Origin of the sequence: Bradyrhizobium sp. AUGA SZCCT0431 (genome assembly GCF_018131065.1) — a bacterium.
Taxonomy (GTDB): Bacteria; Pseudomonadota; Alphaproteobacteria; order Rhizobiales; family Xanthobacteraceae; genus Bradyrhizobium.
In genome coordinates this window covers 1-57671 of record NZ_JAFCLR010000017.1, presented here as the reverse complement: position 1 = coordinate 57671, position 57671 = coordinate 1, and the positions used below count along the sequence as shown (strand labels likewise).

General features: G+C 63.1%; 45 protein-coding genes and 2 pseudogenes (1 of these 47 running past the window's edge). 19 read left to right on the top strand and 28 right to left on the bottom strand.

Going from position 1 to position 57671, the window contains the following annotated elements:
* A protein-coding gene (gene murJ, locus JQ567_RS18360; RefSeq protein WP_212440134.1) for a murein biosynthesis integral membrane protein MurJ crosses the window boundary here: on the bottom strand, nt 1-904 show its 5' portion. It extends 656 nt beyond the left edge of the window; the window shows 904 of its 1560 coding nt (coding positions 1-904); its start codon is at nt 902-904; its stop codon lies off the left edge, out of view.
* A 154-nt stretch (nt 905-1058) separates the two neighbouring features.
* Nucleotides 1059-2894: a cation:proton antiporter gene (locus JQ567_RS18355; RefSeq protein WP_212440133.1), complete on the bottom strand. Its 1836-nt coding sequence runs from the start codon at nt 2892-2894 to the stop codon at nt 1059-1061.
* A 357-nt stretch (nt 2895-3251) separates the two neighbouring features.
* On the opposite strand from JQ567_RS18355, the pseudogene JQ567_RS38240 reads away from it, so the two are divergent.
* The 4 genes and pseudogenes from JQ567_RS38240 to JQ567_RS18345 all read left to right on the top strand — a co-directional run.
* Nucleotides 3252-3365, top strand: a pseudogene (locus tag JQ567_RS38240) (alpha/beta hydrolase); the annotation flags it as partial.
* A pseudogene (locus JQ567_RS38235) lies at nt 3353-3472 on the top strand (ATP-binding protein); the annotation flags it as partial. The pseudogenes JQ567_RS38240 and JQ567_RS38235, both read left to right, overlap by 13 nt.
* A gap of 164 nt (nt 3473-3636) precedes the next feature.
* On the top strand, nt 3637-4638 hold the full coding sequence (locus JQ567_RS18350; RefSeq protein WP_212440132.1) for an adenosine kinase: 1002 nt from the start codon (nt 3637-3639) through the stop codon (nt 4636-4638).
* 870 nt (nt 4639-5508) lie between these two features.
* The gene (locus tag JQ567_RS18345) at nt 5509-7557 is read left to right on the top strand and encodes a tetratricopeptide repeat protein (RefSeq protein WP_212440131.1); all 2049 of its coding nucleotides are present in this window, start codon (nt 5509-5511) and stop codon (nt 7555-7557) included.
* Between the two features lie 205 nt (nt 7558-7762).
* Here JQ567_RS18345 and JQ567_RS18340 read toward each other — a convergent pair whose 3' ends face one another.
* Entirely contained in the window at nt 7763-9457 is a 1695-nt protein-coding gene (locus JQ567_RS18340) for an AMP-binding protein (protein ID WP_212440130.1), read from the bottom strand.
* A gap of 175 nt (nt 9458-9632) precedes the next feature.
* Nucleotides 9633-10826, bottom strand: a complete 1194-nt coding sequence (locus tag JQ567_RS18335) for a serine hydrolase (RefSeq protein ID WP_212440129.1) — start codon at nt 10824-10826, stop codon at nt 9633-9635.
* A gap of 450 nt (nt 10827-11276) precedes the next feature.
* Between JQ567_RS18335 and JQ567_RS18330 the strand changes: the two genes are divergently transcribed.
* Together JQ567_RS18330 and JQ567_RS18325 are read left to right on the top strand one after the other, a co-directional pair.
* Nucleotides 11277-11591 (top strand): hypothetical protein, encoded by a 315-nt coding sequence (locus JQ567_RS18330; protein ID WP_192736295.1) that lies wholly within the window; start codon nt 11277-11279, stop codon nt 11589-11591.
* Nucleotides 11592-11806: 215 nt separating this feature from the next.
* Nucleotides 11807-13300: an NAD-dependent succinate-semialdehyde dehydrogenase gene (locus tag JQ567_RS18325; protein ID WP_212440128.1), complete on the top strand. Its 1494-nt coding sequence runs from the start codon at nt 11807-11809 to the stop codon at nt 13298-13300.
* A gap of 165 nt (nt 13301-13465) precedes the next feature.
* On the opposite strand, the gene JQ567_RS18320 is transcribed toward JQ567_RS18325, so the two are convergent.
* From JQ567_RS18320 to JQ567_RS18300, 5 genes are all read right to left on the bottom strand, one after another.
* Nucleotides 13466-14500 carry an alpha/beta fold hydrolase gene (locus JQ567_RS18320; protein WP_212440127.1) on the bottom strand — a complete coding sequence of 345 codons (1035 nt, stop codon included), beginning with the start codon at nt 14498-14500 and terminating at the stop codon, nt 13466-13468.
* Between the two features lie 42 nt (nt 14501-14542).
* Nucleotides 14543-16744, bottom strand: coding sequence for an SLC26A/SulP transporter family protein (locus tag JQ567_RS18315; protein ID WP_212440126.1), 2202 nt, complete (start codon nt 16742-16744; stop codon nt 14543-14545).
* 89 nt (nt 16745-16833) lie between these two features.
* Nucleotides 16834-17640, bottom strand: a complete 807-nt coding sequence (locus tag JQ567_RS18310) for a crotonase/enoyl-CoA hydratase family protein (RefSeq protein ID WP_212440125.1) — start codon at nt 17638-17640, stop codon at nt 16834-16836.
* 190 nt (nt 17641-17830) lie between these two features.
* Entirely contained in the window at nt 17831-18745 is a 915-nt protein-coding gene (locus JQ567_RS18305; RefSeq protein WP_212440124.1) for a phosphoribosylaminoimidazolesuccinocarboxamide synthase, read from the bottom strand.
* Between the two features lie 70 nt (nt 18746-18815).
* Nucleotides 18816-19733 carry a pirin family protein gene (locus JQ567_RS18300; RefSeq protein ID WP_212440123.1) on the bottom strand — a complete coding sequence of 306 codons (918 nt, stop codon included), beginning with the start codon at nt 19731-19733 and terminating at the stop codon, nt 18816-18818.
* 74 nt (nt 19734-19807) lie between these two features.
* Between JQ567_RS18300 and JQ567_RS38230 the strand changes: the two genes are divergently transcribed.
* The 5 genes from JQ567_RS38230 (at nt 19808) to JQ567_RS18280 (ending at nt 23492) form a co-directional block, all read left to right on the top strand.
* Nucleotides 19808-20131, top strand: coding sequence for a hypothetical protein (locus JQ567_RS38230; protein ID WP_249165551.1), 324 nt, complete (start codon nt 19808-19810; stop codon nt 20129-20131).
* Nucleotides 20049-20381, top strand: a complete 333-nt coding sequence (locus JQ567_RS38225; protein ID WP_249165539.1) for a GNAT family N-acetyltransferase — start codon at nt 20049-20051, stop codon at nt 20379-20381. The genes JQ567_RS38230 and JQ567_RS38225 overlap by 83 nt, the downstream gene beginning before the upstream one ends.
* 61 nt (nt 20382-20442) lie before the next feature.
* On the top strand, nt 20443-21501 hold the full coding sequence (locus tag JQ567_RS18290) for a helix-turn-helix domain-containing protein (RefSeq protein ID WP_212440122.1): 1059 nt from the start codon (nt 20443-20445) through the stop codon (nt 21499-21501).
* Between the two features lie 236 nt (nt 21502-21737).
* Nucleotides 21738-21890, top strand: a complete 153-nt coding sequence (locus JQ567_RS18285) for a hypothetical protein (RefSeq protein WP_212440121.1) — start codon at nt 21738-21740, stop codon at nt 21888-21890.
* 168 nt (nt 21891-22058) lie between these two features.
* Entirely contained in the window at nt 22059-23492 is a 1434-nt protein-coding gene (locus JQ567_RS18280; protein WP_212440120.1) for a serine hydrolase, read from the top strand.
* 177 nt (nt 23493-23669) lie between these two features.
* Here JQ567_RS18280 and JQ567_RS18275 read toward each other — a convergent pair whose 3' ends face one another.
* Entirely contained in the window at nt 23670-25040 is a 1371-nt protein-coding gene (locus JQ567_RS18275) for an MmgE/PrpD family protein (protein ID WP_212440119.1), read from the bottom strand.
* A 132-nt stretch (nt 25041-25172) separates the two neighbouring features.
* Here JQ567_RS18275 and JQ567_RS18270 point away from each other — a divergent pair, with 132 nt between their 5' ends.
* Complete coding sequence (locus JQ567_RS18270; protein ID WP_212440118.1) at nt 25173-26303, top strand: FUSC family protein; 1131 nt, start codon at nt 25173-25175, stop codon at nt 26301-26303.
* 50 nt (nt 26304-26353) lie between these two features.
* Here the strand turns inward: JQ567_RS18270 and JQ567_RS38220 are convergent, their stop codons facing one another.
* The 12 genes from JQ567_RS38220 to rpsT form a co-directional block, all read right to left on the bottom strand.
* Nucleotides 26354-26704: a hypothetical protein gene (locus tag JQ567_RS38220; RefSeq protein WP_249165538.1), complete on the bottom strand. Its 351-nt coding sequence runs from the start codon at nt 26702-26704 to the stop codon at nt 26354-26356.
* A 481-nt stretch (nt 26705-27185) separates the two neighbouring features.
* Complete coding sequence (locus JQ567_RS18260; RefSeq protein WP_212440117.1) at nt 27186-27659, bottom strand: DUF2867 domain-containing protein; 474 nt, start codon at nt 27657-27659, stop codon at nt 27186-27188.
* Nucleotides 27656-29059: an MATE family efflux transporter gene (locus tag JQ567_RS18255; protein WP_212440116.1), complete on the bottom strand. Its 1404-nt coding sequence runs from the start codon at nt 29057-29059 to the stop codon at nt 27656-27658. The genes JQ567_RS18260 and JQ567_RS18255 overlap by 4 nt, the downstream gene beginning before the upstream one ends.
* Before the next feature lie 150 nt (nt 29060-29209).
* The gene (gene murA / locus JQ567_RS18250) at nt 29210-30508 is read right to left on the bottom strand and encodes a UDP-N-acetylglucosamine 1-carboxyvinyltransferase (protein WP_212440115.1); all 1299 of its coding nucleotides are present in this window, start codon (nt 30506-30508) and stop codon (nt 29210-29212) included.
* A gap of 14 nt (nt 30509-30522) precedes the next feature.
* A complete protein-coding gene (gene gyrB, locus JQ567_RS18245) occupies nt 30523-32958 on the bottom strand; it encodes a DNA topoisomerase (ATP-hydrolyzing) subunit B (protein ID WP_212440114.1) in 2436 nt (811 codons plus the stop codon).
* Between the two features lie 418 nt (nt 32959-33376).
* The gene (locus JQ567_RS18240; RefSeq protein ID WP_212440113.1) at nt 33377-35512 is read right to left on the bottom strand and encodes a hypothetical protein; all 2136 of its coding nucleotides are present in this window, start codon (nt 35510-35512) and stop codon (nt 33377-33379) included.
* A 32-nt stretch (nt 35513-35544) separates the two neighbouring features.
* Nucleotides 35545-37749: a hypothetical protein gene (locus JQ567_RS18235; RefSeq protein ID WP_212440112.1), complete on the bottom strand. Its 2205-nt coding sequence runs from the start codon at nt 37747-37749 to the stop codon at nt 35545-35547.
* A 122-nt stretch (nt 37750-37871) separates the two neighbouring features.
* Nucleotides 37872-39011 (bottom strand): DNA replication/repair protein RecF, encoded by a 1140-nt coding sequence (recF, locus tag JQ567_RS18230; protein WP_212440111.1) that lies wholly within the window; start codon nt 39009-39011, stop codon nt 37872-37874.
* Nucleotides 39012-39098: 87 nt separating this feature from the next.
* Nucleotides 39099-39512, bottom strand: coding sequence for an endonuclease domain-containing protein (locus JQ567_RS18225; RefSeq protein ID WP_312017427.1), 414 nt, complete (start codon nt 39510-39512; stop codon nt 39099-39101).
* Nucleotides 39513-39553: 41 nt separating this feature from the next.
* Nucleotides 39554-40672: a DNA polymerase III subunit beta gene (gene dnaN, locus JQ567_RS18220; RefSeq protein WP_212032095.1), complete on the bottom strand. Its 1119-nt coding sequence runs from the start codon at nt 40670-40672 to the stop codon at nt 39554-39556.
* 315 nt (nt 40673-40987) lie between these two features.
* Nucleotides 40988-42418, bottom strand: coding sequence for a chromosomal replication initiator protein DnaA (gene dnaA, locus JQ567_RS18215; protein ID WP_212275776.1), 1431 nt, complete (start codon nt 42416-42418; stop codon nt 40988-40990).
* A 1214-nt stretch (nt 42419-43632) separates the two neighbouring features.
* Entirely contained in the window at nt 43633-43899 is a 267-nt protein-coding gene (gene rpsT, locus JQ567_RS18210) for a 30S ribosomal protein S20 (protein ID WP_192736317.1), read from the bottom strand.
* Between the two features lie 348 nt (nt 43900-44247).
* On the opposite strand from rpsT, the gene JQ567_RS18205 reads away from it, so the two are divergent.
* The 4 genes from JQ567_RS18205 to JQ567_RS18190 all read left to right on the top strand — a co-directional run bounded on the left by JQ567_RS18205 (nt 44248) and on the right by JQ567_RS18190 (nt 47635).
* Nucleotides 44248-44565 carry a hypothetical protein gene (locus JQ567_RS18205; protein WP_211995456.1) on the top strand — a complete coding sequence of 106 codons (318 nt, stop codon included), beginning with the start codon at nt 44248-44250 and terminating at the stop codon, nt 44563-44565.
* A gap of 185 nt (nt 44566-44750) precedes the next feature.
* The gene (msrA, locus tag JQ567_RS18200; RefSeq protein ID WP_212440109.1) at nt 44751-45410 is read left to right on the top strand and encodes a peptide-methionine (S)-S-oxide reductase MsrA; all 660 of its coding nucleotides are present in this window, start codon (nt 44751-44753) and stop codon (nt 45408-45410) included.
* 189 nt (nt 45411-45599) lie between these two features.
* Complete coding sequence (locus tag JQ567_RS18195; RefSeq protein ID WP_212440108.1) at nt 45600-46355, top strand: polysaccharide biosynthesis/export family protein; 756 nt, start codon at nt 45600-45602, stop codon at nt 46353-46355.
* A gap of 272 nt (nt 46356-46627) precedes the next feature.
* Nucleotides 46628-47635 (top strand): tripartite tricarboxylate transporter substrate binding protein, encoded by a 1008-nt coding sequence (locus JQ567_RS18190; protein ID WP_212440107.1) that lies wholly within the window; start codon nt 46628-46630, stop codon nt 47633-47635.
* A gap of 174 nt (nt 47636-47809) precedes the next feature.
* Here the strand turns inward: JQ567_RS18190 and JQ567_RS18185 are convergent, their stop codons facing one another.
* Genes JQ567_RS18185 through JQ567_RS18175 form a run of 3 tightly spaced genes read right to left on the bottom strand, consistent with a single transcriptional unit; the run spans nt 47810 to nt 49668 of the window.
* On the bottom strand, nt 47810-48481 hold the full coding sequence (locus JQ567_RS18185) for a dienelactone hydrolase family protein (protein ID WP_212440106.1): 672 nt from the start codon (nt 48479-48481) through the stop codon (nt 47810-47812).
* A 57-nt stretch (nt 48482-48538) separates the two neighbouring features.
* Nucleotides 48539-48883, bottom strand: a complete 345-nt coding sequence (locus JQ567_RS18180) for a hypothetical protein (protein WP_212440105.1) — start codon at nt 48881-48883, stop codon at nt 48539-48541.
* On the bottom strand, nt 48880-49668 hold the full coding sequence (locus tag JQ567_RS18175) for an alpha/beta fold hydrolase (RefSeq protein ID WP_212440104.1): 789 nt from the start codon (nt 49666-49668) through the stop codon (nt 48880-48882). Before JQ567_RS18175 ends, JQ567_RS18180 begins: the two co-directional genes overlap by 4 nt.
* An 82-nt stretch (nt 49669-49750) precedes the next feature.
* Here JQ567_RS18175 and JQ567_RS18170 point away from each other — a divergent pair, with 82 nt between their 5' ends.
* The 3 genes from JQ567_RS18170 (at nt 49751) to JQ567_RS18160 (ending at nt 52785) form a co-directional block, all read left to right on the top strand.
* The gene (locus JQ567_RS18170) at nt 49751-49909 is read left to right on the top strand and encodes a hypothetical protein (RefSeq protein WP_212440103.1); all 159 of its coding nucleotides are present in this window, start codon (nt 49751-49753) and stop codon (nt 49907-49909) included.
* Nucleotides 49910-50005: 96 nt separating this feature from the next.
* The gene (locus tag JQ567_RS18165; RefSeq protein ID WP_212440102.1) at nt 50006-50497 is read left to right on the top strand and encodes a (2Fe-2S)-binding protein; all 492 of its coding nucleotides are present in this window, start codon (nt 50006-50008) and stop codon (nt 50495-50497) included.
* On the top strand, nt 50494-52785 hold the full coding sequence (locus JQ567_RS18160; RefSeq protein WP_212440101.1) for a molybdopterin cofactor-binding domain-containing protein: 2292 nt from the start codon (nt 50494-50496) through the stop codon (nt 52783-52785). The genes JQ567_RS18165 and JQ567_RS18160 overlap by 4 nt, the downstream gene beginning before the upstream one ends.
* Nucleotides 52786-53589: 804 nt before the next feature.
* Here JQ567_RS18160 and JQ567_RS18155 read toward each other — a convergent pair.
* The 3 genes from JQ567_RS18155 to JQ567_RS18145 form a co-directional block, all read right to left on the bottom strand.
* Nucleotides 53590-54072 (bottom strand): alpha/beta fold hydrolase, encoded by a 483-nt coding sequence (locus tag JQ567_RS18155; RefSeq protein ID WP_212440100.1) that lies wholly within the window; start codon nt 54070-54072, stop codon nt 53590-53592.
* A 317-nt stretch (nt 54073-54389) separates the two neighbouring features.
* Nucleotides 54390-56027 carry a tetratricopeptide repeat protein gene (locus JQ567_RS18150; RefSeq protein WP_212440099.1) on the bottom strand — a complete coding sequence of 546 codons (1638 nt, stop codon included), beginning with the start codon at nt 56025-56027 and terminating at the stop codon, nt 54390-54392.
* Between the two features lie 275 nt (nt 56028-56302).
* On the bottom strand, nt 56303-57091 hold the full coding sequence (locus JQ567_RS18145; RefSeq protein ID WP_283816522.1) for an MOSC domain-containing protein: 789 nt from the start codon (nt 57089-57091) through the stop codon (nt 56303-56305).
* Nucleotides 57092-57671: the final 580 nt, after the last annotated feature.

Here is a 57671-nt window from a genome sequence, read left to right as displayed (position 1 = left end):
GCGCGACCGCGGCCTGATCGCCGCCGCGCAACGCGCGCGTCATTTCCGGAATCAGGACCGTGCCCATGGCGACGCCGACAATGCCGAGCGGCAGCTCGACCAGGCGGTTGGCGAAATAGAGCCACGACACCGCCGAGGGCGATGACGATGCGACGATCGCGCCGGCGACCATCAATAATTGCGGTGTGCTGCTTGCGATCATGCCGGGGATCGCCTTGCCGAGAAAGCCGCGGATTTCCGCATCGAACGAGACCCGCAGCGGCGTTGCGATGTTGCCGCCACGCCGCAGCACCAGAATGGACAATTGCAGCAGGCCGGCGACGCCGACCGTGGCGGCGAGGATCTGTGCGGCGAGCACGGCACCCGGCCGCGATGCCAGCAGCACGGCCATCACCGCGATCAACGCGATATTGAACAGCAGCGGCGAGAACGCGGTGAGCGCAAAACGGCCTTGCGCGTTCAACAGCGCCATCATCACGGTCACCGGCCCGGCAAAGGCGAGGTAAGGCAGCATCAGGCGGGCATTGTCGACGGCGAGCTGCAGCGTCTGATGGCCGGAAAACCCCGGCGCCAGCGCCATGATCACCAGCGGCATCAACAGTCCGAGCAGCAGGGTGGCGACGAACAAGGCGGCCGTGACGGTGCCGAGCACGCGGCCCGCATAGGCGGCCGCCGCCGCGGCGCCACTGGTCTCGTGCACGCGCAGCCACGCCGGCACCAGCGCCGCGTTCAGCCCGCCTTCGGAAAGCAGGCGCCTGATCACATTGACCAGTTGAAAGGCCGCCAGGAACGCATCCGCGACAGCGCCGGCGCCGAGCAGCGCCGCGATCAGCGAATCGCGTACGAATCCGAGCAGGCGCGAGGCCAGCGTTCCCGTCGATACCGTGAGGAAGGAGCGGATCATGGCGACTCTATAGCAGCGGTTTGACGTGCTGGCGCTAAGAGCGTTTTCCAGCGAAGTGGATACCGGTTCGCGTTAAGAAAACGCGTCAAATCAAGAATCTAGAGCCTCCGTTCCGATTCAATCGGAACGGAGGCTCTAGCCCCGCCGCTTGCCCTCAATCAGGCTGCGCTTGCCCGCGATGGTCTTGCCTTGGCCTGGGCGATCGAAAGCTTTTCGGGCGGATCGCACGCGTGGTTTCGGCAGGGCTCTTTGCAGCCGCCTGTTGCAGCTCGCGCCGGAATTCATCGCGCTTCTCGTGGATGGAGGCAATGACCGGTCCGATCGCCTGCTCCAGTCCAATCAGCGCCGCCTCCGACAGTTGCAGGCTGGCTTCGATGGTCTCGGGCACGGCGTCGGTAACACCGATCTCGTAAAGGTGGCGCGCATGGTCGGCATCGCGGGCGCGCGAGACGATGACGATATCCGCTCTCAGCGCACGTACCTGCCGGACGATTTCGTCGATCGCGGCCTTGGCGGCTACCGTCACGATGACGGCCTTTGCGTCCATCACGCCGCAGCTCTTCAGAAATTCCGGGTCGGTCGCGTCGCCGTAATAGACCTCGCGCCCGCTCCTGCGGTGGGCAGGGACCGCATCGGCGTCGTTGTCGACGGCGAGGTAGGCACAATTGTGCCGGCCCAGCAGGGAGCAGACGACCTCACCGACCCGGCCGTGCCCGATGACGATGGCATGTCCGGCGCCTCCTCTCGGTGCAACGCTGAGCTCCGGATCCAGCGCTTTGGGCTCGCGAAACTTCGGCGCCAGCCGCCGTGCGACCAGGGCCAGCACCGGAATCAGCGCCATCGTGATCGATGTCACCGCCAGGGTGAAGCTCGACACATTCGCGCTGATCAGGCCGAGCGAGGTGGCAAGGCCGATGCCGACGAACGCGAACTCGCCGCCGGGGCCCAGCAGCAGACCGGTTTCGATCGCCGCCGGCCACGGCAGTCGAAAGGTCCGGGCGAGGCCGGTGAGCAGGATGGACTTGATGCCGATCAGGCCGATGACGGAGGCAACAAGCCAGAATGGTTCGCGTGCGATTTCGCGCACATCGATGTTCATGCCGACGGTAAAGAAAAAGAAGCCAAGCAGCAGTCCCTTGAAAGGGCCGATGGCTGTTTCGATGGCCTTGCGGAATTCCGTCTCGGCGAGCAGCAACCCGGCGATGAAGGCGCCCAGCGCCATGGAAAGGCCGGCCACGGCGGCGGCGACGCCGGTGCCGATAATGACGAACAGGGTGGCCGCCACAAACAATTCACTGGCGCCGGTGGCGGCGACCAGCCGGAACAGCGGCCGCAGCAGCAGGCGTCCGAGGATGACCATCGCGACAACGGCGACGGTGGCATTGACGAGCGCGAGCGCGAGGCTGGCCATGACCGAGCTGCTGGAGCCTTTGCCCAGGATGGAGATAAATACCAGGACCGGAATTACCGCGAGGTCCTGCGCCAGCAGAATGGCGAAGCTGGTTCGGCCTGCCGTGGTGCCAAGCCGGCCCTGGTTGGAAAGGACCTCGATGACGATCGCGGTCGAGGATAACGCAAGGCAGGCGCCGAGGATGATCGATACGGCGGAGGGGTTGCCGAACAGGGCCGCGATGCCGGCGATCACGGCGGTCGTCAGGATGAACTGCAGGCTTCCGAGGCCGAACACCAGCCGGCGCAGCGCCTTCAAGCGTTCGTAGGACAGCTCCAGGCCAATGAGAAAGAGCAGGAAGACAACGCCGAGTTCGGCGATGCCGGCCACGTTCTTGGCATCGACGACGGTAAGCCAGTACAAGAACGGGAGCGCGTGGATCAGCGAGCCCAGTCCGAGCGGGCCGAGCAGCGCGCCTGCGGCCAGAAAGCCGAGCACGGGGCTAAGCCCAAAGCGGCGCACCATGGGAACGACAATGCCGGCCGTCCCCAGCAAGACGAGCGCGTCGCTATAGGCATCGATGTTGAACTGCGCCGCCACTCATTGCTCCCTGCGCTGGTCCGATGCGCTCGCCGTACTGGATCAAATGGGCTGTGCATGTGCAAGCCACTGGCGGGCGTGAAAGCCGGCGGCGATGGCACCGGGCTCCGGCTTTGAGTCCGTTCGGCGCTTCCAAGCGGACATCGACCGCCCATCTGAAGTTGTATCGTTCGCGGCCGGGTGACTGACCTGAGGAGCGATCCGGACAACGGTGTCCAACAGCATCGACCGTCTTGGGTCTCCGGGTTCCATGCAATCCAGCGCTAACTCATTCGATGGCTGTCCGCCGGAGTGAGTGGTGCGCGCGGAAGCAATGGTGATAGCCTCGCTGCGAAATGGCTCAGACCGGTGCAGGATATGAGCGTCGTTGCGCGAAATAACGTCCGCGTCCGCGGGACGGGTGAGAAGGCGATGGTCTTCGCCCGCGGTTTTGGCTGCGACCAGAACATGTGGCGGTTCGTGGAGCCGGCCTTGGGCTCCACATCGCGTCGCAGATCGCAAAGGCGCACGAGGGTTCGCTGACGGTGACGTCGACGACTGAAGAAACCCGCTTCACCTTTGTCATGCCACTGCGCTAGCGCGCTTCGTTGGCGGCCTGATTTTCCGGCGGTTGCCGCCCATTTTTGGTGCAAAGCGGACATCGGCCGGCCAATCCGAATCAATTCACGCCATTTATGGGTTCACGCCTTGCGCCGGCCGTGATAGCCCCAGCCCTTCATGATGGCTGCAACAGGACGGTGAGATGGCCGACGCAAAATATGACGTTCTCGGGATCGGCAATGCGATTTTCGACGTGCTGGTGCAGACCGACGACGCCTTTCTCGGCCGCCATGGCATGACCAAGGGCGGCATGGCGCTGATCGACGAGGCGCGCGCCACGGCGATCTACGCCGATATGGGCCCGGCCACCGAAATGTCCGGGGGGTCGGCGGCCAACACCATCGTCGGCGTCGCCAATCTCGGCGCGCGCGCCGCCTATGTCGGCAAGGTGCGCGACGACCAGATCGGCGGCCTCTACACCCATGACATCCGCGCCGCCGGCGTCGCGTTCGAAACCAAGGCCGCAAGCGGCGGGCCCGCCACCGGCTGCTCCTACATCCTGGTGACGCCGGACGGCGAGCGCACCATGAACACCTATCTCGGTGCGGCGCAGGAATTGATGCCCGACGACATCGACGCGGCGCAAATCGAAGCGTCCAGCATCATCTATCTCGAAGGCTATCTCTGGGATCCGAAGAACGCCAAGGAAGCCTTCGTCAAGGCGGCGACCATCGCGCATGGCGCCGGCCGTCAGGTCGCGCTGACTTTGTCGGATTCGTTCTGCGTCGGCCGCTACCGCGACGAGTTTCTCGACCTGATGCGCAAGGGCACCGTCGATCTGGTGTTCGCCAACGAGGCCGAGCTGCAATCTCTGTACGAAACTCCGGATTTCGATGCCGCGCTAAAACAGCTGCGCGCCGACACCAAACTCGGCATCGTTACCCGCAGCGAAAAGGGCTGCGTCGTGGCGTCGAAAGACGGCGTCGTCGCGGTGCCGGCCTTCCCGATTCAAAAACTCGTCGACACGACAGGCGCCGGCGACCTGTTCGCCGCCGGTTTCCTGTTCGGCCTCGTTCGCAACGCCGGCCATGAAAATTCCGGCCGCCTCGGCGCCCTCGCCGCCGCCGAAGTGATCCAGCACATCGGCGCAAGGCCGCAGGTGTCGCTGAAGGAGCTGGCGCAGCAGAACGGATTGCCGGTTTAGTCTGTAGCGAGAGGGCGCGACCTCTCACCTCGTCATGCCCGGGCTTGACCCGGGCATCCACGGCTTGGGCCAATGCGCCAGCGCAGACGAATATGCTGATTTTCAGAAATTCCTCTTGACGCCACCCCCGACTCACCGGTTACATCCTCCGCATCCCGTCCCACTCAGAGGGGCGTTGGCCATCGTCACAACGAGGGACGGGTAGCGGTGGACGCAACAGTTGCGCTTGACGCGTGCAACTGAAGCGTACGGTGAAGTCGTGTGGTCCCGACGCCCCGATGCTGGCGTCAAGTTGGCGGGAGGTGTCCCGCCGACGACGGTGACAACGAGCTCGGCCCGACCGGGGAGAGCACGAAGTAAGCCGTAAAGCCACTGCGCAGGGAATGTCGGATGCTCTCCGCTGCCCTGTATGCTCGTGTGCGCATTCTTTTGCACAGTTTGCACACGAGACCGCGGGTGCAGCGCGCATCCGGCATTCCCCGCGCCCTCTGTTCACGCAAGGCGCGAGACTAAAGGTACAACTCGGGCGCATCGCGCCGCGGGAACGTGACGCTATATCCGCGTCGTCCCGGCCTTGAGCCGGGACCCATACGCCGCGGCCGGCTTTGTCGGAAAAGGAAGATCACGATCAACGTGCGAAACAACTGCTGCCTGTGGTTATGGGTCCCGGCTCAAGGCCGGGACGACAAGACTGTCATGACGGCTGCGTGATCGGATTCCCGGCGACTCCAAATTGCCTTTCCATCCCCATCTCGATATTTTGTTCACCCATTGGCTGGTATTGCGGCACGGAGGTCGGCTCTGGTTCCTCCCCAACAAAAGCAAGTCGCTCCCCGCATCTGGTTTCTCGCGGCGATCGCGGCGGTCGCGTTGTGCCAGCCGCAGGCCCGTGCGGATGATCTGGCCGACTGCAACAGCGGGCCGCCCGCCAGGGTGGAAGCGGCCTGTGCTGCCATCATCAACGATGCGGCGCGGCCGCCGGAAGACCGCGTCAAGGCGCATCTCGGCCGGTCGCGGCTCTATCTCAATACGTCGAAGATCGATCTGGCCCTGGCGGATGCCGAAGCGGCGCTAAAGCTGGATTCCAATTCCGTTCAGGCGCTGCTGCAGCGGGGCGTCGCCTATCAGCGAACGGGCAAACTGGATCTGGCGAAGGCCGATTTCGACCGCGCGCTGGAGATCGAACCAAAGAACGCGCTCGCGCTTCTGTCGCGCGGCAATCTTCGTTCCCAGCAGCGGAACTGGCCGGAAGCGATCAGCGATTTCGACGCAGCCATCGCGGCGCGGCAGGATTTTGCGCAAGCCTATGTCAGCCGCGGCCGGGCCTTTTCCGAAAGTGGTCAGCTCGACAAGGCGCTCAGCGACCTGAACGCCGCCATTGCGATCAACGTCAATGTGCCGGCGGCGTTTTATTGGCGCGGCCAGACATACCGGCGGAAGGGCGACATCGATCGCGCCATCGAGGATTTTTCGCGCGCCATCGCGCAAGGGCCGAAGAACGACATGGCGCCCTATTTCGCGCGCGCCCAGCTCTTTAGTTCCAAGGGCGACTACACCCGCGCGCTGGCCGACCTCGACGCGGTCCTGGCGGTGGCGCCGGACAGTGCGGCGGCCAGGCAGCTGCGCCAGTCGACGCTCGCGATGCAGACGGAGCTGGCGAAGGCTCAAGGCGGCGACAAAGGCAGCGACAAGGACAAGCCGAAGCCGCTGCCGGCGCCGTCGGCATCACCGTCGACATCCGAGATGGCCGACCAGATCACCCCGCCGCTGCCGCAAGCCGCGCCATCAGGCAATGCCGCCGGCAAGCCGTTGATCGACCGGGCGCGGCAGCTCATCGCCCAGGCAAAATACGCCGATGCGGTCGGGCTCCTGAACCAGGTGCTGACAGCCGATCCGCGCGATGAGGCCGCGCTGCAGCTCCGCTCCAGCGCGCGCACCAGGCTCGGACAACTCGCCGATGCCCGCGCCGACCTCGATGAATTGATCAAGCTACGGCCGAATGATGCGACGACGCTGGCGCTGCGCGGGGTGACGTCGGCTGCCATGCGACAGCCCGAGCAGGGCCTCGTCGACGTCGAAGCGGCGCTGAAGATCAACCCCAACAGCGCGCAAGCCCATTACAGCCGCGGCGTCGTGCATCGGCAGTTGGGGAAGGTCCCGGCCGCGCTTGCCGATTTCGATCGCGCGATTGCGATCGACCCCAGGATGAGCCCCGCCTTCTATGAGCGCGGCATCACCCACATGTCCCTCAATCAGCTCGACAAGGCCTTGACCGACTTCGACCAGGCGCTGGCATTGGCGCGGGTGTACGATCTGGCCAAGGCCGCCCGCGGCGTGGTGCTGCTGATGAAAGGCAACTCGGCCGAGGGGCTGGCCGATATCAACGCCGTGCTTGAGCGAAATCCTTCCAACCAGACCGCCGTCGTCGGCCGCGGACTTGCCCTGGTCAATTCGGGCCAGTTCGATCGCGCGATCGTCGCGCTCGATACTGTGGTGGGAAAGACGGCGGATGACAGCATGGCGCGCACGCTTCGCGCCCGCGCCTACCTTGGCAAGGGCGAGACGCGCAACGCGCTGGCTGACCTCGATCTCGTCCTCAAGGCGCGCCCCGCGGATGCGTCGGCGCTGACGCTGCGCGGCAGCGTCTGGTCGGCGCTACGCGACTATCCCAAGGCCCTGAAGGATCTCAACGACGCGATCGAGCGCCGCGAAACCATCGAGAGCGTCTATGCGCGGGCGCAGGTTTACGAGGCACAGAACGATTCCGAAAAAGCCGCCGCCGATTATCGCCGTGCCACCGAGCTCGTGCCACGGAGCGTTTTCGAAACCAACGCGCAGGCCAACGCGAAGAAAAAGGCCCAGCAGCTTTCGAAGCGTGTCCCCTGCGGGGACATGGCGGGCAGCGGCACGTGCCTGTGATCTGGCTGCTGCAGCAAGTTTTCCGAGTTGACCGCGATTCCATGTCCCGTCGTCCCGGCGAAGGCTCAGATGCGCAATTGCGCATCGGGGGACCCATAACCACAGGCAGCAATTGATTCGTATGCTGGTCGTGATCTTCCTTTTCCAACAAGGCCGGCCGCGGAGTATGGGTCCCGGCCTTCGCCGGGACGACGCGTTCTCCAACTCACGCGGTCTTGGCCGCCTTCAACCCAAGCCTCGCCTCGACCGCATCGCGCATCAAAAACTTCTGAATCTTCCCCGTCACCGTCATCGGAAATTCATCGACGAACTCGACATAGCGCGGAATCTTGTTATGCGCGATCTGCCCGTGACAGAAGGCGCGGACCTCCTCAGCGGTCAGGGTTTCGCCGGGCCTGACGCGAACCCAGGCGCAGAGCTCCTCGCCATAGCGCTCGTCGGCGACGCCAAAAATCTGCACGTCCTGGATCTTGGGATGGCGATAGAGGAATTCCTCGATCTCGCGCGGATAAAGGTTCTCGCCACCGCGGATCACCATGTCCTTGATGCGGCCGACGATGTTGCAATAGCCCTCCGCGTCGATGATCGCGATGTCGCCGGTGTGCATCCAGCCATTGGCGTCGAGCACGTCCGATGTCTTCTCGGCCTCGTCCCAATAGCCCAGCATGATGCTGTAGCCGCGGGTGCAGAGCTCGCCGCGCTGCCCGCGCGGAACGATGCGGCCCTCGAGATCGACCACCTTGACCTCGACATGCGGATGAATGCGCCCGACGGTGGAAACGCGGCGTTCCAGCGGGTCGTCCGTCGAGCTCTGGAAACTGACAGGGCTGGTTTCGGTCATGCCGTAGGCGATGGTGACTTCGCCCATGTTCATCTCGTTGTTGACGCGCTTCATCACTTCGACCGGGCAGGGCGCGCCGGCCATGATGCCGGTGCGCAGCGACTTCAAATTGAAGCGTGAGAATTCGGGATGATCGAGTTCGGCGATGAACATGGTCGGCACGCCATAGAGCGCGGTGCATCTCTCCTTCTCGATGGTCTGCAACGTCGCCAGCGGATCGAACCCCTCGCCGGGATAAACCATGGTCGCGCCGAGCGTCACCGCGGCGAGATTGCCCATCACCATGCCGAAGCAATGATACAGCGGCACCGGAATGCAGATGCGGTCCTGTTCGGTCAGGCGCATGGCGCGTCCGACGAAATAGCCGTTGTTGAGAATATTATGATGCGTCAGCGTGACGCCCTTGGGCGAGCCCGTGGTGCCGCTGGTGAACTGGATATTGACGGGATCATCGAACTGCAGCGTTTTGGCCAGTTCCGCCAGCGTCTCGCGGTGCCGCGCGCTGCCCATCCGCGTCACGTCCTCGAATGCGATGGTGCCTGATGAGGGCGGCCCGCCGATCTGGATCACCGCGCGCAGCTGCGGCAGCCGCGCCGCCTGCAATTCGCCGGGCGTCGATTTGGCAAGCTCGGGCAGCAGCGTGTTCAGCATCTCCATGTAGTTCGAGGTCTTGAACGCGGTCGCGGTCACGATCCCTGCGCAGCCGACTTTTGCCAGCGCAAATTCGAGTTCGCTGAGACGATAGGCCGGGTTGATGGTGACGAGGATGATGCCGGCTTTCGCGGCGGCAAACTGCGTCAGCGTCCATTCCGGGCGGTTGAGCGACCAGACGCCGATCCGCGCGCCGCGTTCCAGCCCAAGCGCCAGAAAGCCGGCCGCCAGCGCATCGACGCGTTCGGCGAATTGCTTCCAGGTCCAGCGGACATTGTGGCTCGGCGAAACCAGCGCCTCGCGGTCGCCCCAGCGCCGCACCGCATGATCGAGGCTTTGTCCGATCGTGTCGCCCAGCAACGGCGCATCGGCGGTGCCGCAAACGTAACTGGCGGTTGGTTCGGTCATCGTGCCACACCCTCGGTGTCATCCCCGCCTTGTGCGCAATTGCGCACTGGAGCGGGGATCCAGTATTCCAGAGGCGTCTGTTATAGCACCGAGAGGCCGCGGCGTACTGGATCCCCCGCCTGCGCGGGGGACGACAATTTGTGGGTGGGTCGGACCGCGTCCCGACAGTTCGCGTTCAAGCCGCCCTCTGGCCGCTGCCTGCATCAAGCCCGGCATAGATGCCGCGCTCGAAGCCCGCAAACGCTTCCAGGCACTTTGCGTCCACGAACGGCAACAGCTGCATCAGGATCACGCCGGCGACGTTACGCGCCGGATCGATCCAGAAATAGGTGTTGGCGAGGCCGGCCCAGGCGAGGCTGCCCGCGCTGCGGCCCTCCGCCGTCTTGGCGGTGTTGATCAGGAAGCTCAGCCCCCACTTCTTCACCATGTCCGGATAGAGATCGACATCGTTGGTGTACATCGGCGCCATGGTGGGCATCTTGCCTACGGTGAGATCGCCGATGTGGTTCTGGCCCATCAACGCGACGGTCTCCGGCTTCAGGAGTTGGTTGCCGTTACCCTTGCCCTTGTTGAGGATCATCTGGGTGAACTTGATGTAGTCAGCCGCCGTGCTGTAGAGGCCGCCGCCGCCCATATGAAATTCCGGATTCTGTTCGAGCTCGAACGGGATCGGCGCCAGCGCGCCGTCCTCGCCGCGCGCGTGCATGCCGACCAGGCGCTGGCGCTGCGAATCCGTGATCTTGAAGCTGGTGTCGTTCATGCCGAGCGGCGTGAACATATGGTCGCGCAGGTAAGCGTCGAGACGCTTGCCGCTCGCGGCTTCCACCGCCTTGCCGACGAAATCGATGTTGATGCCATATTCCCAGCGCGTGCCGGGATCGGACATGATCGGCCCCTTCAGCGCGGCGTTCAGGCAGCTGAAGATGGCCGGGGTTCCGGTCTTCTCCATGTACTTCCCCATGTCGCCGTTCCAGACGTCGTAGCAGTAGCCGGCGGTGTGGGTCATGAGATGGCGCAGCGTGATCGGCTTTTTCGCCGGTCGCAGCTTCGGCTCGCCCTTGGCGTCGAAACCTTCCAGCACCTGCGGGGAGGCGAGATCAGGCAGCAGCTTACCGATCGGCTCATCCAGTGAGAGCTTGCCCTGCTCGACGAGCTGCATGCCGGCGGCGCACGTGATCGCCTTGGTCATCGAGGCGATCCAGAACACGCTGTCGGTGGTCATCGGATCGTCCTTGGAGAGGTCGCGTTTGCCGAACGCGCCCTGGTAGATCACCTCGCTGCCGGTCGCCGCGACAGCGACCACACCGGGAATCTCCTTGGCCTCGGATTTCTGACGCAGAACCTGATCGATCTGAGCTTTGCTTTGCATGGGTCACCTCCCGTTTGTTGTTATGGAGTGCTTCGATCTTCCCCCCGGCGTCGCGATCCCGCAAGCGCTCGCGGCGCCTTGCCGCTGATGTCGCGATCTCGTGATGGGCTGATGTGAGGAGATTGTCATTCCGGGATGGTCCGAAGGACCAGACCTCAGGGGCGCAATTGCGCCCTGGGGAATCTCGAGATTCCGGGTTCGATGCTACGCATCGCCCCGGAATGACGGAGAGACGCGGACGACACAAAACTGCAACACTTCGCCACAATTTGCAGTGGATCGATTGCAATGGCGGTGACCGTTTCGGGCATAAACGATAAGTTGATTCCATAATGATTCCCGGTGCTGATTCTTTGCAGTAAGACATTCAGATTCCAGCGGAAACGCTGCCCCCGAAGTGAATGATTTGATGAAAATGGTTGTAGTTTTTCCCATTGCGAGGATGCCGCGATGATCTCGACCTGGAGTGAATGGAAACGATACCCCCGCCCCGGCCGCGCTGAGAACATCGAAGCCCCGATCAGCCCCGGCATCTATGAGGTCCGTATTGCCGGTACCGGCGCGCTGCACTCGTTCGAGGCGGTCGACAATGTCGCCGTCGCTCTGGCGCAATTGCAGGTCGGTTCCAAATCCTGGTTCTCGCGCCGCGCCGCCAAGTTGCCCGATCTGGAATACCGCACCTGTGCGACGTCCTCACGGGCAGACGCCAAGGCCGCCGCGGAGCGCATGATCGGCCGCCGCGAAACCTATATGGGCGCGGTCTGAATTTGAGACCGTCATTCCGGGATGGTCCGAAGGACCAGACCTCAGGGGCGCAATTGCGCCTCGGGGAATCTCGAGATTCCGGGTTCGCATCTTCGATGCGCCCCGGAATGACGATCAGCAGCCCTGCCTTTGCGGCCGATGCATTGCCGGCTGAATAGGCCTATACTCGGATCAATACCCCAAAAAATCCCAAGAAAACTCTGAGGAGTTACGCCATGAACCCGCCCGTCGCCGCACGCGCTTCGCAATCCGCCCCCTCCCTGCGCGACCGCCTGAAGGATCCCTCGCTGCTGCGTGAGCAGTGCTACATCGACGGCGCCTGGACCGGGACGGCGTCAAAGCCGGTGACCAATCCGGTCAACGGCATCGAGCTGGCAAAAATACCGGTCATGAGCACCGCGGAGACGACGCAGGCTGTCGAAGCCGCCGAGCGTGCGTTCCCGGCCTGGGCCAAGCTGACCGCCAAGGCGCGCTCCAACATCCTGCGCAAATGGTTCGACCTGATCATCGCCAACCGCGAAGACATCGCGCTGATCCTGACGTCGGAGCAGGGCAAGCCGCTGACGGAAGCGCTCGGCGAAGTCGATATCGGCGGCGCCTATGTCGAATTTTTCGCCGAGGAAGCCCGCCGCGTCTATGGCGAAACCATTCCGACCCAGCGCGCCGATGCGCGGCTGCTCGCGATCAAGCAGCCGATCGGCGTCTGCGGCGCGATCACGCCGTGGAATTTCCCCTGCTCGATGATCACCCGCAAAGTCTCGCCGGCGCTGGCCGCGGGTTGCACGGTGGTGCTCAAGCCCGCCAATGAAACGCCGCTGACGGCGCTGGCGCTGGTGGCGCTCGCCGAAAAAGCCGGCGTGCCGAAGGGCGTGTTCAACATCCTGACCGGCAATTCCTCGGCGATCGGCAAGGTGCTGTGCGAGCACCCCGCCGTGCGCTTCGTCGGCTTCACCGGATCGACCGAAGTCGGCAAGATCCTGTATCAGCAGGCCGCCGTCGGCGTGAAGAAGCTCGGCCTCGAACTCGGCGGCAACGCGCCGTTCGTGGTGTTCGACGACGCCGATATCGATGCCGCCGTCGAAGGCGCCATTGTTTCCAAATATCGCAACATGGGCCAGACCTGCGTCTGCGCCAACCGCATCTACGCCCAGGACAAGATCTACGACCAGTTCGTCGAAAAGCTCTCGGCCAAGGTCGCGGCGATGAAGATCGGCGACGGCACCGAAGCCGGCGTGGTGCAGGGCCCGCTGATCAACATGGAGGCGGTCGACAAGGTCGAGAAGCACATCGCGGACGCGGTCAAGGGCGGTGCGAAAATCGTCACCGGCGGCAAACGTCATGCGCTCGGCGGCAGCTTTTTCGAGCCGACGGTGCTCGCCAACGTCAAGCCGGACGCGCTGGTCGCGCACGAAGAGACCTTCGGGCCGCTGGCGCCGGTGTTCCGCTTCAAGGACGAGGCCGACGTGATTGCATTGTGCAACGCCTCGCCGTTCGGTCTGGCGTCCTACTTCTATTCGCGCGATCTCGGCCGGGTCTGGCGGGTCGCCGAAGCGCTGGAGTCCGGCATGGTCGGCGTCAACACCGGACTGATCACCACCGAAGTCGCCCCCTTCGGCGGCGTCAAGGAGTCTGGCCTCGGCCGCGAAGGCTCGCATCACGGCATGGAAGAATATGTCGAGATCAAATACGTGATGATGGCGGGGATTTGATCGCGTCGCCCCGGCGAATGCCGGGGCCCATAACCCCGGTCGCCTGTTGCAGGAGCGGGACGGTTCAGCAAGGCCGCTTGCACATCCCGTGACCATTAACGGCACGGCGTATGGGTCCCGGCTCGAAGGCCGGGACGACAGCGGATGGTGTTCGCGCTGTGACGGTCAAAGCCCTTCCATGAACTGCTTCAGCCGCGGCGCCCATTTATGGGCGTCGAGGCCGGAGGCGGAATGGCCGAGTTCGCTGTCGAGCAGGAAATAATTGGCATCGACACCGGCGGCCTTCAGCCCCTGCATCACGCCGGGCGCGATATCAGGCGGAAACAATTTGTCGGTCCGCGACAGCACAAACAGAACCTTCGATTTGATCTGGCCGAATTGCCCCGTCACGTCGAAGCCGCGCAGCGCTTTTGCAAGTATGATCAGCGAATTGGCATCGAATCCCTCTGCCCACCGCGCCGCCTCGTCGCGGATCGCGGCCTCGATCTCCGCAGGATCGGACATCGTCGCTTTCAGGCGGGTCTCGATGCCGTAGGTCTTCAGCGTCGCCATGCGGATCTCGGTCATGGTTTCCACGACGCCGCCGCGCTCGTAATAATCGCCGCCGTTCCAGTTCGGGTCCTTCGAGAGCGCTCCGAGCAGGCGCGCGACATTGCCCTCGGATCGTTCGCGCGGCACCAGCGGCGAGGTGACGACGGCGGCGATCCCCTTCATCGCGTCGGGATAGTTGACGGCCCATTGCAACGCCTGGAATCCGCCATAGGACGGGCCGACGATCGCAACCAGTTTGTCGATGCCGAGATGATCGAGCAGCAGCCGCTGCGTGCCGACGATGTCGCTGACATTGATGTCGGGGAATCGCGGCCCGTAGGGCTTGCCGGTTGCGGGGTCGATACTCCCAGCATTGGTCGATCCGTAGGAGGAGCCCAGCATGTTCGGGCAGATCGCAAAATAGCGGTTGGTGTCGACGGCCTTGCCGGGGCCGACGATCTCACTCCAGCTGCCTTCGCCCGTCGTGCCACCGGGATCGATGATCTGCGGGCCGCTGGTGTTGCCATGTGTGACCAGCACGGCATTGCTGCGATCGGGCGCCAGCGTGCCGAGCGTCGCATAGGCGATGGTCACCTCTGGCATCACGGTGCCGCTTTGCAGGCGATAATCGCGGGTGGAAAATGTCTTCGCGCCAGCCTGTGCGGTCATATGCTCTAACCCCGAGGAGGAAAGGCTGCAGAATGCAACGTTCTATCGCCGTAACACTGCAATGGTGCGATTGGCAAAAGTAAGTCGTTCGGCCATAACAGATACGAAATAGGTCAGCAGCTTCTGGCTGAGCGAGGGATCGTCGATCTTGAGCGCTTCAAACTGATGCGCGCTCAGGACGTACAGTGTGCTCGCGACCTCGGCTTGAATCGTCGCGCTGCGTTGCGCCTGCGACACCAAGCCCATTTCGCCGATCGTCGTGTAGCGGCCGAGGCTTCGTACCCGCGTGGTGCGGCCTTCGTCAGCCGGCACCATGATGCCAACGCGGCCGTCCAGGATGAAATGCATGGAATCGGCGGCGTCGCCGGCGCTGACAATGATCTCTCCGGCGTCGATCTCGACACGCTCGCAGCGATGCATCAGCGCCATGGCGTCGCGCGGGGTTCCGAGAATCTGCGTGAACCAGTCACGAAGATTGGCCTCCTCCTGCTCGTGCCCTTGATGCTTCGCGATGATCTCGTTCTCGCATTGCTCCAGCGCATGATCGAGCTCCGGCACGATACGAACCCGGCCGGAGATGAAACCGCTGGACCGCAGCGCCTTCTCGGCGAGTTTTGGCAAATGAACCAGCACCAGTTCGATGTGACGTTCGTCGGCGCTGCGCTTGATCTGGGCAAAACTGTAGGCTGCCGATGAATCGAATCCGGTGACCAGCTTGAAGTCGAACACCAGATAGCGGCATTCCGGACGCTGCGCGAGCAGCGCCTTGACGTGCTGGTAAAGCCGGTTGGCGGAACCGAAGAACAGATAGCTTTGCAGATTAAGGCCCTGGATTTGTCCGCCATGGGCCGTCAGAACCGTCTGGTCGTCGCGCGAACGATCCAGCGAACTGCGATATTCGGAGCCGTCAAAGCTGAATTTGATTGGATCGATCCGTGCGGCCGTGAACGCGAATGTCGCGCAGCCGATCACGACGCCGATCAGCACCCCGGCGATAAAGCCCCACTGCAGGATGATGACGATGATCGCCAGCAGGGAGACATATTCGGTCTTGGTCAGGCGCCGCCGCGATTCGATGATCCATTTGTGCAGCTGATCGGCGCCCAGATAGATCAGCAGACCCCCGAGCACGAATTTCGGCATATAGCCGAGCAGCATCGGAGCAACCGTCAGCATCAGCACCGAGATCGCGGCCACCGTCAGGCCGGCGAGCCGGCCGGTCCCGCCGCTGCTGAAGTTGAGGATGGTGCGGCTGACCGAGATACAGCCGGTATAGCCGCCGAACGCGCCCGACAGGATGTTGGCAAGGCCGGTGACGTTCAATTCCCGCTCGAGATTGGCTTCGCGGTGCGCCGCAACCTCGATACCCGCGGTGTTGAACAGCGTGCTCGACGCCGTGACGAAAATGACGGCGACCAGATTGCCGAGCAGATCCGGCACGGCATGCCAGGGATAGCGGGCCATATCTGCCGTGTTCCACGGCAGCATGATGCTGACGCTGGGGGGTGGTTGAAACGTCCATCCCGAGGCCTGCGCTTCTGCCGAGGTGAAGCCCGCCAGCCAGAAAGCGATATGCCCAACAACCACGCCCCCGACCAGCATGGCCGGCAGGCCAAACGAGGTGCGGGTGCGATGCCAGGTCAGATACAAGGCCAGCGCCATGGCGCAGGCCGCCGCCAACTCGGACAGGGTCAGGATGTTGGCGAACTGATCGAGCGTCGTCAGTTGAAGGCGATGGCCGGTGATGACGCGGATCGCCCCCAGGATGATCAAGCACGCGGTGGCGCCGAGGAACCCGCCCACGACGGGATAGGGGACATAACGGATCGCGCGGCCCATCCGCGTCACCCCGAAGCCGCACAGCACGATGCCGGTGACAATGGCCGAAAGCCCAAGCGTCATCAGCGCCGGGGCCAGCAGAGATGCGGAGGGATCGCTGGCGACAACGTGCTCGACCAGCGACGCCGCCAATATTCCGGTCATCGCCGCCGTGGAACTCTCGGGAGCCGCAATCGCGAACGGGAATGAGCTTCCCCAGGCGATGACAGCGGCGAGAATGGCCGAGGAGATGAAGGTCGCGGCAAGTCCGTAGGACAGATATGGCGCCAGTGGGCCTGTAAAAATCAGAAGCGAATACGACAGGCCAAATGTAATCGTGAGGACACTGGCGGCGCTGCCGCCGAGAATGTCATTGAAGGCCTTCCGAATTAACTCCGGCTCGCCTTTGAGAGATCGACTGACCACGCCCCACTTGCCCCCGGCACCCCTGCCAGTGGTAGAGACCGCAGACAGAGATCACAACGTTATTCTTCAGGGGACGTGTGACGGCGCCGTCAGTCGTTCCCGGCGTCTCCGCCGAACGCGCCATGCCGGCCGGCGCCGGACGCAAATCGTGCAGCGCCTGAGAGTGTCTCGCCCGAGGCGATCACCTTCAGCCCGCCGCGCATTTCGTTGGCGATGGCGTCTTCCTCCGCGAGGTCCCATTGCCGCAGGGCCGACAGCCGGTCGGCGCGCATGCAGGTCTGCGGGAAGGCCGCGATTTCCCTGGCCAGCGCAATGGCCTGTGCAACGGCTTCGCCTCTTCGCACCAGGCGATTGGCTAGGCCCATGCGCAACGCCTCCGGCCCGCCGACCGGGCGTCCGGTCAGGATCAGGTCGATGGCCTGGGAATGGCCGATCAGCCGCGGCAGGCGGATGGTGCCGAGATCGATCAGCGGTACGCCGAACCTGCGGCAGAAGATGCCGAAGGTGGCGTCCTCGGCAACGACCCGCATGTCCGCCCAGAGCGCCAGTTCCATGCCGCCGGCGACTGCAAAGCCCTCGACCGCGGCGATCACGGGTTTTGACAGCCGCAACCGGCTCGGCCCCATCGGCGCAATCGAGTCATGGCCGCCGATCTCGCGCTTCTTGTTGGGATCGCCCGCCGCCACCACCTTGAGGTCGGCGCCGGCACAGAAATAACCGCCGGTGCCGGTGAACACCGCAACGGATGCTGCTTCATCGGCGTCGAACGCCAGAAACGCATCGTAGAGTTTGCGCGCGGTCGCGCCGTCGACGGCGTTGCGGCAATGCGAACGGTTGATGGAAACGATGGTCACGGGGCCATCGCGTTCGACCAAGACTGAATTTTCTTCGGACATGCTTGCCTCCCAATTGTCGATTTTGGGAGGAGCCTAACGTGAGGCGGTGAGCAACGCCATCACCACTGTCGTCCCGGACAAGCGAGCAAAGCGAGCGCGATCTCAGATGCGCAATTGCGCATCTGAGCGTTCGCCGGGACGACACCGTTTGAGAGGTGCGGTGCTGTGGCAATCTCACCGTGCGGCGGCCTCAAATCTTCAGCTCAGTCCCCGTCACACGCCGATACGCTTCCAGATAGCGCTTGCTGGTGGCGTCGACCACGCTCGCCGGGAGCGGGGGAGGCGGGGCGTCGCCGTTCCAGCGGCCGGCGCGGCGCTCGGCGTCGAGGTAATCGCGCAGCGGCTGCTTGTCGAAGCTCGGTTGCGGCTGGCCCGGCTTGTAGACGTCGACCGCCCAGAACCGCGAACTGTCTGGAGTCATCACCTCGTCGATCAGGATGATGCGGCCGTCGCCGTCGCGGCCGAATTCGAACTTGGTGTCGGCGATGATGATGCCCTGCTTGCGGCTGACCTTCTCGCCGAAATCATAGACGGTGCGGGCCATGCCCTCCAGCGTCTGCGCAACGTCGGCGCCCAAAATCTCGCGGACGCGCGCGACCGTGATGTTCTCGTCGTGGCCAGTCTCGGCCTTGGTTGCCGGGCTGAAGATCGAAGGCTCCAGCTTCTCGCTTTCGACCAGACCCGCCGCGAGCTTCTCGCCGGCCAGCGTGCCCGATGCCGCATATTCCTTCCAGGCAGATCCCGAGATGTAGCCGCGGATCACGCACTCAACCGGGAAGACGGTGGTGCGCCGGCAGAGCATCGCGCGTCCTGCGATGTCGGCGCGGTGCGCCTTCAGCGCCGGCACCTGCGCGATGATCTCGTCGGCATCCGCGCTGATCATGTGATGCGGCACGACATCTGTGAGCTGCCTGAACCACCAGGCGCTGATCTGGGTCAGCACCGCGCCCTTCATCGGGATGGTTTCGGCCATCACGACGTCGAACGCGCTGATGCGGTCGGTGGTCAGCAGCAGCACGCGGTCGTCGCCGACGGCATAGATATCGCGGACCTTGCCGCGCCCGATCCGTGGCAGGGGCAAATCGCTGGCGAGCATCGCGTTCATGGTGTCATGCTTTCAAAAGCGTCCGCGCGGGCAAGGCGCGGGCGGTGGAGTTTGTTAGCCGAGGGATAGCTCACTCCGGCAGCGGAATGAACTCGTGTTCCTGGGGAACATGGGCAAAACGGCCGGTTTTCCAGTCCTGTTTGGCCTGTTCGATCCGCTCCTTGCTGGAAGAAACGAAATTCCACCAGATATGGCGCGGCCCCTCCAGCGCGTCGCCGCCGAGGAACATCATTCGCGTCGGCTTGAGCGCTTTCACCGTGATGCGGTCGCCGGGCCGGAAGATCAGGAGGCGCGGCGCCTCGTAGCGCTCGTTGGCGATCTCGACTTCGCCGTCGACGAGATAGATCGCGCGCTCCTCGTGGTCAGGGTCAAGCGGCACGCTGGTGCCGGCAGTGGCCGTCACCTCGGTATAGAACCAGGGCGATACCATTGTGACCGGCGATTTCACGCCAAAGCCGCTGCCGGCGATGATGCGCGCGGTGAAGCCGCCGTCCTTGACTGTCGGCAGGCTGTCGGCGGCGTAGTGCTGGAACGATGGCGCGATTTCCTCCGAGCCTGCCGGCAGTGCGATCCAGCTTTGCAGGCCCAGCATCTTCTGGCCGTCGCGGCGCTGCACGTCGGGTGTGCGTTCGGAATGGGCGATGCCGCGGCCGGCGGTCATCAGGTTCATCGCGCCGGGCTGGATCTCCTGGATGTTGCCCTCGCTGTCGCGGTGCATGATGCTGCCGTCAAACAGATAGGTGACGGTGGCAAGCCCGATATGCGGATGCGGGCGCACGTCCATGCCGTTGCCGGCGATGAACTGCATCGGCCCGAAATGATCGAAGAAGATGAAGGGACCGACCATCTGCCGCTTGCCATGCGGCAGCGCGCGCCGCACCACGAATCCATCGCCGAGATCACGGGTGCGCGGCACGATGATGAGTTCAAGCGCGTCGCAGGTTTTGGGATCGCCGAGCACGGGATCGTTGGAGGGTTGCCAGCTCATGGGAAGCTCCTTTGGATTTGTGGCGATCATAGCAACAATGGCAGGGTTGCGTCTAAACACGTATTGAGGAACCGATGATCCCTCCGCTCAAGCCGGGTGCGAAACTGTTGCAGGCCGACGGCCCGGTGATCGAGACCGCGCGGCTGATCCTGCGGCCATGGCGCAGCAGCGATATCGCCGCGAATACGGCGATGCTGTCCGATCCCGGTACCGCACGCTACATCGCCCCCCGACGGCAAGCCGGTCACGTCAGAGATCAACGGGTGGCGCAACGCCGCAGTTATTTCCGGGCACTGGGCGTTGCATGGCTTTGGCATGTTCGCGGTCGAGGAGAGGTCGAGCGGCCAATATATCGGGCGCGTGGGGCCGTGGTCGCCGCCGGGTTGGCCGGGCCTTGAGGTCGGTTGGGGCATCGCCAGGGAGTGCCGTGGCAAGGGTTACGCGGTGGAAGCGGCGCGGGCTTCGATCGACTGGGCGTTCGCGACCTTCGAGATCGAGGAGATTGTTCATTGCATCGCGCCGGATAACGCGCCGTCACGGGCCGTCGCGCGAAAGTTGGAGGCCCGTCACGATCGTGAAGGTGATTTGTTCGGGAAGCCTGTCGACATATGGGTGACATCGCGTAAATCCTGGGCGGGGCAAAATTGAATCGTTCATTGATCTGCACTAAAATCGCCCGGCGCGGCTGACCGCGCTTCTGGGCAAATCGATGCTGCTTTCCACAATCGACGTCGCCTTGCGCGGCGCCATCGTGGCGCTGCTGCTGGTGCTCGCGGCATCGCTGTTTCGCGGGTTCGGCACCGTGCTCGCGGGGCGGCTGGCCGCGGCGTTTGCCCTGGGATCGGCCGCGCACGCCGTGAGCTATTCGATCGGCTGGACGTCGCCGGTCTCCCTTCCGTATGCGCCGTTGATTGCGCTGTCGACCGGCAATGTCGTGGTGTTCTGGCTGTTCACCCGTGCGCTGTTCGACGAGGCGTTCAGATTGCGCTGGTGGCATGCGCTGATATGGGCCGCGGTCACCGCGTTCAGCTTCGTTAATTGCATGTGGATCGCACCGGCATCCAGCGCGCGGGTTGCCATCGTCGCGGTCAATCTGGTGGCGCTCGGCTTCATTGCATTGGCGGTGGTGCAGACGATCGCCTCATGGCCGGCGGATCTGGTCGAGCGTCGGCGCGGCGTTCGCGGCTTCATCGTCAGCGCATCCGCGCTGTATGGCGGCATGAACGCCGTGCTGCAAATATTTTTGCCTGGTAGCGAGGTCGTCAATACGGTTAATTCAGCCGTTCTGGCCGGCGTGGTGGCGGCGATCTGTTACGCAATGCTGCGCGTGGATGGTGCCGATCTGTTTCCCGTGGCATCTCAAGTCGCGCCGGTAACGATTGCGCCGGCTCAGACGGCCGCGGCGGAGGATGCGCACGACCAAAAACTGGTTGATGCGCTGATGCGCTTGATGGCCGATGAGCGCATCTACCGCCACGACAACATCACGATCGGCACGCTCGCGACCAAGCTCGGGATTCCCGAATATAAATTGCGCCGGCTGATCAACCAGCGGCTCGGCTACCGCAATTTCAATGTGTTCCTCAACAACCACCGGATCGAGGAGGCCAAGGCGGCGCTGTCAGACCCGACGCAGGCCGAAGTCCCCGTCATTACCATTGCGATGGATGCGGGCTTCCAGTCGCTCGGCCCGTTCAACCGGGCCTTCAAGGCCATCACCGGCGTGACCCCGACCGAATATCGCCGGCAGAACGCTTCCGCGACTTGATCGGTGCGCGCTTCCCCTCTCCCCTTGTGGGAGCCGAGACGGGCGAGGCTCGCTCCCAGGGGGAACGGGCGTGCGGATAGCGTATGCGTGACGGATGGATTGTCGACTGGATGGGGCGATCTATAACCACCACACAGGCCACTGATCGCTGTGTGCTCAAAGTCACGCAAGGCTTGCAAGGTAAAAGCTATGGTGAGCCATTATCACCCCGCGCCGAGTCTTAAGGACACAGTCCCATGACAAACGTCACCTTTACCGAGAAGTCTGATCAGGTTCAGTTGACCGACGAAGATCTGGAAATCGTCGCAGGCGGTACCAAGTCCAAGCCCGTCAAGCAGCAGGAATTCCTGGTGGTAAAAATGACCGAAGTGTTCATCACCGGCGTCTGATGAGTCGCCTCGCAGGCTTCGATCTATGATGCTGTAATTACGACATAATTTCGGAATCGGCGAGGCTCTTGCCGGTTTCGGCCAGCTCGATTTCAAATCCGGCGAGCGGCCCGCGGCCACGTCACCAACATGGCCGGCACGCGCTCATGCGTCATGCCGGAGGCCAATGTGACCCGACGAAACCTGCTGCTCATCCTCGCGACCACCACCGCGCTCGGCGCGCTGGCGCTCTCCGCAGCGCGGGCACGCGACGTTCCCAAAATTGCCACCGGCTTTGTCGCCAACATCCTGTGCTCGGAGACCTTCGTGTCCGGCCAGCAGCCGGACCGGATTTTTCGCGAAACCACTGCCGCGATGCCCGGCACCAGCCTGATCACCTGGGCGATGGACTATCGCGTCGATCGGGCGCGGAAGGAAACCACGGTGACGTTGCTCGGCTTCGGCCGTAGCCACGCGGTCTACCGCGAAGGTTTAGGCTGCTATCTCGATCACGGCGGTACGGTCGCCGAAATCGCGGTGCCATCAATCGATGTCAAATCATCACAGGCGCTGTTGCCCGATATCGCGGGACCTTCGGTCGTTACGTCAGCAAATCCCCAACTGGCCGCCGCGCTCGATCGCGCCTTTGCCGAACCCGAACAGCCGCCGCTCCGCGCGACCAAGGCGGTGGTGGTGCTCAAGGACGGCCGCGTCGTCGCCGAGCGCTATGCCGAAGGTTACGGCATCGAGACCCCGATCCTCGGCTTCTCCGCGACCAAGTCGGTGATGTCGGCGCTGACCGGCATTCTCGTGCGCAAGGGCGCGCTGACGCTCGATCAGCCCGCGCCGATCGCGGCGTGGCAACGCGCCGGCGATCCCAGGCGGGCGATTACGGTCGATCATCTGCTGCGTCACACGGCAGGGCTGGAGCTCGGCAGTTCGCTGCAGGCTTCGCTCGGCTCGGCGTTCGAGCCGGTCAACCGGATGAAGTTCATGGTGTCAGATATGGCCGGATATGCCGAGAGTATCGAACTCGAGACGCCGCCGGGCAGCCAATGGAATTACAATGACGGCAACACCGTCATCCTCTCGCACCTGATCCGCGAAGCGGCGGGCGGCAAAGCGGCGGACATGCTGCGGTTCGCGCGCGCTGAATTGTTCGCACCGCTCGGCATGCGCAACGTGACCATCGAGTTCGATGCCGCAGGCAATGCGGAGGGATCAAGCCAGATGCTGGCGACCGCGCGCGACTGGGCGCGCTTCGGCCAGCTCTACCTCAATGACGGCGTAGCCGGCGGCAAGCGCATCCTGCCCGAGGGATGGGTGAAATATTCGGCCTCGCCGACGCCGAATGCCTGGGTCGGAATGGGGGCCGGCTTCTGGACCAATCTCGGCGACAGCTTTGGCGCCAACTATCGCAGCCAGCACGGCTGGCCGCGTGATGCCTTCTTCGCCAAGGGCACGATGGGACAATATGTGATCATCATCCCCAGTGAAAAGCTCGTCATCGTGCGGCTCGGCCGGTCGCCCAATTGGCCGCCGGAGGCGGATGGCGTGTTCAGGCTCGTGACGGACGTCGTCGCGGCGACCGGCGACAAGGCGAAACTGGCGCGCGGTAATTGAAGACGATGCCGAGTATCTTCCTTCTCCCCTTGTGGGAGAAGGTGGCGCGAAGCGCCGGATGAGGGGTCTCTATCCTCAACGCAAGCTGCGCCGTGAGGAGAGAACCCCTCACCCGTCTTCGCTTCGCGAAGCCACCCTCTCCCACAAGGGGAGAGGGGGCACCGGTGCAAGTCCGGTTTACTGCCTTCCCAACTGCGTGGCCTTCGCGACGCGATCGAATCGCTCCAGCGAGAGGATCGCATCGGCAAGCTGGTCCGCGCGGCCGTTGAGCACCGGGCGGGCGAGGGTGAGGAATTTCTGCTGCATCGCCTGCGCGTCCGGAAATGAATCCGGCTCGCCGGAGGGATCGGCATAGAGCCGCTCATGTACGGCATCGTCGGTGGTGATGGAGACACGCGCGCCAAAGGGATGGGTGCGGCCGATCTCGAGGCGATCGTCCTGCACCACGTCGAACTTGTCGGCGAGCGCGTTCACGGCGGCGTCGCCGAGCCGCTCGTAATCGTCCCAGCCGAAGCGGCCCTGGTCGAGCGCCAGCGCGCCGGTGAAGAACATCGAGAATTGCCCGCCGACGATCGAGGTCGGATGGCGCTTGGTGGCGGCATCGCCGGTCAGCGTGATGCCGTTGCGGTGCAGGCCGATCTCGACGCGCTTGATCTGGTCCGGCGTCAGATTGTGCTCCCGGCGCATCGCGATCAGCGCATCGAGGGCCGCGTGGGTGTAGCGGCAGCTCGGATAGGGCTTCACGCCGATCCGAAGCGTCTCATAGGTCTTGCCGAGACCGGCGGTCGCTTTGTCCGGATGTGCGTTGTCGCTGTAGCCGACGAGCAGCCCGTGCTTGCCTTCGACCGACTCGCTCGAGCCAACGAAGTCGCTTCGCGCTAGCGTTGCCGCGATCACGCCGTTCATCGCGGCGGCGCCGACCTGATAGCGCTTGTTCCAGGCGCCATTGACCAGGAATTGCAGCGAGCCTGCGGCCTGGCTGCCGGAGACGCCAAAGGCCGAGATGATCTGGTCCTTCGACAGGCCGAACAGCTTTCCGGCGGCGGCGGCTGCGCCATAGGTTCCCGCGGTCGCGGTCGGATGAAAGCCGCGCGCATAATGCGAGGTGGGGTCGAGCGCGTTGCCGAGCCGGCAGCACACTTCATAGCCGGCCACGATCGCGGTGAGCACGTCGCGGCCCGACGCGCCGACCATCTCGCCGACCGCGAACGCCGCCGGCACCACGGGCGCGCTCGGATGCAGCGAGGAGTCGGCGTGGGTGTCGTCGAAGTCAAGGGAATGGCCAAGCGCGCCGTTGAGCAAAGCGGCGACCGCGGGCGTCCAGGTTTTGCTGTCGCCGAACACGGTGGATTCGCCCTTGCCGTCCAGCGCCAGCGCTTCCAGCATCTTGAGCAGTGAGGGGGTGGATTCCGCGTCGCGCCGGGCCCGGATCGTGCTGCCGAGGAAGTCGAGCGTCAGCACCTTGGCGCGCGCCAATACCTCCGGCGGAATGTCCTCGAATTTCAGGTTGGCGACGTAGGAGGCGAGCGTTGCGGTTTCGTTGGCCATCATGTTTCCTCGTTTTGGCCCGCAGGGTAGGCGGGCTGAATCCACCTTTCAAGCCGTCTCCAGGTCGCGGGCACCAGCTATGCTAAAGCTCAATTACAGGCAGGATCGCCTGCAGATTGCGGAATGAGGCGCATGGCTGGCTTCCTGAAGCGCGTGGCCGGCCGTGTGCGGTCGCACAGGACGCAACTGGCGCTGGCGATCCGGGTGACGGTGGCGGCGGTTGTGGCCTACACCATCGCGAGCGCCTTGCATCTGACGCTGCCGCTATGGGCTGTTCTGACCTCCCTGATCGTGACCCAGATGAGCGTCGGCCGGTCGCTGAAGGCGACCACGGACTATATGCTGGGGACGATCGGCGGCGCGGTATATGGCGGGGCCATTGCGGTGCTGATTCCGCATTCGAGCGAAGCGGCCCTGCTGGTGTTGCTGGTGCTGACAGTGGCGCCGCTGGCCTATCTCGGATCGATCAACCCCAGTTTGACCGCGGCCACGGTGACAGGTGTGATCGTATTGCTGATTCCGGAGATGCACCACACCAGTCCGCTCGATTCCGTGATCGATCGCCTGATCGAGGTCACCGTCGGCGCTTCCACCGGGCTAGCCGCTTCCTTTCTCGTGCTGCCGTCGCGGGCGCATCGTCAGATCCGCGCCAATGCGGCGCGCCTGATCGAGCTGATCGCGGGCGCATTCTCGCAATTGCTGGTTGGCCTGACGCATGGCCTCGATAGCGAAGCCTCGCACCGGATTCAGGACGGCATCGGTGCTGCGGTGACGGCCTTGCACGCGATGGGGCAGGAAGCCGAACGCGAACGCGCGGCGCGCCTGTCCTCGGGGCCGGACACCGGCCCGCTGCTGCGCACCATCCTGCGGCTGCGTCATGACGTCGTGATGATCGGAAGGGAATGTCTGGTCGCATTGCCCGCGGATTTGCAGGCGCGACTGGATACGCCCCTGTCCGGCGTACGCGAAGCGATCGCCGACCATCTGCGTGCATCGGCAGCCGCATTGCGCAGCGCCGCCAGCCCGCCGGTAATCGACCCCGTGCAATTCGCGCTGCAGGGCTACGCGGAGGAAGTAGCCTCGGTCCGCCGCGATGGCCTGATCCGCGGCCTGCCGGGCGATGCCGCCGAGCGCTTCTTCGCGCTCGGATTTTCGCTGGAACAGATGCGCCAAAACATCGGCGATCTCGATCGCTGCGTCGCGGAGTGGTCCGCAAAGCCGCCGGCTAAAGCGTTTTCCAGCGAAAGCCTGCCCCGGACCTGATCCGGGGTGGACCCCCGGTTCGCGTTAAGAAAACGCGTCAAAATAAGAATCTAATCGAGATAAACGCCCAGAAAGTTGAGCATGCTGGCATCGCGCTTCGCGATGCCGTCGGTCAGCGCCTTCAATGCGGCTTCGAAGCTGGGGGCCGCCTGTTCCAGTTCGAAGGCGCCGTCATGGTCCCACTGGAAGCACCAGCCGAAGCGCTCGCCTTGCCCGAGATTGATCACCAGGCAGCGGCTGTGATGGGCGGGTTCGGCGACCGGCAGCAGGTCGCGCGCGGCCACGCCGTACGTCTCGCGGAAGTAAGCGTCGACATTTTCCGGATCGTCCTCGGTGCGCGCGATGAAGTTGAACAGATTGTTGCGCTGGGTCGCCAGGTCCGTTGGGCGGTAGAAGCGCAATTCGCGCCGCCAGCATCAGATCGTCGAGGCCTCTTTGCCAGTCGGGCTTGGGCTCTGGATCCGGCAGCAGATTGCGCAGCATGTAATCCGTGTGCGTGGTTTCGACATAGCCGGCGGCGATGAGCTCGGCGGCTTGCCGGCGGAACGTCGCGACGGCGGTCTTCGGTTTGGAATATTCCTTGCGCAGAAAATCGCCCTCTTTCCGCGCCTCCGGCGCCTCGTGCATATACTTGCCAATAACTGTCGGCTCGTCGCCCGGGATGAACAGCAGTCCGCGGTCATCATCGCCCGGCGGACGGTGGAAAAACTTTGCCAGCTTCATGGAGGTCTCCGAACGCGGGGCTGCAGGCGAAGCTGCCGCTAACGCTAAAGGTCGCGCGATCGCGGCCGTCAGCCACGGTCTCCCCGTTTCAGTCGCATGCCTGGAGCAACAGGTTCACGCCGGTCAGTGGGTCGATGAAGGCCTGCCTATGTGCCCGATTCAGGCCGCAACCTGACGCAGCAGGCTGCGGACGATCAGCCGGTGAAACGGCATGATGACGGCCAGATAGGTGCGCCCCAGCCAGTTGTGCGTCAGCACCAGCGTGGTTGCGGTGACCTCCCGGGCGGCGCCTGACGTCGCGACGTCCACGACGATGCGGAAATCCAGGTGCTTGTCATTGAAGCCGGCGACCAGCCGTTCGGGCTGCTCGCTCACGATCGGGAATATCCCGACCATCTCTCGAGGCGCGGTTGAACCTGCGCCTGACGTCTTGAGGCCAAACGGCGTCACCAGAATGTTGCGCAGGGTCAGCAGCGCTTCGGCCCATCGCGGCTGCCGCGCCATCATGCGCTCGGCCGCCTGCCGCGCATTGAGGCCGCGGTCTTCGACTTCAACGCGGTAGGCGTCGGCAAACTGCGCGCCGGGCAGCAGCGTGTTCGGGTCAATCGAGGGTGTGACTTCGTGAACGGTCATTGCAGCGCCAATCTGTTCGACAGCAGGCGGAAGCGCAAGATCAGCAGAATAGCAAACACGACGGTGCCGACAGACAATCCGACCCAGACGCCACCGGCGCCAAGCGATGTCCGAAATCCGAGCGCCCAGGCGCAGGTAAAGCCGACCAGCCAGTAGCTGAAGGTCGCGAACAACAGCGGTATGCGCGTGTCGTTCATCCCGCGCAGCGCGCCGTTGGCGACGGTCTGAATACCGTCGGTGATGAAAAAGGTGGTTCCGACCAGCAGCAGCGTTGCCGTCAGCGTCGCCGTGGCGTCGACGGCTTCGCCGAGGAACAGTTCGGCAATCGTGAACCGTCCCAGGATCACGGCAAGCGTCATCGTCGCCATGAACAGCGTCCCGAGCAGGATCGCGACATAGCCCGCGCGCCTGACGGCGTCGCGGTCGCGGCGCCCGACCGCATGTCCGACCCGGACCGTCGCCGCCATGCTGATCCCGAACGGCACCATGTAGAGGATGGCCGCGATCTGCAGGGCGATCTGGTGCGCGGCGAGCGCGGTGGTGCTTATCAGGCCCATCAGCAGGCCGGCCGCACCGAACAATCCGTATTCGAGCATAAACGCCATCGAGATCGGCGCGCCGATGACGACGAGCTTGCCCATCAACGGCCAGTCGATCCGCCAGATGCGGCCGAGCACGTGATATTTGCGGAACGGCCGGCGGCGCGCGGTGAACCACAGCCCGGCGAGGAACGTTCCGAGATTGACGATGCTGGTCGCAAGGCCCGCGCCGAACAGCCCGAGTTCAGGCAGGCCCCATTTCCCGTAGAGCAGCGGATAGACCAGCAGCGCATTGGTCGGGATCGCGGCCAGCGTGATCCACAGCACCGGCTCGGGCCGGTTCACTGCGCTCATGAAGCCGCGTATCGCGATAAACCACAGCGCCGGCAGGATGCCCCAGGCGAGGCCGAACAGATATTGTTGCGCAAGCTTTGCGGCAGCCGGCGCCTGGCCGAGCGCGATCAGGATCGCCTCGCCGCGGAACGGCAGGATCATCAGCGGCGCCGAGATCAACACCGCCGCCCACAGGCCGACGCGCAGCGCGCGCCGCACCATGCGCGGGTCGCACGCGCCGAAAGCCTGCGCCGCCAGCGGCGCCACGGCAGACACTAGGCCAAGACCGAACGTGAAGATCACGAAGAAGACCGTATGCGCGAGGGCTGCCGCAGCGACCGCTTCGCCGCCGAGCCGGCCGATAAACGCCAGATCGGTCGTCATCATCGCGATCTGCCCGAGCTGCGTCAGAGCCAGCGGTACCGCGAGCTTCAGCGTTTCGGCGAACTCCTCAGCGACATGGCCGCGCGCCCGCACCGCCGGGGCAGGCGCGACGGCGTGTGCGTCGATTTTGTCGAGCGAGGTCATGGATTAGGACTAACACGGCGACGGGCCGAAAAAGTGACGGTGGCTTGCGGTAGATTTTGGTTTTGACGCGTTTTCTACGCGGATAAGTCTATGCCATCGGCGTAAACTTGATTGCTATGCGAACCGGCGTCCACTTCGCTTGAAAACGCTCTATCCGCCGTCTCGCGCCGGCACCCGCGTAATCCTGGCGCCGAGTGCGTTGAGCCGTTCCTCGATCCGCTCATAGCCGCGTTCGATCTGGTCGGCATTGTTGATGGTCGAGGTGCCTTCCGCGGCCACCGCCGCCAGCAGCATCGCCATGCCGGCGCGGATATCGGGCGACGTCATCAACGCCCCGCGCAGCCGGCTCGGGCCCGCCACGATGGCCCGGTGCGGGTCGCACAGCACGATGCGGGCACCCATCGAGATCAGCTTGTCGACGAAGAACATCCGCGATTCGAACATCTTTTCGAACATCAGGATGACGCCGTCGCATTGCGTTGCGGTGACGATGGCGATCGACATCAGGTCGGCGGGAAAGGCCGGCCATGGCTGGTCTTCGAGCTTCGGCACATGGCCGCCGAAATCGTCCTGGATCTTCATGGTCTGGCCGGACGGCACCACGAGATCGTCGCCTTCGACGCCGCAGACGATGCCGAGCCGCTCAAAGCCCATCCGGACCGAACGCAGATGCTCGACGCCGGCGCGCGCGATGCGCAGCGGCGAGCGCGTCACGGCGGCAAGCCCGATCAGCGAGCCGACCTCGATATGGTCGGGCTGGATCGCGTAGCTGGTCCCGCCCAGCGTCGCCGGCCCGTGGATGATGATGGTGTTGGTGCCGATGCCCTCGATCTTGGCGCCGAGCGCGACCAGGAAGTTGGCGAGGTCCTGCACATGCGGCTCGGAGGCGGCGTTGCGCAGGTGCGTGGTGCCGTGGGCGGCGACCGCGGCGACCAGGGCGTTTTCGGTGGCGGTGACGCTGGGCTCGTCGAGGAAGACATCGGCGCCCTTCAGCCGTGAGGCGCGGAACTCCAGCCGGTGCGTCGCCGTGACGGTGGCGCCAAGCTGTTCGAAGGCCAGAAAATGCGTATCGAGGCGGCGGCGGCCGATCACGTCGCCGCCGGGCGGCGGCAGCGCGACCTCGCCGCAACGGGCGAGCAGCGGGCCCGCCAGCAGGATCGAGGCGCGGATCCGCGCGCAAAGCTCGGGATCGAGATCGGCGGCGCGAATTTCCTTGGCGTGGATTTTCAGCGTGTTGCGCTGCTCCCACTCGGCCGCGGCGCCGACCGAGCGGATCAGTTCGACCAGCGTCTCGGTATCGCGAATCCGGGGAACGTTCTCCAGCGTGACCGGATGGTCGGTCAGCAGCGCCGCCGCGATGATCGGCAGCGCCGCGTTCTTGTTGCCCGACGGCTCAATCGTGCCCGCAAGCCGGTGGCCGCCTTCAACGATGTACTGGATGGGCGCCACTGGAACTCCGTGCATCACACGTCGACATTGGCGCTGAGCGAGTTATCCTGGATGAATTCGCGGCGCGGCTCGACCACGTCGCCCATCAGCTTGGTGAAGATGTCGTCGGCCTCGTCGACCTCCTTGATCTTCACCTGCAGCAGCGAGCGCTCGTTGGTATCGAGGGTGGTTTCCCAGAGCTGCTCCGGATTCATCTCGCCGAGACCTTTGTAGCGCTGCAGCGCCACGCCCTTGCGGCCGGCGTCGGTCACCGCTTCGAACAGGCTGACCGGCCCGTGAATCGCGATCTCGGCATCCTTGCGGCGCAACAGGCCCGGCTTCGGATAGGCCTCCTGCAGCTTCGCCGCGTAATCGTCGAGCTTGCGGGCGTCGGCGGAGCCGAGCAGCGCGTCGTCGATAATGGCGGCATCCTTGACGCCGCGGACGGTGCGTTCGAACAGGAACCCTTCACCCTCCGTGAAGCGTCCGCTCCAGCCGCGCTCGACTTCGTCGGTCAGGGCATCGAGCCGCTTGGCGATGTAATCGGCGGCGGCATTGGCGGTGTCGATGTCGCTTGTGATCTTCGGGCTCAAAACGCCGGCGATCGCGGCCTGTTCGACCACCATGCGGTTATAGCGGCTGTGCAGATTGTGCAGGATGCCGCGGATGATGCGGGCGTCCTCCACCAGTTGCAGCAGGTCACGGCTGGCACGCTCCGAGCCGACGGCCGGCTTGAACACGCAATCGTCGAGGCCGGCTGCGATCAGGTAGTCCTCCAGCGCGCGTTCGTCCTTCAGGTACTGCTCGGACTTGCCGCGCGTAACCTTGTAGAGCGGCGGCTGCGCGATGAAGAGATGGCCGCGGTCGATCAATTCGCGCATCTGGCGATAGAAGAAAGTCAAAAGCAGCGTGCGGATATGCGAGCCGTCGACGTCGGCGTCCGTCATCAGGATGATCTTGTGGTAGCGCAGCTTGTCGGCGCTGAAATCATCGCTGATGCCGGTGCCGAGCGCTGCGATCAGTATGCCGATCTGTTCGCTGGACAGCATCTTGTCCATGCGCACGCGCTCGACATTGAGAATCTTTCCCCGCAGCGGCAAGACCGCCTGGAATTCGCGGTTGCGGCCCATCTTGGCGCTGCCGCCTGCGGAGTCACCCTCGACGATGAACAGTTCCGACTTGGCGGGGTCTTTTTCCTGGCAGTCGGAGAGCTTGCCGGGCAGCGAGGAGCCGCCGAGCGGACTCTTCCGGGTCAGTTCGCGCGCCTTGCGGGCGGCTTCGCGCGCGGCGGCGGCCTGGATCACCTTGCCGACGATGACCTTGGCCTCGGCCGGATGTTCCTCGAACCACGCCGCCAGCGCTTCGTTGAGCACGTTCTCGACCACCGGGCGCACTTCCGAGGAGACCAGCTTGTCCTTGGTCTGCGACGAGAATTTCGGGTCCGGCACCTTGACCGAGAGCACCGCGGTGAGGCCTTCGCGGCAATCGTCGCCGGTCAGCGCGATCTTTTCCTTTTTCGCGTTGGCCTCGGCATAGCCGTTGACCTGGCGCGTCAGCGCGCCGCGGAAGCCGGCCAGATGGGTGCCGCCGTCACGCTGCGGGATGTTGTTGGTGAAGCACAGCACGTTCTCGTGGTAGCTGTCGTTCCACCACAGCGCGGCCTCGACGCCGATGTCGTTCAATTCCGCGCGCACCATGATCGCGGCGGGGACGATCGCCTTCTTGTTGCGGTCGAGATATTTGACGAATTCCTCGACGCCGCCGGCATATTGCATCACCTCGCGCTTCTCGACCGCGTGGCGCATGTCGGACAGCACGATATTGACGCCGGAATTCAGGAACGCGAGCTCGCGCAGGCGATGCTCCAGCGTCGCGAAATCATACTCGACATTGGTGAAGGTTTCGGACGACGCAAAGAACGTCACCTCGGTGCCGCGCTTGCCATTGGCTTCACCCACCACCTTGAGCGGGGCGACGGAATCGCCGTGGGCGAACTCGATGTAATGCTCCTTGCCGTCGCGCCAGACCCGAAGCTGCAGCTTGCTCGACAGCGCGTTGACCACGGAGACGCCGACGCCGTGCAGGCCGCCGGAGACTTTGTAGGAGTTCTGGTCGAATTTTCCGCCGGCGTGCAGTTGGGTCATGATGACCTCGGCCGCGGAAATGCCTTCGCCCTTGTGGATGTCGACCGGAATGCCGCGGCCGTCGTCGCGCACCGTCACCGAGCCGTCGGCATTGAGCACGACTTCGACCGCGCTGGCATGACCGGCAAGCGCCTCGTCGATCGCATTGTCGACGACCTCGTACACCATGTGATGCAGGCCGGATCCGTCATCGGTGTCGCCGATATACATGCCCGGCCGCTTGCGTACGGCGTCGAGCCCCTTCAACACCCGGATCGATTCCGCCCCATATTCAATCGGAATGGGATGCTCAGTGTCGGCAGGTGACTGCCGGGCAGGTTCTGTCATGTAAGGCCTTCGAGGTGTCCCGAATCAGCTGCGCAATATGAGGGGCTGATTGTTCTATTTGTGCCATGAAAGGGGCCATGCGCCTAGCGCAAAGTCTCCGTCCACAAGCTATTGAATAAATAGTGTTTTTTGGTGCTCTTTCAAGGCGCTCAAAGGGCGATTCGGCGGCCTCTGAAAAGGACGATTCGGGGGATGATTCCGAGCCTCGAAGTGCCTGTTTTTGAGACGTCGTCGCGGCAGAAAATGGCAGGCTGCAACGGATCTGCCGGAGAACGGCGCAACAGGCGGGTTCGTTGCCGGAGAACCGATTCCCCCCACCGGGAAGGGCTCGGCGACCTGATCTAGTCCGTCATCGGCCGCGTACTCGGGGGCAAGCGCCCGCGAGCACGCCGCGCCAGGCTTCTCGAAAACGGTCGCATCAATACATCTGCAGCGACAATGCCTCTCCGCTCGGCGGAATGATCAGAGCCCAGGCGTCGTCGGCCGTCACCTCGATGGTATCGTTTCGGGTGGCGTGGCCCGCGACCTTCACCGAATATCGGTACTTGCCCGGCGCCAGTTCCAGAACCGGGGGTCTCGGCGATTGCAGCCCGCCTGCGCCGGCGGCGACCTTGATCGTCTGCTTGTTGATGGTAACGGCAGCTTCGCTGCCGCCGAGATTGCCGAGCATGAGCCTGGCCTGGCCCGGCCTCGGCATCATGTCAGCTTTCGCGGCGACATCAGGATATTTCTGCACGAGGCTGACCGAGGTCTCGTCCTCGCTGCGGCCAAGCTTCAGCAACGCCGGGCCGTCGGGAGAGGTGTATGCCAGCTCCACACGGTCCGCCTTCACGACGGCGCGCTCCGCCAATTCCTTCCATTCGCGTTTGCCGAGTTCGCGACGGTAGAAGGCGAGCACGGCACTCAGTTCCGCTGGAATGCTGGCGTCAAGCTGCCTGCGGTACACAGCGTTGCTGCCCGGCAGCTTTCCACTCGCCGACGTGTTCATCGCACTATGCTGCTTTGGCACCGGAAACGGCGCGTCGGGGTCATTTTCGAGATCCTGCACCGCCGCTTTGGTGGCTGCACCGCCTGTGGCACGACCGCCTGCCGCGCCGGGCTTGGCGTTCGCCATCTCAAGGCCCGATCCATAGGCGGTGACGCTCACCTTCAGACCCATCCGCATGACGGTGAAGGAAATTGACTTGGCGCCCTTGGAAAATTCCATCATGGCCATCATGGGCGGGTGGATGACCGAATGCCCTTCCTTCCAGCCCTGCGACTTCATCGAGCTGCTATAGAACGCCGCGAGCAGCCTGACGCTGGAGCTCGACTCGAATGTAAGCCTGCCGATGTCGCCGTCGAACTCCATCTTCTCGGCGTTCTCCGGCAGCGGCACGGGCTTCGAATTGTCGGCCAGCGCCTGCAGCGGCGCATCCGACAGATTGGCGGCCTGGGCCACCTTGGCGGCCTGGGCCGCTTCGGCTTCCTTCTTGGCCTTGGCGGGCGCGGCGAGGACGCTTTCCTTCATGTGAGTCACGAAATTGACCACCGTCAGATCATATCGGCGGCTGAAATCCAGCGTGGCGGTTTGCTCGGCCGAGGAAAAGTTCAGCATGGCGTTATCCGCCGAGACGACAGCGCCACTGGTTTCGGTCCAGTTTCGCGCCGCGAGTTCGCGACGATAGAAGGCGAGCATTGCAGGAATTTCGGCAACCACCCCCACATCCAGCTCTCGCCGGACCGAATTGGAATCGCCCGAACTCCGCGCGGCCATGACTTTCTTCGGCATCGGCAGGTCGGCTACATCGTCACCGGCTTCGATCGTTTCCGGCATCGCAAATGGCGCGACCCGGATCTCCACGCCGGTCCGTCCGTCGTCACGGCGCTGCAGCGTCAGCATGACCGGCGGCTGCCGATGGAAGCCATTGTCGAAATCATGGCTGTAATAGACGCGCACGCCATTCTCGATCGTCTCGCTCAGCTGCGCGTTCGGCCAGCGCTCGGCCGCATCCGCAGCTTTGAGCGGCTTCCAACCGCTCGCTTCCATCTCCTTGCGGAAGAAAGCGAGCGTTGCGTCGAACGTAGTCGGGGCGATGCAGCCGAGATAGGGCCGCCATTCGTCAAATAGAATGTCGGTAGCATCCGGCGGGAACGGCACGTTCACATGAGCTGTGTTGGCGCTATAAATCACGCTGGATTGATTGGGCTGCTTGCCTGGCGGGACCGAGACAACCAGTCCTTGCCGTCCCTTCTTGAACTTCGACGAGAACTTGTCGTTTTCGAGCGGGCGCGCATATTGCACCCAGCCGTCTGCGGCCAGCAATTGCGTCGCCGCAGCGGCGGCCACCCCGAAGCCGGCCGGAACGTCGTAGGTCACTTGATAGGCTTTGGTAAGATAGGTCATGGTAAGGGCCGTCTGTTCCACGGCGCCTTCGAGCCGCGGCAGCGTGCGGACATCGAGCATGGCGGGGTCGGCGCTGGCAGCAAGCGGAGAAATCGCTATCACCGCGAGGGTGACAGCAAACAGATGTTTCCGTGCCGGGAGCAGCATCCCGCGCGTCGTTCCAAACATGGCTATCTCCACTTCCTTCGAAAACGCTTCGATCAATAGATCTGCAGCGACAGTGCCTCGCCGCTCGGCGCAATCATGAAGCCCCAGGCATCGTTAGCCGTGACTTCGACGCTGTCGCTCTTGGCCGGACGACCGGCGAGCTTCACCGAGTACTGGTATTTGCCCGGCGGCAATTCGAGCATCGGCCGGCTCGGCGATTGCGGTCCGCCGGCGCCACCGGCGACTTTGATGGTCTGCTTGTTGATCGTGACGGTCGCTTCGCCGTCGCCCATGTTGCCGAACACCAGTTTGGCCTGCCCTGGCTTCGGGATGATTTCGGCTTTGGCGGCCGCAGCCGGATATTTCTGCGCGAGATTGACGGAGGTCTCGCTATTGCGGCGGCCGAGCTTCAGCGTCGCGGGTCCGTCGGCGGAGGCAAACGCCAGCCGCACCTGGTCCGGTTTCACGACGGCGCCCTCGGCCTGCTCCTTCCAGCCGCGCTTGCCGAGTTCGCTGCGATAGAAGGCGAGCACCGACCCGAGTTCTGCGGGAATGCTGGCTTCGAGGTCGCGGCGGAACGGAGCATCGCTGCCGGGCATCTTGCCGGTTCCCATCGAGGTCATCGAGTGCTCCTTCGGCAGCGGCAAGGCGGAGTCCGGGTCGGCCTCAAGAGGTCGATCGGTCGTTTTGGCCACCGGTTCATTGGGGGCCTGAGCGGCGGCTGCCGCACCTGGCTTGGCGGCCATCTTGGCATCGGCCATCACCAGAGCCGATCCAGAGGCCATGATCTTTACCTTCGGGCCCATCTGCATGACGGTGAGCGACATCGCCTTGCCGCCTTTGGAAAACTCTGTCACGGCCATGCGGGGAGTGTTGATGACCGAGGGCCGTTCTTTCCAACCCTGTGCCTTCAGCGCGTCACGATAGAACGCCGCGACCGCTCTCACCGTTGAGGAGGAATAGAAATCGAGCCGGCCATCGGCGCCTTCGAACTTCACCTCTTCGGCGTTCTCGGGTAGTGGCACGGGCTTCGAATTGTCGGCATGGGCGCGCAGCGGCGCATCCGACAGCTTGGCGGCCTGGGCCACAAGCTGCGCTTCTCCGGCTGCGATGACCATTTTTGCTATTGCCGCCGCATCGCTGGAAAACTTCGCGCTGGCTTCCTTCTGGGCCCTGGCTCGCGCCGCCACCGCGGCTTCCTTCATCTGCGTCGCGATACTGACCATCGTCAGATCGAATTTGCGGCTGAATTTCAGCGTGGCCGTGTGGTCAGAGGAGGAAAAATTCAGCGTGACGTTGTCCGGGGTGACGACGGCGCCGCGGGTCTCTTCCGTCCAGCTCCGCGCCGCAAACGCGCGGCGATAAAACGCCAGCGTTGCGGGAAGCTCGGCAACGACGCCGATGTCCAGGCTGCGGTCGACCGAATTGGAATCACCGGAACCGCGCAGGCTCTGGATTGTCTTCGGTATCGGCAGGCCGGACACGTCGTCAGCGGCTTCGAGCTTTTCCGGCATCGCAAATGGCGCAACCCGGATCTCCACGCCGGTCCGTCCGTCGTCGCGGCGCTGAAGGGTCAGCATGACGGGCCGCTGCGGATGAGAGTCATTCTTGGCATCATGGCTGTAATAGGCGCGCACGCCGTTCTCGACCGTCTCGCTGAGCTGCGCGTTCGGCCAGCGCTCGGCTGCCTCGGCGGCTTCGAGCCGCCTCCAGCCGATCGCTTCCATCTCCTTGCGGAAGAAGTCGAGCGTTGCGTCGAACCCGGTCGGGGCGATGCAGCCGAGATAGGGCCGCCGCTCGTCGTAGAGGATGTCGACAGCACCTGGCGGGAACGGCACGTTCGCATAAATTGGGATGTAGCTATTATAGGACAGGGTGGATTGCTTGCCCAACCAGACGCTCATATTCAGTCCTTGCCGTCCTCTCTTGAAAGCCGACGAGGAGGTGTTTTCGAGCGGGCGCACGTATTCCACCCAGCCGTCGGCGGCCAGCGATTTCTTCGTCGCCGCGGCCGCGGCCGTGACCGCGACGGAAGCCGGAATGTCGTAGGTCAATCGATAGGTTTTGCCGTGATGGGTTTTGGTCTCGGCCGTTTGTTCCACGGCGCCTTCGGGTCGCGGCAGGGTGCGGACATCGACCATGGTGTCAGCGGTGTAATCGGCACTGGCAGCCACCGGCACGCTGGCGATCACCGCGAGGGTGAGAGCAAACAGGTGTTTTCGTGCCGGGACCAGCGTCCCGCGCGTCGTTCCAAACATGGGTATCTCCGGTATTTGCCGACGCCTGACCCGCGCAGCAGCGATGGATGCGCGTCGATGGCGCGATTGCTGAAGTCTAGTCGCGCGGGTGGTCGTTGAGGTTCAACCGGACTCTGCCCGCCTCAGGCGCGGCGGGTGACTTTGCCGGAATCGACGTCAAAAACCTCGCCGGATGCGCCGATATCGGCGAATGCCGCCGGATCGGCGCCGGTCATCCAGACCTGCGCGCCGAGTTTTGCCAGTTCGTCGAACAGCGCTTTTCGCCTGCCCGGATCGAGATGTGCGATGACCTCGTCGAGCAGCAGCAGCGGCACGATGCCGGTCATCTCGGCGACCAGCGTGGCATGGGCCAGCACCAGCCCGATCAGCAGCGCCTTCTGTTCGCCGGTGGAGGCATCGCGCGCCGGCATGTTCTTCGGCGCGTAGACCACTTGCAGGTCGGTCAGATGCGGCCCGTCCAGCGTACGGCCGGCCGCGGCGTCGCGCGGGCGGCTGGCGCGCAGGATCTCGCGGTAGCGATCCTCCACGGCCGTCGCAGGTTCGCCCACCAGCGCATTCTCCATCCAGCCGTCGAGCATGATCTGCGCCGACGGAAACGCGGAAGCCGCACCGCGCTCGCGCAGCATCGCGGCGAGTCTGGTCACGGTCTGGCCGCGGGTGGCGGCGACCGCAACCGCAAGCTCCGCGGTTTCGCGCTCGATCGCGTCGCACCAATGGTCGTCGTAATTGCGTACTTCGAGCAGCCGGTTGCGCGAGCGCAGCGAACGCTCCAGCGCCGACACGCGGCTGGAATGCTCGCTGTCGATCGCCAGCACCAGGCGGTCGAAGAAGCGCCGCCGTTCCGAGGCGGCGCCAAGAAACAGCCCGTCCATCGCCGGCGTCAGCCACACCATCCGCAAATGATCGCCGAACGCAGTCGCCGAACTCACCGGCTCGCGGTCGATCCGGCAGCGCCGGCCAGTGGAACTGTTTTCATTTCCCGGCGCATCGATGCCGGTGCCCAGCGTCGCAAGCCCCAGCGCGCCTTCGACTTCGGCGGAGACCGCCCAGGAACCGTCGCCCTGATTGTCGGCGACATCTTCCAGCGTCGCGCGCCGCAAGCCCCGTCCCGGCGACAGAAACGAGATCGCCTCGAGGCAATTGGTCTTGCCGGCGCCGTTCGGTCCCACCAGCACCACGACGTCGCCGCGCGTCTGCACGCTTCCCGCCCGATAATTGCGAAAATGCGTCAGCGTCAGCTTGTGGATGCGGGAAGGGGTCATGGCGAGAGAGAAAGTCGTTTCTCCTTCCCTCTCCCCTTGTGGGAGAGGGTGGCGCCGAACGAAGTTCGGCGACGGGTGAGGGGTATCTTACGGCTGGGCGAGCTTTGCGAAAACGTCCTCCAGCACGGCAGAGGGTTGCAGCAACACATCATTGTTCCAATAGCGAGCGATCCGAAATCCTTCGGCGATTAGCGCCGCGTCCCTCGCTTCGTCGCGCGTCGATGATGCGTGCTGGCTTCCATCGATTTCAATGATCAACCGCTTCTCGAAGCATACAAAGTCGAGAATGAAGCTTTGAAAAGGGACCTGCCTCCGGAACTTAAACCGAGCCAGTCGTCGATCGCGAAGTAACCGCCACATTGCCAGCTCCGCGTCGGTGGGTCCGCGGCGCATGCTTCTGGCGAAATTGCGGAGGCGTTTGGCGACAGGTCGATGGCTCGGCGCTAGCGGAGAGAACCCCTCACCCGTCGCCGAACTTCGTTCGGCGCCACCCTCTCCCACAAGGGGAGAGGGAGGAGCCGCATCCGTTTCGCGCGAATTAATCACACCCGCATCGGCATCAGCACGTACAGCGCGCCTTTGTTGTCCTTGTCCTGCACCAGGGTCGGGGAACCGGGATCGGCCAACCGCAGCACCGCGACCTCGCCTTCGATCTGGGCGGCGATGTCCAGGAGATAGCGCGAGTTGAAGCCGATATCGAGCGCGTCGGAGGCGTATTCGACTTCGAGCTCTTCGGTGGCGCTGCCGGAATCCGGGTTGGTCACCGACAGCACCAGCTTGCCGGCCGACAATGCCAGCTTCACCGCGCGGCCGCGCTCGCTCGAAATGGTCGAGACGCGGTCGACCGCAGCCTCGAAATCCTTCTTGTCGACGATCAGTTCCTTGTCGTTGTTCTGCGGAATGACGCGGCCGTAATCCGGGAAGGTGCCGTCGATCAGTTTCGAGGTCAGCACCACATTGCCGAGGGTGAAGCGGATCTTGCCCTGCGACAATTCGATCGAGACTTCGGCTTCATTGTCCTCGATCAGCCGCTGCACCTCGCCGACGGTCTTGCGCGGCACGATCACGCCGGGCATGCCGACAGCGCCCTTCGGAAGAGCCAGATCGATCTGCGCCAGCCGGTGTCCGTCGGTCGCTACCCCGCGCAGGGTCGCAGCCTTGGCGCTGCCGGCGGAGTGCAGATAGATGCCGTTGAGGTAATAGCGGGTCTCTTCGGTCGAGATCGCAAATTGCGTGCGGTCGATCAGGCGCTTGACGTCGGCGGCGGCCAGCGAGAACGAGTGCGTCATGTCGCCGGCGGCCAGATCGGGAAAATCGCTTTCGGGGAGGGTCTGCAGCGTGAAGCGCGAACGGCCGGCGCGGATCGCCAGCACCGAACGGTCGCCGTCGGCCTCCAGCACGATCTGCGCGCCATCGGGCAGCTTGCGGACGATGTCGTAGAACATGTGCGCCGGCACGGTGGTCGAGCCGGCGGTTCCGGTTTCCGCCGCCAGGGTTTCCGTCACCTCGAGGTCGAGGTCGGTCGCCTTCAGCGACAGTTTGGCGTTCTCGGCACGGATCAGCACGTTGCCGAGGATCGGGATGGTGTTGCGGCGCTCGACCACGCGATGGACGTGGCCCAGCGATTTCAGGAGTTGCGCGCGTTCGACGGTGACCTTCATTGCAATACCCGCCTGATCCCTAAGATGGAAAAGCCGGGCGGCCCTGAAGGCGCGCCGCGGCGATTGAAACCCGAAAAGCCGGATCAAGGGGGACTTGATCAAACCCTCGGGGGGGACCGCAAGGTGACGCGGATAGAGCCCAAGCGCAAGGGATAGCAACGCCGTTTCCCACGGTTTGCAGGCAAATTCACCGTCGTCCCGGCGCAGGCCGGGACCCACAACCACAGCCGTATGTGGCTTGCATAAGCCGTCGGCCAGGGTGCCCAAACGCCCGGCCGCGGAGTATGGGTTCCGGCGTTCGCCGGAACGACTGCGTCATTCCTGCAATTGGCGCTTCAGGGATTCGACCTCTTCCGACAGCGCGGTATCCCGGGACACCAGTGCCTCGATCTTGCGCACGGCGTGCAGCACCGTGGTGTGGTCGCGTCCGCCGAACCGGCGGCCGATCTCGGGCAGCGACCGCAGCGTCAGCGTCTTGGCCAGGTACATCGCGACCTGGCGCGGGCGAACCACATTGGCGGTACGCCGGGAGGACAACAGGTCCGAACGGCTGACATTATACTGCCGGGCCACCACGCGCTGGATGTCCTCGATCTTGATCCGCTTCGGTTCCTGCGGACGGATCAGGTCGCGGACTTCGCGCTCGGCCATTTCCAGCGTCACGGGCTGGGCGTTGAGCTTGGAGTGCGCGAGCAGCCGGTTGATGGCGCCTTCGAGATCCCGGCCGTTATGGGTGATGGTGCGCGCGAGATAGTCCAGCACCGGTTCCGGCACGTCGAAGCTCGCATGATGGGCACGGGCCGCGGCGACGCGCGATTTGAGGATGCCGAGCCGAAGCTCTTCGCCGAGCGAACCCATTTCCACGACGAGGCCCCCGGCCAGCCGCGAGCGCACGCGATCATCGAGGCTTTCGAGATCGGACGGCGGACGGTCGGCCGCGATCACGACCTGGCGGCCAGCATCGATCAGCGCGTTCAGCGTATGGCAGAACTCGGCCTGGGTCGATTTGCCCTGCAGGAACTGCAGATCGTCGATCACGAGCACGTCGATGCCGCGCAGCGCTTCCTTGAAGGCCAGCGCCGTCTGCGTCTTAAGCGCCGCGACGAAGCCGTACATGAACTTTTCGGCGGTGAGATAGAGCACCTTGCGCTCGTTGCCCGAATTGCCGGCCCATGTGACGGCCTGCAGCAGATGGGTTTTGCCGAGGCCGACGCCGGCGTGAATATAGAGAGGATTGAACATCACGGCATCGCCGCGCCGTCCTTCGGCGACCTGGCGTGCCGCCGCATGCGCCAGCGTGTTGGAGCGGCCGATCACGAAACTTGCAAAGGTGAGGCGCGGGTCGAGCGGCGAGCCGCCGAGCGCATCATGGCTCGCGGATACCGGCGCGGTCGCGGTGGCGCGCAGCTCGGGCGCGGGGCGACCGTTGGCATGCTCGACGCGGCGCTGATCGGCCGGCGCGGGAGCTTCCTTCGCGGGTGCGGCGCATCGCATCGCCGTGCGCACGGTGAGGTCGATCCGGTGCACTTCGGGCATCTCGGCCTGCCAGCAGGCGAGAACGCGATCGGCGTAATGCGCCTGGATCCAGCTCTTGAGGAACCGGGTCGGAACCGACAGATGGACGTTCTCGTCCTGCACGCCTTCCAGATCCATGCGCGCGAACCAGCTCGTATAGACGTCTTCGCCTACCGTCGTCCGCAACCGACCCTTCACCCGCGACCAGCGATCCTGTTCGATATTCGTCATTGCCTGATAACTTTTCTGAAAGAGTAATGTTCGTTGCTAAATCGCCTTGCAGGGTTCCTGCCAACAGGGGTGCTGCAAAGCGCGACCTCAAGCGGGGCTTCAACTCCGGACATAGATCGACCGTTCGGCGCGAACCGCCGCTGGTCAAATTGTCAGTTGGAGAAGAAGGTTTCCCGCGAGGTCAGCGCGTACTCGACGGCCCGTCCGGAGTTCGCACCGAGGAATGGTTGGAAAAGAAGGCTGGAGCAACCAATACGGTCTGTTGTGAAATGCGTCCGTCTAATGCCGCGATGATTCCGTAATGCATAGTGCCTCCCCCTCTCGCCGCGAGAGCGCGCGCGGCGAGTTGTCATGTCGAAAGTGTTTTCAAAGTCAGTCTGCCGCTACCGGACATCTGCCCGGCGCTGCGCCGCCGCGTAACCTCAGTCTGTCGTCTTCAACACGTTCACGCGCTACGCGTTCCCAACGCTGCGGTTGCCAACACTTGCCTTATCTCCCTAGTCATCGACACGCGAAACATGCACGCCACGCCTGAGAAATTTAGACACAGAACAACCATTCTCATATTGCTATGAGTTACCAACTTAGCATCGCTTGGAAAGCGTCGCTAACGCGCACACCGCCGCCGATTTGCACGTCCACCCTTGGGTCTCAAACCGCGCTGGTCTGGAGAGCCGTGGGCGTCGCGAACGACACTAGATGTACACCAAGCGGAAATTCTGACAATCCGTGAATCGACGCGCGTGAGAGACTCTGTGGCTGTGTTGCAGCACTGCACTCGAGGAGGTGGAAAGCAAGCTTCTGAATCCGCGCAGAGAATCGCGCGCGTGACAATTTGCGTCACGCTCTCAAAAAATTTTCATAAAATTTTTACTTAAGTTCGTTAGCGGGCCGATTTTCGAACCGCTTGCGCTTGCTATGTTGATAAGTGATTAGCGAGGCGAAGTTTTTCGCGATTGTTTTTCAGGGTAACTCCCGCAGCGCTTTCGCGGCCTTGAAGAGCGGGCTTCATCCGATTTGCACAGCGAGACTGTCTGTGCGTCTCGCGTCTGCGCACAGCATTGCCGTTGCACCAATCGCACCGCCGTAAAACTACGGGCGCGCGAAGAAATATGACACGCGCTCGGCTGTGCAGCAACGGGACAATCGAACTGGAAAAAAGAAAAAGCCCGGCCAAGGCCGGGCTTCTTTGACGAATATTTTTTTCCGTCAGTTCATTTCGCGAGCTTGGCGATCTGGTGCGTCAGGCGTGACACCTTCCGGCTCGCGTTGTTCTTGTGAATGATGTTGCGCTGCGCGGCTTGCATCAGTTCCGGTTCCGCGCGCGCCATCGCCTTCAACGCTGCATCGCGGTCGCCGCTCTTGATGGCTTCTTCGACGGTGCGAACCGCACCACGCATCTGGGTGCGGCGCGACTTGTTGATGATGGTGCGGCGGGCAATCTTGCGGGTCGCCTTCTTGGCGGAAGTGGTATTGGCCATGTTCTCAACTATCCTTCGGCTGTCATCGCTCGGGTGGTCGGGCTTGAGCGCGCCGGCCGTTCAAATTGCGCTGGTGTGTTTCACAGGGTGTCCTTGAGGTCGCCATGCTCGGGAGCCAAAATGCTCCCACCGCGGCGCGGCTCAAAGAACAGCGGCGGCGGGATTGCGCCCGCCGCCATTGGGGGTCTTATAGAGGGCGAGTCCTGCACCGTCAACGCTTTCTGGACCCTCCAAAAATCGGAAAATCCGGCCGGAAATGGCGCATAAGGTGCTGACGAGGTTGAATTTATTAGGGGAGCCCGGTATTGGGCTGACGGCCATCCGGGCCCGACAGGTATAAGGTGACGCATGATCCGCGGTTTCTTCCGGCTAATTGGCCTGCTGCTCCTGGCCGGCGGATTCATCTTCATGGTCTATGACGGCGCACGGTATGTCGCCGACCAGACCCTGCGTTTCACCCGGTTCGGGCAGTTCTGGAACGACATCCACCAGTCCAGCCAGCTGGCATTTCGCACTTCGGTCGAGGGGGCCGCGCCCTGGCTCTGGAACAGCGTCATCAGGGTCCTGCTGGACCAGCCGGTTTTCGCGGTGCTGGGCGTGTTCGGCATTCTCCTGATGATCCTGTTCCGGCCCCGCAAGCCGCTGATCGGCTATTCGCGGGACTGACCGGCATGGTTCAGCAAAGGCCGGGCGTTGCCAAGGCTTGAGTAGTAGGAAGGCTTGAGTAGTAGGAAGGCTTGCGTAAGGAGCCTTGCGTAACAGGGCTGCGGCAACCCGCGTAAAGCCTTATATAGAAGTCAGCCGGCTGCCGCCGTTTGCGCGCCAGCCGATGTTCCGCCTGGAGGCAATCCATGTTGTTCATGCGCAAGACCACCGCGTTGCCGAGTGCCGCCGAAGCGCTGCCGGGCCGCGCCACGCCGATCCCGACCGCGTCAACCCATTTCGTCAACGGCCGCACGCTGCAGCCGCCTTATCCCGCAGGTCTCGAGCAGGCGGTGTTCGCACTCGGCTGTTTCTGGGGCGCCGAGCGCAAGTTCTGGCAACTCGGCGAGGGTATTTTTGCGACCGCCGTCGGTTACGCCGGCGGCCACACGCCCAATCCGACCTACGAAGAAGTTTGCTCGGGCCGCACCGGTCACACCGAAGTGGTGCTGGTCGTGTTCGATCCGAAGAAGATCTCCTTTGAGGCGCTGCTGAAGACGTTCTGGGAAAATCACAACCCGACGCAGGGCATGCGCCAGGGCAACGATGTCGGCACCCAGTATCGTTCCGCGATCTACACGCTCAGTGATGCGCAAGCCAAAGCCGCCGATGCGTCGAGGGCGATGTACCAGAAGGCGCTGGCAGCCAAGGGCCTTGGCGCCATCACCACCGAGATCGCGCCGTCAGGTGAATTCTATTTTGCCGAGGACTATCATCAGCAATATCTCGCCAAGAATCCGGCCGGCTATTGCGGGCTGGGCGGCACCGGCGTGTCGTGCCCGATCGGCGTCGGCGCGAGTGCCGCCTAAGGCCGTCATTGCGAGCGAAGCGAAGCAATCCATCTCTCCGCGCAGGGATAGAATGGATTGCTTCGTCGCTTCGCTCCTCGCAATGACGGATGGTCTGTCTTCCTTGGGTTCCTGTTAAGGCACCGCACCCCAAAAAAACGCTTTGTTAACCATAACCGGTGCAAGACTAGAGCTGTCTCGCTTTGAGGGATGGCTCCGGTGCGAGTTGCGCGCGCGTTTCGATTTTCGATCACTGCGATGATGGCCGCGCTCGCTCTGTCGGGGTGCATGCGCACGGCCGGACCCGTCGCGGTCGCGCCGCAGGCCGATCTCGACGCCATGACCTATGGCGCGGCGCCGGCGCCGGTCGCCGTCGTGGACAATAGCGGCGGCGGCGCCATCAGCGCGATGCGCGCGTCCTTTGCCAGAACGCCGCGTCCAGTTTATGCGCCCGCTCCCGTCGTTGTCGCGGCGCCCGTCGCCTATGCCGAACCGGTGCGATATGACACGTCGTATCATCTCGATGCCGGCGACCGGCTGCGCGTCGTGGTCTACGGCCAGGAAGGCCTCACCAATACCTACGCGATCGATGCCGGCGGCTCGATCACGATACCGCTGATCGGCTCGGTGCCGGCGCGCGGCCGCACGCCCGCCGGTCTCGCAGCCGAGATCGCAGCCAAACTGCGCGCCGGCTTCATCCGTGATCCCTCCGTCGCGGTCGAGATCGAAGCCTACCGGCCGTTCTTCATCCTCGGCGAAGTGGCGGCGCCCGGACAATATCCTTACGTGCCCAACATGACTGTCGAAAGCGCGGTTGCGATTGCCGGCGGTTTCTCGCCCCGCGCGCGGCGCGATCGGGTTACGGTCACGCACACCGACGCTTCGGGAACCGCGCGCTACATCGTTCCGCCCGGCACCTCCATCAGCCCGGGCGATACGGTGTTGGTCGGCGAGCGCTGGTTCTGAAAATTGGTTGTCATTGCCGGGCTTGACCCGGCAATCCATCCACTTCGACAAAGGCTCCTCTTTCTTGATGGATGCGCGGGTCAAGCCCGCGCATGACAAGCGACTGCCTGGCAAAGAAGGCGACGCAGTTCTCGTCATTCCGTGCAGCGGCATTACCGGGCTGTGGTGAATCAGCGCATTCGGCGCGAAGCGCCGGATCGGAACTTGCCTCTCACAGGCCAGCGGCATATGCCGCCGTCAACGCAATCCATTGAAATCAACCAGGGGAAAAGATGAGCATCCGTTTGCCAATCAAGCTCGTGCGCACCGCCATTTCAGCTGCAATGATCGCAGGCATTGCCATGACGGCGGTGTGCATGTCCGCGCAACAGGCGGCGGCGCAGTCCTATCCGGAGCGGCGAATAACCTTCGTGGTGCCTTACCCTGCGGGCGGAGCCACCGACGTTTCGGCGCGCCTGTTGGCCAACAAACTGTCGGAAGCGTGGAAGCAGCCCGTCGTCGTCGAAAACAAGTCGGGCGGCGGCGGTGTGGTCGGCAATGATTACGTCGCCAAGGCGCAGCCCGATGGTTACACCGTGCTGGTCGCCATCACCCAGATCATCCAGGCGCCGAGCCTGGTTGCGAAACTGCCCTACGACGTCTTCAAGGATCTCGCGCCGGTGACCCAGGTCGGGCTGTCGACGATCGTGCTGACGGTCCCCGAGGCGCAGCCGATCAAGTCGGTCAAGGAACTGATCGATCACGCCAAGGCGAACCCCGGCAAGGTGCCGTACGGCTCGTTCGGCAACGCGACGACGTCGCATCTCTACGGCGAACTCTTGAAGAAGAACGCGGGCATCGACATGACCCATGTTCCCTACCGCGGCGCGGCGCCGCTGGTGAACGATCTGCTCAACAACACGGTGACCGCAGCCTTCGTCGATCTGACCACGGCCGGCCCGCAAATCCAGGCAGGCAAGGTCCGGGCGCTGGCGGTCGGCGGCGAAAAGCGCAGGACCCAGTTGCCGAACGTCCCGACGCTCGCCGAACTCGGCTTCCCGGGCTTTGAGGCCGAAGGTTGGGTCGGTGTCTTCGTGCCCGCTGCAACGCCCAAGGACATCGTCACGAAACTGTCCGCGGAATTGGCCCGTATCATCGCTTCCCCCGAGGGAGTAGCCGGGCTCGAGACGGTCAGCCTGATGCCGGTCGGCGGTACGGCGGAAACCTTCGCAGCCACCCTGCGCCGCGACTCCGCACGCTGGGCGGATGTGGTGAAGGCCACCGGCGTCAAGGGCGAGTAATTATCGTCGTCCCGGCGAACGCCGGAACCCATACGCCGCGGCCCGTGTTGTTGAAAAAGGAAGATAACGACCAGCCTGTAAACCAATTGCCGCTGGTGGTTATGGGTCCCCCGATGCGCAATCGCGCATCTGCGCTCAAGGCCGGGACGACAGTGGAGTATGACGACTACGCCGTCACTTCAAATGCCTGGCAAAGAAATCAAGGCTGCGCGGCCAGGCGATGTCGGCGCTGGTCTTGTCGTAGCTGGCCCGCTCGTCGCAGTGAAAGCCGTGCTGCGCGCCGGGATAGACAAAGACTTCGACGTCGGGCCGCTTGGTCTTGATGGTCTCGACGTCGGTCAGCGGAATCCCGGCGTCCTTTTCACCGAAATGCAATTGCGTCGGCACTTTCGGTTTGTCGTCGGCGAAGCGGACGACGGCGCCGCCGTAATAGCCGACCGCGGCCGATAGGCCTGACAGTTTGGTCGCGGCGGCGAAAGCGATGCTGCCGCCAAGGCAGAAGCCGATGATGCCGACCGGCCCGATGCTCTTGACCGCATCGATCGCGGCCTGGGTGTCGAGCAACATCGCCGGCCAATCCGGGTTGGCGATGAATTTGCGCGCGTTCGCGACCTCATCCGGCGAATAGCCGCATTGGAAGTTCGGGCTGGTACGGTCGAAGATCGACGGCGCGATCGCGACATAGCCGGCGCCTGCGAGGCGATCGCACACCGAACGAATATGGTGATTGACGCCAAAGATCTCCTGGATCACCACGATGGCCGCCTTTGGCGCGCCCGCCGGATCGGCGCGATAGCCGCCGAGCTTGAAGCCGTCCGAAGCCGTCAGTGTAATATCCTGTCCCACGGTTCATCCTTTTATGTGAAGGTTTGCACGAAGTCTGTTGCAGGCAAGAGGTGGCGGTTACTGCCACATCCAGTTGTGACCCCAGTCGCCCTTCCAGCCCGCCAGCCGGCCTTTGCGGAATTGCAGATAGAGCCGGTGCTTGCTGGGAAACAATCCGCTGCCGCCGAGATCGCGAAACGTGAGGAACACCTCATCGCCCGGCCGTCCCTTGATATAATTGAGCGGAGTTCCAAGCGCGCGTTCGGCTTCCACCGCATCCATGCCGAATTCCAACGGTATGGTGTTCGACAGCGTTTCGGTGAACGGGGGCGGGTAGGGGCCGCCGAACGGCGGCAGCTTTTGCGCAAGCGCAGGTGCGGCGCTGGCGACGAGAAGCAGCGAAGCGGCGGCAAACGCCTTCATGATGCGGCCCTCGCGCTCGTCTTGGAGTCGAGGCCGTCAAGGAACGGCCGCACCGCGTCGATAAAAGCCTGCGGCTGATCGATGTTGACGGCGTGGCCGGCGGCCGGAACCACCACCTTCTTCGCACCGGGAATCTTCGCCGCCATGTAATCGGATGCGGCAAGGAACGGCGTGTCGTCGGCGCCGACCACGACCAGCGACGGCACCTTGATGTCGGGCAGCGATTCAATCACGCGCGCGTCGCGCTGGATCAGCATGCCGCGCGCGGCCCGTGCCAGTCCCGACGCATCGCGATGGCTGACGCCGGAGCGTTCGCGGCTGGCGGATTTCAGAACGTCGAGGCCCTCGCGATCGAAGCGGTTGCCGGTGTCATGGGCGCGCTTGTTCCAGGCCTCGCGCGCCTCGTCCTTCTTGAAGCCGGGTCCGGTGTCGATGATCAGAAGCGCCCGCACGCGCTCGGGGTGGCTGCGATAGAACGCCAGCGACATGTAACCGCCGAGCGACAGCCCGCCGACGATGGCCTTGTCCGCGCCGACCTCGTCGAGCAATGCTGCCATGTCGGCCACCGTCAACGCTTCGCTATAGGCCGCCGGATCATCGGGATAATCCGACTGGCCGTGGCCGCGCATGTCCCACAACACGAGTTTGTGATGTTTCGACAGCGTCTCGATCTGGCCCTGCCACATTCCCGAGGTCGAGGAATAACCGTGGGTCAAGAGCAACGGTGGGCCGCTGCCATGCACCTCGTAATGGATGTTGACGCCGTCACGGTTGATTTTCGGCATTGCGATTTTCCGGCCAGGATAATGTGCGATTTCGATCCGGCGGTATCCTAGCGCGATCCGTCGGCGGTTGGGAAATGCGGAAATGACGGACCGTGCCCACGCCGCGGGCATTCCAAATCAATGGCACGCGCAAGATCTTGCCGCAGCGCACAACCAGATTTTTCAAAATTTTATTCTCTTCGAACGATTCCAAATTGCATTGCCTCTAATTCCGATCGGTATCATTCTGCGCGCCGACTGACGCCGAGCCGGTGGGTGTCAGTGAATGCCCAACAGTGAGTTGGCCAATAGTGAGTTGCCGCCGTAAGCGGCTTCATGCACCGGACGGGGAGCGCAAATGCCTAATCTGAATATCAACGGGCGGAATATGTCCGTCGAGGCGGCGAACGATACGCCGCTGCTCTGGGTCATCCGCGAGCAATTGCAGATGACCGGCACGAAATTCGGATGCGGCGCCGGCCTGTGTGGCGCCTGCACGATTCACGTCAACGGCGAAGCCGTCCGGTCCTGCCAGACCATGGTTAGCGACGCCGTCGGCAAGAAGATCACCACCATCGAGGGCCTCAGCGCCAAGAGCGATCATCCGCTGCAGAAGGCCTGGATCCTCGAGCAGGTACCGCAATGCGGCTACTGCCAGTCCGGCCAGATCATGCAGGCGGCTTCGCTGCTGTCCAAGAATTCCAATCCGACCAAGGAAGAAGTGGTTGCGCATATGGACGGCAATCTGTGCCGCTGCATGACCTATTCCCGCATCCAGAAGGCGATTCTGCGCGCCGCCGCCGACATGCGCACCGCGTCCAACGCCGGCACCGAGCGGAGGCCCACATGAACACGCACGTGAAAAACGCATCCGGCGAACCCGCCGACCTCAGCCGCCGCTCCTTCCTCGTCGGCACCGCCGCCGCAGGTCTCGCGCTCGGCTACTCCGCCGTTCCCGGCCTGCTCGGCGCCGATCAGGCGCTGGCGGCTCCGGCCAAGTTCGATCCCAGCGTCTGGTACTCGATCGGACCCGATGGATTGGTCACCGTGACGTGCGGCAAGGCCGATATGGGCCAGCACATCGCTTCCACCATGGCGCAGATCGTTTCCGAAGAGCTCGGCTCGTCCTGGAAGGACATGCGGGTTCAGCTCGCCTCCAACGATCCGAAATTCAACGATCCTGTATTGGGCGCGCAGATCACCGGCGGCAGCTGGTCGACGATGATGAACTTCGACGCCATGAGCCGCGCGGGCGCCGCAGGGCGGATCGCGCTGACGCAGGCGGCGGCCACGATCATGGGCGTTCCCGCCGGCGAACTGGTGGTGCGCGATTCCACCGTGTCGCATCCGAAGTCGAAGAAGTCGATGAGCTTCGCCGACATCGTCAAGAGCGGCAAAATTACAAAAACCTTCACGCCGGACGAGCTCAAGGCGATCAAGCTCAAGACGCCGGATCAATACACCATGGTCGGTGTCTCGGTGCCGCAGCTCGATATCCCACCGAAGAGCAACGGCACAGCCAAATACGGCATCGACGTCAATGTGCCGGGCATGGTCTACGGCGCTGTGGTGACCCCGCCGGTGCGCTTTGGCGCCACGGTGAAATCGGTCGATGATTCCGCGGCCAAGAAAGTGCCGGGCTTCATCAAGGCGGTGACGCTCGACGACAAGACCGGCAGCACGACTGGCTGGGTGGTGGCGGTAGCCAATACCTATGCCAATGCGAAGAAAGCGGCGGGAGCGCTGAAGATCGCCTATGACGGTGGTCCGAACGCCAAGCTGTCGAGCGAGTCGCTGCTCGATGAGGCGAAGCGGCTGCAGAAGCTGGATGATTCCGGGCAGTTCTTCGTCAAGGACGGCGATACCGCGGCCGCCTTCGGGACGGCGGCGAAAGTGCTGGAGGCGGAGTACACCACCAGCATCAACATCCACGCGCCGCTCGAGCCGATGAACGCCACCGCGGAGTTCAAGGGCGATATCCTGAATATCTATTCCGGCAATCAGTTCGCGACGCGCTCCGGCGCGATCGCGGCGGGCGCCGCCGGAATCGATCCAAAGTTCGTCGTGATGCATCAGATGTGGCTGGGCGGCGGCTTCGGCCGGCGTCTCGACGCCGACATGATGGTGCCCGCGGTGCAGGCGGCGAAAGCCGTCGGCAAGCCGGTCAAGGTGATCTACTCCCGCGAAAACGACATGACCATGGACTATTCGCGCCCCCTGACCTTCCAGAAGGTCAAGGCGGGCCTCGATGGCGACGGCAAACTGATCGCGCTCAATCATGACGTGGTCAGTGCGTGGCCGACCCAGCGCTGGGGCATCCCCGATTTCCTGTCGCCTTCGGTCGACAAGAAGGGGCCGCTGGATGCCTTCACCGTGAACGGCGCGGATTTCTTCTATTCCGTGCCCAATCACAATGTGCGCGCCATCAAGAACGAGATGGCGCACAACGCCACCCCGTCGGGACAGCTGCGGTCGGTCGCGCCGGGCTGGACCTTCTGGGCGGTCGAAAGCATGATCGACGAACTCGCCCACGCCGCCGGCAAGGATCCCGCCGAGTACCGGATCTCCCTGCTCGACGGCAAAGGCAAGAACGATGGTGGCGCGCAGCGTCTGCGCAGCACCCTGCTCGCGGCGATGGGCATGGCCGGCTACGGCACCGTCAAACTCCCCAAGGGAGAAGGCATGGGCGTGGCCTGCGTGTCGTCGCAGGAACGCGCGACCGCCAGCTGGACCGCCTGCGTGGCCCATGTCGCGGTGTCGCCCAGCGGCGAGGTCAAGGTCAAGAAGCTGACCGTGGCCACCGACGTCGGCATGCAGGTGCACCCCGACAACATCCGCGCCCAGGTCGAGGGTGCGGCGCTGTGGGGCCTTTCGCTCGCGATGTATGAAAAAGCGACGCTGAAGGATGGCGGCATCGAGCAGACCAACTTCGACACCTACACGCCGTTGCGGATGAGCCAGGTGCCGGAAGTCGCCGTCAACGTCATCGCCAACGGCGAAAAGCCGACCGGCGTCGGCGAGCCGGCGGTGACGGTGATCGCCCCTGCGCTGGGCAACGCCATCTTCAACGCCTGCGGCGCCCGCGTTCGGGCATTGCCGATCACGGCGGAGGCGGTCAAGGCGAGCATGAAGGCGTAAGAGCCGCCGCAAGTTACGCAACAATGACAATCCGCCGGGGATTTTCCCGGCGGATTTTTTTTGGCAACGAGGCTTTCCTCTGGCAGTCGTCATTGCGAGCGAAGCGAAGCAATCCATAGCAGCCAAGAAAACAAGTGTGGATTGCTTCGCTTCGCTCGCAATGACGGGGGAAGCGCCGTAGGGCGGGTTCTCTTTAACCCGCCATCTCGCCATCGAGCGGCGGGTTAAAGAGAACCCGCCCTGTACGCGAGCTGTTGGGGTAAAGGTGAGTGGCAAGGACTGCGCACGTGGCACTTGCGCCGTTCTTCGCCCCTAAGGCTGGCAAGGCCGTCCGAAACTCGGTCCGCAGCCGACCGGCTGACCCTTCTTCATTCTGTCCTTACTCCGTGCCGTTGCGGCTTCATCCGCGGCGTTACCCTGGCATCGAGGCCCCGGCGTATTGAAAAAGAAGCAACCAGAAGAGAGGCATGCGGTGTGTCGGGCAGCACAAACACCGCCGCACGTCCCCGCCCCGCCCGGGCAGGTTTTGTTGCAGAGGTTCAGCCAGGTGCCGCAAAACGCCCGCGAGCCTGCGGCGAATGTCGGCTCAAGCGAGAAGACAGTCATCGCCAGGATCATCGCAGACACTGAAAAGCCCGCTCTCATAAATCGCATGGATTCCTCCTTCGGTGCCTTAAGCCAGCTTCCACCGCGCCGGCGCAAAAGCCAACCCTTTAACTAACGTGCCGCGAAACGTTGATCCCTCAACGAAAGCATCATTTTTCAGAGTTTAATCCGCCTTGGCTGATTGCAGCCGTTCGTTGCTCAAACCTGAGCCAGCAATATCTCGGTCAGAGCCTCGGGCTTCAGCCGTGCTACATTGTGTCCGCAATCGAAGGCGAAGGTCGACCACTCCGGCTCGCCGCTCAAGCGTTGATACAGGTCAAGGAACGGGCTTCCCTCCCATCCGAATGCGCCGATGAAGGTCTTGCGCGGCACCTCACGCCAGCGTCCGCTGAGATTGATCGATTGGAGAAACGTCCCGATCGGATGCGGTCGGCAGCGCGGGTCAAGATTGGGAGGCGGCGCGCAGTTTAGTCCGTCAGCCTTCGCGCCCGCGACGAAGAGATCGCGAAAACGCCGCGTCGTCAGCGACCAGACCGAGTCACCGGAATCAGGCACATAGGCGTCCACATAGACCAGCGCCCGGATTTGCGATGGCGCCGCATCGGCTGCGCCGCTCACGACCATCCCGCCGTAGGATTGCCCAACAAGGACCACGTCGCCCTGATGCGAACTTCGCGGCACTGACGACCTCACCAATGTGAGTTTCAAGATTGGCCGTCGGGGCGGGAGTGTCACCGAGCCCTGAAAGCGTGATCGGCAAGGCATTGTGCCCGTGCGCGGTCAGTATCTCTGCCACCTGTTGGTAGACCCAACCGCCCTGCCAGCCTCCGGGGATCAGGATAAAGGTGGCCATATTATTCATCCCTGACTTTGCCGCCTGCGGAGCTTCGACACCTCTTTCGCCGAAATTAAGACTGAGCTCGTAGGGCGGATTCCCCTTAATCCGCCATCTCGCATGGATCGGCGGGTTGGAGAGAGCCCGCCCACGCGAGCTATACCTATCTGCGTATTGCGCCAGCTACGATTTGCCCGAAGATTTCCAACATTTGACGTTGGGTCTCCTGATTCGACTGCGCCTGCTGCGCCTTCGCGAGTTCAAGAGGGAACGCCCTTTGAGCGCCCGCATGACCAAGATCGGCGGCGCGCTTCAAAAGAGCAAGCTTCATCGCAAGCGGATTGTCTGTTGGATACGTTCCTTTGTCGATCATATCACCCAAACTCACCATCGAATCCGCGTCATCAAGGTCTCGCCCGCGCAGGAAAAGTTGAACCGCCTTTTCGTTGTCCTTCCCGAGATACATGCCTCCGAGATTATCAAATGCTGCGGGGTACTCGGCTCTAACAAGCGTGACAAAGATGTCGAATGCCTTTCGCCTATCCTTGAACTGGTACGCTCGGCCTAATTGATACTGATACCTCAATTCCGAAGGCGATTGCTGAACAGCCTTGCTGCAAACTTCGATCGCCTGATCCGCGTGCCCCCTAAGAACATCAAAGGTCGCGCCCTCGGCCTTGCGACGAATATCGGTAGGATTTGCTGCCAGTCGATCGCAATCCAAACCAGCCTGCTGTTGCTTCTGCAATTCCTCGGTAGCTTGACGTTCTGCAATGTTCTTGGCGTCTTGTGCTGCCTGTTTTGCCGCCAGTTCCTGTGCTTGGCGATCACGAGCTTCTTGGGCCTGTTGCTCTTGCTCTTTTTTCTTACGCTGAGCCGCAACCTCAACGGACTGCCGCCAAGCTGCTATTTTTTCCCGCGTGATGACCTTAAATTCATCACCGGATGTCGGATGGAAGCCAGGCCCATCAAAGAACTCGTATTCACTGGCTTCTGACACCCAGAACCACACCTTTGGATTGCCACTGAGCGCATCGAAGAAACCATACTTGTCGGGGTCTGGAACCCGGTTGGGCATCCTGCGAACGACCTTTGACGATTGCCTGCGCCATTCATCAACGCTTGGCTTGTCAACTGGCTTCAATTCCTCGCCGGTCTGTGGGTGAAATCCCATCAGATCGAATAATTCGACACGGCCTGCATCTGTCTTTGCGAACCAGATGATTGGCTCCCCGCTAACAGGATCAAAGAAGGCTGGGTTCGTGTCCGTGACAATCAGCGGGCGCTTGCCATTTCTGTAAGCGTTATACTTTTCGGTCATCTGCGGAGTAAGAAGTTTGCACTCGCGACCTGTATCGGGATCAACGCCGACGTGATTTAGGATCTTAATTCCGTCTCGCGTCAGCACATAGCATTTCTGCGTTTTCCCATCGCCGTCGTAATTGGCATCGCGCATTCCCAGCAGAACGCTATGTCCAATTAACAGTCCGAGAATTCCTACGTATCCAAAATTTCGTTTGTGCTTCGAAAATGAGAACGTGCAACCGGCGAAAAGAACAATGGCTGCGAAGCTTGCCCAGACCAGTGCCTTGGTGAACCCCTTATTGAGATTGTACGCCTGTGAAAGTTCTTCCGCGTAGCTTTTCGCCAACAGGTAGTAGAACAGCTGGTTGAAAAGCCACAGCAAAACGATGGCCACAATTACAACGCTGATTGCGATGATTGCTAATCGCGCCGGCCCGCTAAATCCGGAAAGCCGACTTCCAATTTTGCTTCTTAGGTCTGAAAAAACGATAGACATTGCCAAAAGCCCCCCGGCCAAAGGTTTATATTAGGCAATCAGTTACATGGAACGCAACCTAAAGATTGGCCCCCACCGGCTTGCCCGCCAGCCATTATGAAATCAATTTTCGATCAGGCTGCTTCGGACTTCTTGAATGAGACACAGATGGCTCTGTGACAATGCACCGTATTTCTACTCACGAACTGAACTTAAGGGTTTCACTTCGCTCCAAACATCCTGCGCGCTGCAGATGATATGACTATTGCGGCTGTGCGGCTGCGTGTCCCGGGGCATTAATCCTCAAGAACAATCTCGTCACCCGGGCGAACCAGTCCCTCCACCAGCACAGCGGCGTAGACGCCGGCTCGGTTGTCATGATTCTTGGCCACATACTGCAAAATCTCGGAGTTCTCTTCGAGCGACGCCGGATCAATGTTGATCATGCGACAACGGATGTCGCGCTCCAGAATGTGGACCGTCAGTTTCGGACCGATCCGCAGCCGCCGGCCGACGAGGGCGTCTTCGGCAAAGCTTTCGCCGGAGTTGAGGTCGACATAGAGGTTTTCGCGAAAGCGGCGCTTGTCGAGGCTCACACCCACCGCACGGCCAATGCCGTCGATCGTGCGGTTCGCAAGCAGCGAAAGCGGTCGGCAATCCGTGATGGCGCGATCCGATCGTCGCATGGTCAGTTCGCCCGGCGAGGACTCGTCGGTCAGCGCGCCAAGCAACCTGTCATCATCAACCCCAAAAATTTCTCCCGACGGGGTCGCGACATCGACAGCCAGATCCTCAAAGCCCGGAAAAAGCGGAGTGATGCCAGGCCCGCGCGCCTCGGCCTCGGCAAGGTTACTCGGCAGCACCGAGCGCGCCGGCTCGCGGAAAAACGGACGATACAGCAGCATATCCGGGCGAGCCCGCGCCGTCAGATACGGAAATGCGGTGGGCGCGGCCGAGTTATGGACCGCGTAAAGGCGGTCGCCCAAAACTCCGGAGAAACTGACATAGGCTTCCGGCAGCATTTCGCCGCGCATGCTCTTCACAGGATAGCGCCAAACACTTTCGACCCGACCAACAACATTCATCCACACCGACCACGGCTGATTGCATTATTTTCCACCGTAGTTTCCTTCCATCTGAATTGCAAAACCCGGACTGAGTCGCCCCGCCCGCAAGCAGAATGTTGCGCCACGCGTGCGACAAAACAACCCGACGGGCAAATCAATTCCGAATTTCAGAAGTCGTGTCAAGCCAATAATTTCTGGAAATCAAAAATATTTCTGTTTCCATCCGACCCAAATCACTTCATATCTATTGCCATCCTGTCCCGCTCAGAGGGGCGTTGGCCAACGTCACAACGAGGGACGGGTCGCGGTGGACGCTGATGTTGCGACTGACGAGCGCAGCTTGAGCGTACGGTAAAGACGCGTGGTCCTGATGCCCCGTACGCTGGCGTCAAGTTGGTGAGGAGCTCACGCTTCACACTGATGACGGTGACAACGAGCACGGCCCGACCGGGGAGATCGCGTTATAAGCCGTAAAGCCATTGCGCAGGGAATGTCGGATGCTCTCCGCTGCCCTGTATGCTCGTGTGCAGCTTTGTTTGCACTATTCGCACACGAGACCGCGGGTGCAGCGCGCATCCGGCATTCCCTGCGCCCTCTG

Coding starts and splice junctions, on each gene's coding strand:
- JQ567_RS18350 (WP_212440132.1), top strand. CDS start 3,637: ATGGCCGACGCAAAATATGACGTTCTCGGGATCGGCAATGCGATTTTC.
- JQ567_RS18340 (WP_212440130.1), bottom strand. CDS start 9,457: ATGACCGAACCAACCGCCAGTTACGTTTGCGGCACCGCCGATGCGCCG.
- JQ567_RS18335 (WP_212440129.1), bottom strand. CDS start 10,826: ATGCAAAGCAAAGCTCAGATCGATCAGGTTCTGCGTCAGAAATCCGAG.
- JQ567_RS18330 (WP_192736295.1), top strand. CDS start 11,277: ATGATCTCGACCTGGAGTGAATGGAAACGATACCCCCGCCCCGGCCGC.
- JQ567_RS18325 (WP_212440128.1), top strand. CDS start 11,807: ATGAACCCGCCCGTCGCCGCACGCGCTTCGCAATCCGCCCCCTCCCTG.
- JQ567_RS18320 (WP_212440127.1), bottom strand. CDS start 14,500: ATGACCGCACAGGCTGGCGCGAAGACATTTTCCACCCGCGATTATCGC.
- JQ567_RS18310 (WP_212440125.1), bottom strand. CDS start 17,640: ATGTCCGAAGAAAATTCAGTCTTGGTCGAACGCGATGGCCCCGTGACC.
- JQ567_RS18305 (WP_212440124.1), bottom strand. CDS start 18,745: ATGAACGCGATGCTCGCCAGCGATTTGCCCCTGCCACGGATCGGGCGC.
- JQ567_RS18300 (WP_212440123.1), bottom strand. CDS start 19,733: ATGAGCTGGCAACCCTCCAACGATCCCGTGCTCGGCGATCCCAAAACC.
- JQ567_RS38230 (WP_249165551.1), top strand. CDS start 19,808: ATGATCCCTCCGCTCAAGCCGGGTGCGAAACTGTTGCAGGCCGACGGC.
- JQ567_RS38225 (WP_249165539.1), top strand. CDS start 20,049: ATGTTCGCGGTCGAGGAGAGGTCGAGCGGCCAATATATCGGGCGCGTG.
- JQ567_RS18290 (WP_212440122.1), top strand. CDS start 20,443: ATGCTGCTTTCCACAATCGACGTCGCCTTGCGCGGCGCCATCGTGGCG.
- JQ567_RS18285 (WP_212440121.1), top strand. CDS start 21,738: ATGACAAACGTCACCTTTACCGAGAAGTCTGATCAGGTTCAGTTGACC.
- JQ567_RS18275 (WP_212440119.1), bottom strand. CDS start 25,040: ATGGCCAACGAAACCGCAACGCTCGCCTCCTACGTCGCCAACCTGAAA.
- JQ567_RS18270 (WP_212440118.1), top strand. CDS start 25,173: ATGGCTGGCTTCCTGAAGCGCGTGGCCGGCCGTGTGCGGTCGCACAGG.
- JQ567_RS18260 (WP_212440117.1), bottom strand. CDS start 27,659: ATGACCGTTCACGAAGTCACACCCTCGATTGACCCGAACACGCTGCTG.
- JQ567_RS18255 (WP_212440116.1), bottom strand. CDS start 29,059: ATGACCTCGCTCGACAAAATCGACGCACACGCCGTCGCGCCTGCCCCG.
- gyrB (WP_212440114.1), bottom strand. CDS start 32,958: ATGACAGAACCTGCCCGGCAGTCACCTGCCGACACTGAGCATCCCATT.
- JQ567_RS18240 (WP_212440113.1), bottom strand. CDS start 35,512: ATGTTTGGAACGACGCGCGGGATGCTGCTCCCGGCACGGAAACATCTG.
- JQ567_RS18235 (WP_212440112.1), bottom strand. CDS start 37,749: ATGTTTGGAACGACGCGCGGGACGCTGGTCCCGGCACGAAAACACCTG.
- recF (WP_212440111.1), bottom strand. CDS start 39,011: ATGACCCCTTCCCGCATCCACAAGCTGACGCTGACGCATTTTCGCAAT.
- dnaN (WP_212032095.1), bottom strand. CDS start 40,672: ATGAAGGTCACCGTCGAACGCGCGCAACTCCTGAAATCGCTGGGCCAC.
- dnaA (WP_212275776.1), bottom strand. CDS start 42,418: ATGACGAATATCGAACAGGATCGCTGGTCGCGGGTGAAGGGTCGGTTG.
- rpsT (WP_192736317.1), bottom strand. CDS start 43,899: ATGGCCAATACCACTTCCGCCAAGAAGGCGACCCGCAAGATTGCCCGC.
- JQ567_RS18205 (WP_211995456.1), top strand. CDS start 44,248: ATGATCCGCGGTTTCTTCCGGCTAATTGGCCTGCTGCTCCTGGCCGGC.
- msrA (WP_212440109.1), top strand. CDS start 44,751: ATGTTGTTCATGCGCAAGACCACCGCGTTGCCGAGTGCCGCCGAAGCG.
- JQ567_RS18195 (WP_212440108.1), top strand. CDS start 45,600: ATGGCTCCGGTGCGAGTTGCGCGCGCGTTTCGATTTTCGATCACTGCG.
- JQ567_RS18190 (WP_212440107.1), top strand. CDS start 46,628: ATGAGCATCCGTTTGCCAATCAAGCTCGTGCGCACCGCCATTTCAGCT.
- JQ567_RS18180 (WP_212440105.1), bottom strand. CDS start 48,883: ATGAAGGCGTTTGCCGCCGCTTCGCTGCTTCTCGTCGCCAGCGCCGCA.
- JQ567_RS18175 (WP_212440104.1), bottom strand. CDS start 49,668: ATGCCGAAAATCAACCGTGACGGCGTCAACATCCATTACGAGGTGCAT.
- JQ567_RS18170 (WP_212440103.1), top strand. CDS start 49,751: ATGACGGACCGTGCCCACGCCGCGGGCATTCCAAATCAATGGCACGCG.
- JQ567_RS18165 (WP_212440102.1), top strand. CDS start 50,006: ATGCCTAATCTGAATATCAACGGGCGGAATATGTCCGTCGAGGCGGCG.
- JQ567_RS18160 (WP_212440101.1), top strand. CDS start 50,494: ATGAACACGCACGTGAAAAACGCATCCGGCGAACCCGCCGACCTCAGC.
- JQ567_RS18150 (WP_212440099.1), bottom strand. CDS start 56,027: ATGTCTATCGTTTTTTCAGACCTAAGAAGCAAAATTGGAAGTCGGCTT.
- JQ567_RS18145 (WP_283816522.1), bottom strand. CDS start 57,091: ATGAATGTTGTTGGTCGGGTCGAAAGTGTTTGGCGCTATCCTGTGAAG.